The 40,528-nt window shown below is 67.6% G+C and carries 36 protein-coding genes and 1 tRNA gene; 22 read left to right on the top strand and 15 right to left on the bottom strand.

What is annotated here, in order from left to right; translation table 11 throughout:
• Positions 1-23 precede the first annotated feature (23 nt).
• On the top strand, positions 24-938 hold the full coding sequence (locus Q4I23_RS05840) for a DMT family transporter (RefSeq protein ID WP_498525575.1): 915 nt from the start codon (positions 24-26) through the stop codon (positions 936-938).
• A 33-nt stretch (positions 939-971) separates the two neighbouring features.
• Here the strand turns inward: Q4I23_RS05840 and Q4I23_RS05835 are convergent, their stop codons facing one another.
• Positions 972-4,538 carry a PAS domain-containing protein gene (locus Q4I23_RS05835; RefSeq protein ID WP_498525574.1) on the bottom strand — a complete coding sequence of 1,189 codons (3,567 nt, stop codon included), beginning with the start codon at positions 4,536-4,538 and terminating at the stop codon, positions 972-974.
• A gap of 347 nt (positions 4,539-4,885) precedes the next feature.
• Between Q4I23_RS05835 and Q4I23_RS05830 the strand changes: the two genes are divergently transcribed.
• From Q4I23_RS05830 to Q4I23_RS05800, 7 genes are all read left to right on the top strand, one after another.
• A complete protein-coding gene (locus tag Q4I23_RS05830; RefSeq protein WP_498525573.1) occupies positions 4,886-6,073 on the top strand; it encodes a multidrug effflux MFS transporter in 1,188 nt (395 codons plus the stop codon).
• A 130-nt stretch (positions 6,074-6,203) separates the two neighbouring features.
• Positions 6,204-7,148 carry a LysR family transcriptional regulator gene (locus Q4I23_RS05825; protein WP_498525572.1) on the top strand — a complete coding sequence of 315 codons (945 nt, stop codon included), beginning with the start codon at positions 6,204-6,206 and terminating at the stop codon, positions 7,146-7,148.
• 156 nt (positions 7,149-7,304) lie between these two features.
• Positions 7,305-7,793, top strand: coding sequence for a formate dehydrogenase subunit gamma (locus tag Q4I23_RS05820; RefSeq protein ID WP_109069533.1), 489 nt, complete (start codon positions 7,305-7,307; stop codon positions 7,791-7,793).
• Positions 7,790-9,355 (top strand): formate dehydrogenase beta subunit, encoded by a 1,566-nt coding sequence (locus Q4I23_RS05815; RefSeq protein ID WP_498525571.1) that lies wholly within the window; start codon positions 7,790-7,792, stop codon positions 9,353-9,355. Before Q4I23_RS05820 ends, Q4I23_RS05815 begins: the two co-directional genes overlap by 4 nt.
• A gap of 19 nt (positions 9,356-9,374) precedes the next feature.
• The gene (gene fdhF, locus Q4I23_RS05810; RefSeq protein ID WP_498525570.1) at positions 9,375-12,203 is read left to right on the top strand and encodes a formate dehydrogenase subunit alpha; all 2,829 of its coding nucleotides are present in this window, start codon (positions 9,375-9,377) and stop codon (positions 12,201-12,203) included.
• A 28-nt stretch (positions 12,204-12,231) separates the two neighbouring features.
• Positions 12,232-13,029, top strand: a complete 798-nt coding sequence (fdhD, locus tag Q4I23_RS05805; protein WP_498525569.1) for a formate dehydrogenase accessory sulfurtransferase FdhD — start codon at positions 12,232-12,234, stop codon at positions 13,027-13,029.
• A 31-nt stretch (positions 13,030-13,060) separates the two neighbouring features.
• Positions 13,061-13,291 (top strand): formate dehydrogenase subunit delta, encoded by a 231-nt coding sequence (locus Q4I23_RS05800; RefSeq protein ID WP_454016625.1) that lies wholly within the window; start codon positions 13,061-13,063, stop codon positions 13,289-13,291.
• Between the two features lie 176 nt (positions 13,292-13,467).
• Here Q4I23_RS05800 and Q4I23_RS05795 read toward each other — a convergent pair whose 3' ends face one another.
• Positions 13,468-13,905 carry a MarR family winged helix-turn-helix transcriptional regulator gene (locus Q4I23_RS05795; RefSeq protein WP_498525568.1) on the bottom strand — a complete coding sequence of 146 codons (438 nt, stop codon included), beginning with the start codon at positions 13,903-13,905 and terminating at the stop codon, positions 13,468-13,470.
• A gap of 345 nt (positions 13,906-14,250) precedes the next feature.
• On the opposite strand from Q4I23_RS05795, the gene rimO reads away from it, so the two are divergent.
• Positions 14,251-15,615, top strand: coding sequence for a 30S ribosomal protein S12 methylthiotransferase RimO (rimO, locus tag Q4I23_RS05790; RefSeq protein WP_237906086.1), 1,365 nt, complete (start codon positions 14,251-14,253; stop codon positions 15,613-15,615).
• A gap of 67 nt (positions 15,616-15,682) precedes the next feature.
• Here the strand turns inward: rimO and Q4I23_RS05785 are convergent, their stop codons facing one another.
• From Q4I23_RS05785 to Q4I23_RS05770, 4 genes are all read right to left on the bottom strand, one after another.
• Complete coding sequence (locus Q4I23_RS05785; RefSeq protein ID WP_454016152.1) at positions 15,683-16,018, bottom strand: tRNA-binding protein; 336 nt, start codon at positions 16,016-16,018, stop codon at positions 15,683-15,685.
• 141 nt (positions 16,019-16,159) lie between these two features.
• Positions 16,160-16,588 (bottom strand): phasin family protein, encoded by a 429-nt coding sequence (locus Q4I23_RS05780; RefSeq protein WP_498525567.1) that lies wholly within the window; start codon positions 16,586-16,588, stop codon positions 16,160-16,162.
• Positions 16,589-16,725: 137 nt separating this feature from the next.
• Positions 16,726-17,460 (bottom strand): TetR family transcriptional regulator, encoded by a 735-nt coding sequence (locus tag Q4I23_RS05775; RefSeq protein ID WP_454016151.1) that lies wholly within the window; start codon positions 17,458-17,460, stop codon positions 16,726-16,728.
• 56 nt (positions 17,461-17,516) lie between these two features.
• Positions 17,517-19,163, bottom strand: coding sequence for a hypothetical protein (locus Q4I23_RS05770; RefSeq protein ID WP_498525566.1), 1,647 nt, complete (start codon positions 19,161-19,163; stop codon positions 17,517-17,519).
• A 146-nt stretch (positions 19,164-19,309) separates the two neighbouring features.
• On the opposite strand from Q4I23_RS05770, the gene hflX reads away from it, so the two are divergent.
• The 6 genes from hflX (at position 19,310) to Q4I23_RS05740 (ending at position 27,770) form a co-directional block, all read left to right on the top strand.
• On the top strand, positions 19,310-20,716 hold the full coding sequence (hflX, locus tag Q4I23_RS05765; protein ID WP_454016149.1) for a GTPase HflX: 1,407 nt from the start codon (positions 19,310-19,312) through the stop codon (positions 20,714-20,716).
• A 134-nt stretch (positions 20,717-20,850) separates the two neighbouring features.
• Entirely contained in the window at positions 20,851-21,285 is a 435-nt protein-coding gene (locus Q4I23_RS05760) for a DUF2934 domain-containing protein (protein ID WP_498525565.1), read from the top strand.
• 166 nt (positions 21,286-21,451) lie between these two features.
• Positions 21,452-23,317: a dihydroxy-acid dehydratase gene (gene ilvD, locus Q4I23_RS05755; RefSeq protein WP_454016147.1), complete on the top strand. Its 1,866-nt coding sequence runs from the start codon at positions 21,452-21,454 to the stop codon at positions 23,315-23,317.
• Positions 23,318-23,684: 367 nt separating this feature from the next.
• Positions 23,685-25,592: a P-loop NTPase family protein gene (locus Q4I23_RS05750; protein ID WP_498525564.1), complete on the top strand. Its 1,908-nt coding sequence runs from the start codon at positions 23,685-23,687 to the stop codon at positions 25,590-25,592.
• Between the two features lie 166 nt (positions 25,593-25,758).
• Positions 25,759-26,760, top strand: coding sequence for a sensor histidine kinase (locus tag Q4I23_RS05745; protein ID WP_498525563.1), 1,002 nt, complete (start codon positions 25,759-25,761; stop codon positions 26,758-26,760).
• 47 nt (positions 26,761-26,807) lie between these two features.
• Positions 26,808-27,770, top strand: coding sequence for an acetyltransferase domain-containing protein (locus Q4I23_RS05740; protein ID WP_498525562.1), 963 nt, complete (start codon positions 26,808-26,810; stop codon positions 27,768-27,770).
• Positions 27,771-27,798: 28 nt separating this feature from the next.
• On the opposite strand, the gene Q4I23_RS05735 is transcribed toward Q4I23_RS05740, so the two are convergent.
• From Q4I23_RS05735 to Q4I23_RS05710, 6 genes are all read right to left on the bottom strand, one after another.
• Positions 27,799-28,872 carry a YihY/virulence factor BrkB family protein gene (locus Q4I23_RS05735; RefSeq protein ID WP_498525561.1) on the bottom strand — a complete coding sequence of 358 codons (1,074 nt, stop codon included), beginning with the start codon at positions 28,870-28,872 and terminating at the stop codon, positions 27,799-27,801.
• Positions 28,817-29,641 (bottom strand): ferritin family protein, encoded by an 825-nt coding sequence (locus Q4I23_RS05730; protein WP_454016141.1) that lies wholly within the window; start codon positions 29,639-29,641, stop codon positions 28,817-28,819. The genes Q4I23_RS05735 and Q4I23_RS05730 overlap by 56 nt, the downstream gene beginning before the upstream one ends.
• 218 nt (positions 29,642-29,859) lie before the next feature.
• Positions 29,860-29,935 (bottom strand) — tRNA-Lys (locus Q4I23_RS05725).
• Between the two features lie 149 nt (positions 29,936-30,084).
• The gene (gene coaD, locus Q4I23_RS05720; RefSeq protein WP_014197255.1) at positions 30,085-30,633 is read right to left on the bottom strand and encodes a pantetheine-phosphate adenylyltransferase; all 549 of its coding nucleotides are present in this window, start codon (positions 30,631-30,633) and stop codon (positions 30,085-30,087) included.
• 21 nt (positions 30,634-30,654) lie between these two features.
• Positions 30,655-33,462: a DNA gyrase subunit A gene (gene gyrA, locus Q4I23_RS05715; RefSeq protein WP_454017886.1), complete on the bottom strand. Its 2,808-nt coding sequence runs from the start codon at positions 33,460-33,462 to the stop codon at positions 30,655-30,657.
• A 198-nt stretch (positions 33,463-33,660) separates the two neighbouring features.
• Positions 33,661-35,097 carry an MATE family efflux transporter gene (locus Q4I23_RS05710; protein WP_454017885.1) on the bottom strand — a complete coding sequence of 479 codons (1,437 nt, stop codon included), beginning with the start codon at positions 35,095-35,097 and terminating at the stop codon, positions 33,661-33,663.
• A gap of 137 nt (positions 35,098-35,234) precedes the next feature.
• Here Q4I23_RS05710 and Q4I23_RS05705 point away from each other — a divergent pair, with 137 nt between their 5' ends.
• The 6 genes from Q4I23_RS05705 (at position 35,235) to Q4I23_RS05680 (ending at position 37,850) form a co-directional block, all read left to right on the top strand.
• Positions 35,235-35,387, top strand: a complete 153-nt coding sequence (locus Q4I23_RS05705; RefSeq protein ID WP_014197259.1) for an entericidin A/B family lipoprotein — start codon at positions 35,235-35,237, stop codon at positions 35,385-35,387.
• Between the two features lie 43 nt (positions 35,388-35,430).
• Positions 35,431-35,619 carry a hypothetical protein gene (locus Q4I23_RS05700; protein ID WP_454017884.1) on the top strand — a complete coding sequence of 63 codons (189 nt, stop codon included), beginning with the start codon at positions 35,431-35,433 and terminating at the stop codon, positions 35,617-35,619.
• Positions 35,620-35,874: 255 nt separating this feature from the next.
• Complete coding sequence (locus Q4I23_RS05695; RefSeq protein ID WP_454017883.1) at positions 35,875-36,501, top strand: calcium-binding protein; 627 nt, start codon at positions 35,875-35,877, stop codon at positions 36,499-36,501.
• Positions 36,502-36,655: 154 nt separating this feature from the next.
• A complete protein-coding gene (locus Q4I23_RS05690; RefSeq protein ID WP_498525560.1) occupies positions 36,656-37,108 on the top strand; it encodes a hypothetical protein in 453 nt (150 codons plus the stop codon).
• Positions 37,109-37,254: 146 nt separating this feature from the next.
• Positions 37,255-37,506, top strand: a complete 252-nt coding sequence (locus tag Q4I23_RS05685; protein WP_454017881.1) for a hypothetical protein — start codon at positions 37,255-37,257, stop codon at positions 37,504-37,506.
• The gene (locus Q4I23_RS05680; protein ID WP_498525559.1) at positions 37,503-37,850 is read left to right on the top strand and encodes a hypothetical protein; all 348 of its coding nucleotides are present in this window, start codon (positions 37,503-37,505) and stop codon (positions 37,848-37,850) included. Before Q4I23_RS05685 ends, Q4I23_RS05680 begins: the two co-directional genes overlap by 4 nt.
• Here the strand turns inward: Q4I23_RS05680 and Q4I23_RS05675 are convergent.
• Both Q4I23_RS05675 and Q4I23_RS05670 read right to left on the bottom strand, forming a co-directional pair.
• On the bottom strand, positions 37,810-38,115 hold the full coding sequence (locus Q4I23_RS05675) for a hypothetical protein (RefSeq protein ID WP_498525558.1): 306 nt from the start codon (positions 38,113-38,115) through the stop codon (positions 37,810-37,812). The genes Q4I23_RS05680 and Q4I23_RS05675 overlap by 41 nt on opposite strands.
• Positions 38,116-38,543: 428 nt before the next feature.
• Positions 38,544-38,894, bottom strand: coding sequence for a helix-turn-helix transcriptional regulator (locus Q4I23_RS05670; RefSeq protein WP_498525557.1), 351 nt, complete (start codon positions 38,892-38,894; stop codon positions 38,544-38,546).
• Positions 38,895-39,457: 563 nt separating this feature from the next.
• On the opposite strand from Q4I23_RS05670, the gene Q4I23_RS05665 reads away from it, so the two are divergent.
• Positions 39,458-39,964 (top strand): SRPBCC family protein, encoded by a 507-nt coding sequence (locus Q4I23_RS05665; RefSeq protein ID WP_498525556.1) that lies wholly within the window; start codon positions 39,458-39,460, stop codon positions 39,962-39,964.
• A gap of 52 nt (positions 39,965-40,016) precedes the next feature.
• On the opposite strand, the gene Q4I23_RS05660 is transcribed toward Q4I23_RS05665, so the two are convergent.
• Positions 40,017-40,528, bottom strand: a 512-nt coding sequence (locus tag Q4I23_RS05660) for a DUF8611 domain-containing protein (RefSeq protein ID WP_498525555.1), incomplete at its 5' end; no start/stop codon positions are given.

Here is a 40,528-nt window from a genome sequence, read left to right as displayed (position 1 = left end):
GTTATAGTCTCGTGGGCTCGGAGATGTGTATAAGAGACAGGAACATCCCGCTCGGCATCGTCATGATGCTCGGGTCGGTGCTCCTGTTCTCCGTGATGAATGTGCTGGTGAAGCTGCTCTCGGAAACGTATCCCGTCATCGAGGTGACCTTCTTCCGCAACGCCATGGCGTTGATCCCGGTTGCGGTGGTCATCTCGTTGCAGGGCGGGTGGATCAGCAATCTGCGCACCGAACGGCCGATGGGTCATGTCTGGCGCTCGGTCGTCGGACTGACGGCGATGTCGCTGACCTTCTGGTCCTTCAACCTGTTGCCGCTGGGTGACGCGGTGGCTCTGAACTTCTCGGCCCCGCTGTTCCTCACCGCCCTGTCGGTGCCGCTGCTCGGCGAAAAGGTCGGCATCCACCGGTGGAGCGCGGTGCTGGTCGGCTTCGTCGGTGTTCTCATCATGGTCCAGCCGTCGGGCGAGATGCTGACGCACCTGGGCGCGCTGGTCGCCCTTGGCGCCGCCTTCTGCCAGTCCTTCGCGATGGTGGCGATTCGCCAGCTCAGCAAGACCGAGCGCGCCAACACCATCGTCTTCTACTTCACGGCGATCACCACCCTGATCCTGGCGCTGGTCATGCCCTTCGTGTGGGTCACCCCGCGCAGCCTGACCGATTTCGCCCTGCTGTCGGCCACCGGCGTCCTGGGCGGCGGCGCCCAGCTTTTCCTGACTCGGGCCTATTCGCTGGCCCCGGCGGCCGTGGTGGCGCCCTTCAACTACGCCGCGCTGCTGTGGGCCGTGCTGTTCGGCTGGCTGCTGTGGAACGAGATGCCGACCCTGCACATGGTGTCGGGGGCCGCCGTGGTGGCGGTCAGCGGACTCTACATCCTGCACCGCGAGACCCGACGCCGCCTTCCCCCAAGCCCGCCCGCGATGGGCGGCGGCGGCGACTGACCGCCGCAGCCTATTCAGCTCACTCCGCCGGCCTCACTCCGCCGGTTGCAGGGAACGCTCCATGGCCCCGGCGAGCTGGCGCGGGGTCACCGGCTTGTGCATCAGGCCGAAGCCGTGGCGCACGGCGTCGCGCTGGCACTCCGGACCGGTTTCCCCGGTCACGATGATCGCCGGGATCTCGGCGTCGAACAGCCGACGGATGTCGAGGATGGCGTCGGTGCCGACCTTGCCTTCGCGCAGGCGGTAGTCGGCGATGATGATGTCGGGCTTGCGACTGACCAAGCGCAGCTTGTCCACCGCCTGCTCCCCCGACCCGGCGATCAGCACCTCGTACCCCCATTCACGCAGGATGGCCTGAAGGCCCAGCAGCACGATGGCATCATCGTCAACGACCATGGCCAGCCGCTCATCGCCGCTCGCCGACGCGGCAAGCGCGGCCCCCATCGGCTCCACAGGCTTCGAGGTCTCGCCCAGCGGCACCTCGATGGTGAAGACCGACCCCGCGCCGGGCGTGGAGCAAACGGTCACCGGATGGTCCAGAAGCTGCCCGATGCGCTGAACGATGGCGAGGCCCAGCCCAAGCCCCTGGCTGCGGTCGCGCTCCGGGTTGCCGACCTGATGGAACTCCTCGAAGATTCGGGGCAGATGCTCGCCCGATATGCCGATGCCGGTGTCGGCGACCATTATCCGCATCCGTCCACCGGCGACCGTGCAGGTGATGGCGATGCTGCCCTGCTCCGTGTAGCGGATGGCGTTTTCCACGAGGTTGCGGATCATTCGGCCCAACAGCACGCGGTCGGAACGGATGTTGAGCGGACATCCCTCCATCGTCCAGTCGAGCCCCTTGCCGCGTGCCACCGGGGCGTAGCCCGCCGCGATGTGGTCGAGCAGGAGCGCCACCGGAAAATCCTCCAGCGTCGGCTTGACCACCCCGGCGTCCAGGCGCGACACGTCGAGCAGGCTGTCCAGCAACCCCTTCAGCGCGTCCAGCCCACTTTCCAGATGGCGCAACGCCTTCATCCCCTTCTCGCCCTGGACATGGCCGTGCAGCGCGCCGGAGAAGAGGAACAGCGACTGCATCGGCTGGCGGAGGTCGTGGCTGGCGGAGGCGAGGAACTTGGACTTCGACAGGGCGGCCCGCTCCGCCTCCTCCTTGGCGCGGCGCAGGGCGTCTTCGGTCTCCAGACGGTCGGTCACGTCGGTGTTCGTGCCGAACCACAGCACGATGGCGCCGTCGGAATCGCGCACCGGCAACGCCCGCGACAGGAACCAGCGGAAGGCGCCGTCCCGTCCGGCCATGGGAAAGGTGTCTTCCCAGGCTTCCCCCGTCCGGAAGGACCGCTGAAGACTGGCCGTCACGCGTTCGGCGTGGTCGGCGGGAAGGATTCCATCCCACAGCGGACCCGAGGCGGCATCCGCATTCTCGACGCCCGTGTAATCACACCAGCGCTGGTTGTACCAGAAGATGCGCCCGTCCGGGCGGGCCATCCAGGCGAGTTGCGGGATGGAGTCGGCCAGCGTGCGGAACCGCAGTCCGACCTGCTCCGCCTCCTCCTTGGCGGCCTGCATGGCGTCGCGTGCCTCGAAGATGTCGGTGATGTCGGTGGAGGTGCCGAACCAGCGCTCCTCCCCGGTTTCCGGGTCGGTGATCGGCAGGGCACGCTTCTTGAACCAGCGGTAGGTGCCGGCGGCGCTGCGGATGCGCGCCTCGGTGTCGAAAATCGTCCGCTGTTCGACCGCCTGCATCCAGACCATGAGAAGGCGCTTTCCGTCGTCGGGATGAACGGCCTCCGACCAGCCGAAACCCTGTGCCTCCTCCAGTCGCTGACCGGTGTAGGACAGCCATTGCTGGCTGAGGAAGTCGCAGCTGCCATCCGCCCGGCAGGTCCAGACCATCTGCGGCAGCGCTTCCAGGAGCGTGCGGTAGCGGTGCTCGCTGGCGCGCAGAGCCGCCTCGGCGGCACGGTGAGCCGACACGTCGCGGAAGTAGATGGACAGGCCGCCGCCAACCTGCGGGTAGACGTTGAACATGGTCCAGCGCTGGAAGATGCCGGACAGCGCCTCGAACTCGCGCGGCTGCTGGTCGGCCATGGCGGCCTCGAAACTGCGGATGATGGTGTTGCCCGCGACTTCGGGAAACAGGTCCAGCAGGCATCGGCCGACGAGGTCGTCGCGCGGACGCTCGAACATTTCCTGGGCGCGCTTGTTCACGTAGGTGATCCGCCAATCGCGGTCGATGGCGTAGAAGGCGTCGCCGATGCTCTCCAGGATCTGGTTCGCCTGCTCCACCGCGCGTTCCAGCGCCCGCTCGGCGAGAAGGCGCTTGCTGATGTCCTGGAAATAGATGGCCAACCCGGCGGACGATGGGAAAACCCGCAGGAAGAGCCAGACGCCGAGCGGCGCGAAGTAAGCCTCGAACTCGTCGGGATGGCGATCCCTCATGGCGACGTGCAGGCGGTCCCACAGCACCGTTCCCATGGCGTCGGGAAAGGCCTCCCACAGCCGCTGTCCGGTCAGGTCGCTGCTGCCGCCCATCAGGCCACGCGCGCGCCCGTTCATGTAGACGATGCGCCAGGACCGGTCGACCTCGTAGACGCCGTCCGTCGTGCTTTCCAAAATGGCGTGGGATCGCCGGTCGGCTTCCGCCGCGGCTTCCGCCACCCGCGCGCGCCGCTCCGCCTCCTCCTGCCGGTCATGGGAGCGGGCAAGGGCCCAGGCGACCAGCGCCGCCACCGCCAGCGCGCCCAGCCCGCCGCCGGCGACCGCGTAGACCGTGCGCCGCGCTGCCGCCTGGATCGGCTCGGCCGGCGTGCCGAGGGCCAGGAGCCAGCCGGGCGCCGCCACGGAGCCGGCCTTCGCCGACAGGACCTCCTGCCCCTGCTGGGTACGGGACAGGAAAAACTCGTCGCCGGTCTTCAGCGCCTGGGCAAGAGACTCGTGCGCCGGCTTTCCGACCGCCGGGTCGAAGGCCGTTTCGGACCTCGTCCGGGCGATGAAGCGCCCATCGCGGTCGAGAAGCGCGACGATCCAATCCGGCGTCGCCACCTGATCGACCAGGACCTGACGCAGGGACCACGCCCGCACATAGGCAGTCAGGACCAGCCGCACCTCGCCCACGCCCCAAACCGGCACACTGACCGCGAAGACCGGCTCCACCTTGCCGGCGGGGTCGGTTATGATGCCGCTGATCCAGACCTCTCCCGACCGGAACACACGGTCCGTCTGGGCCGATCGGGCCGCATGATCGATGGCGTCGGCGACCGGCTCCTGTGGCCGGTGGAGCAGGTTGACCTCACCCTGGCGGTCGCGCACCTCCAGGGCGACCCAATCCGGACGCTGGCGCAACGCACGTTCCGACCGCTCTCTCCAAACGGCGCGGTCGCCGATGTCCAGCGAACGGGCCGAGGACATGATTTCGAGCGCGCTGCGCGTCATGAGGACGCGCCCGTCCACCGTCCGCACCGCCGCGTCGGTGGCATGGCGGATCAGTTCCTCGACCGACCGCTCCTGCTGGCGGTCGACCAGCATGATCGCGGCCACCGCAAAGGCGACGAGCGGAAGAAGCGCCAGCAGCGCCACAAAAGGGAGACGAAGGCGCATACCCGGTTTTCACAAACTGTTGAGGGCACCCACTATAGACAGACACTCAGGCGACTCCCACAGAATCCGCCCGTCTATCACTATTTTCAGCATGAACCGCTTGAAATTCTTGAAACCATCAAATGAAGTTTGGGTACACTACAAAAGGTGGTAATGTGCAGCGCACAGGACGGCAAGCTGGCACAGCCTTGAATTGTCGATGACCAAATATCGATGGCCGGCCTGCGGGAATTCGATTTGCCGCGCAGACAGGCGCGCGGCACAGTGGCGCAATGCCTGAATCCATGCCCCATTCCGCTTCCGCCGGCCGGAGCGGCGACATTCGCTTCGGTGAATTCGTCGCGCTCATGGCCCTTTTGATGGCGCTGACGGCGCTGTCCATCGACATCATGCTGGTCGCCTTGCCGGACATCGCCAGCTCCTTCGGGGTGGTGCGGGAGAACGACCGGCAGTTCGTCATCACCGCCTACATGCTGGGCTTCGCGGTCGGGCAACCCTTCCATGGGCCGCTGTCCGACCGGTTCGGGCGCAAGCCGGTGCTGGCGGCCGGTCTGGTGATCTTCGCCATCGGGTCGTTGGGCGCGGTCTTCGCTCCCAGCTTCACGGCGCTGCTGGCCGCCCGCGCGTTGCAGGGCTTCGGCGCCGCCGCCCCGCGCGTCGTCGCCATCGCCATCGTGCGCGACCGCTTTGTCGGGCGCGACATGGCGCGGGTGATGTCCTTTGTCATGATGATCTTCATCATCGTGCCGATCATCGCCCCGGCGCTGGGCGAGGGAATCCTGCATCTCGGCACGTGGCCGTGGGTGTTCGGCGCGCTGTTCCTGGCGGCCGTGGCCGCCTTCGCCTGGTCGATGCTGCGGCTGGCGGAAACCCGCGCGGCGGAGGACCGGATGCCGCTGTCCCCCGCGGCGCTCGGCCACGCCTTCCACAAGGTGATGACGACGCGCGCGACGGTCGGCTACACCGCGGCCATGGGTCTGCTGTTCGGCGGACTGCTGAGTTACGTCGGCAGCGCCCAGCAGATTTTCGTGGATGTCTATGGGCTGGGGGCCATGTTCCCGGTGGCCTTCGGCGCCATCGCCGGCGTGATGGCCCTGGCCTCGTTGGTCAACGCGCGGCTGGTCGGGCGGGTCGGCATGCACCGGGTGTCGCACGTCGCCCTGATCGGCTACACGCTGACCGGCGTCGCCATGGCGCTGCTCGGCTTTCCCGAGCATCCGCCGCTGCTCGGCCTCGGCCTGTTCATGGCGGCAATCTTCTTCTGCTTCGGTCTGATCGCCCCGAACTTCAACGCGATGGCGATGGAGCCGCTGGGCCATGTGGCGGGCATGGGGTCGTCCTTCGTCGGCTTCTTCAGCACCGGCATGGCGGCGGTGGTCGGCTGGATCGTCGGCCAGTCCTTCGACGGCACCGTGCGCCCGCTGACCATCGGCTTCACCGTGCTGGGCGTGCTGGCGTTGCTGACGGTTTTGCTGACCGAGCGTGGAACGCTGATGCGCTCCACCCACGCCGCCGCGCCGCAACCGGGGGACTGAAAGCGCAGAAGCGCATAGGAGGGGAAGTGTCTCCGCCCTTGCCGGCGGTGTGCCCGATTCGGCATAACGTGCGCGACGCCTGGAAGCGGGCGCCGAGCGGGCACCGGCCCATCACGCGCGGGAGGGGACTGTGTTCCGCAAATTCGTCTATCTGCTGGCCCTGGCGCGCGAGCAGCATTTCGGCCGGGCGGCGGAGGCCTGCCACGTCTCCCAGCCGACGCTGTCCAACGCCATCCGCCAGCTCGAGGACGAGCTGCGCGTGCCCATCGTCGAGCGCGGGCAGAAATTTTCCGGCTTCACGCCGGAGGGGCTGAAGGTGCTCGAATACGCCCGCCGCATCGTCGCGGAGCGGGACGGGCTCTATCAGGAGCTGACGGCGCTGGGCCAGGGCCTGTCCGGCCATCTGCGCATCGGCGCCATCCCGACCGCCCTGCCCGCCGTCCCCCATGTGCTGGCCCGCTTCGCCGAACGTTACCCGCAGATCCGCTCCAGCGTGCGCTCGCTCAGCTCGCGGGACATCCAGCGCGACCTCGACGGGTTCGAGCTGGACGCCGCCGTCACCTATCTCGACAACGAGCCGCTGAGCAACGTCCGCACCGTTCCGCTGTTCTCGGAGCGCTACTTCCTGCTGGCGCAGCGCCGTCAGGTCCGGGAGGGCACCACCAGCATCCGCTGGGCGGACGCGGCGAAGCTGCCGTTGTGCCTGCTCACCCCGGACATGCAGAACCGGCGCATCGCCGACACCGCTTTCCGCATGGCCGACCGGACGGTGGTTCCGCTGATGGAGACGAACTCCATCGTCACCATCTACACCATCGTGCGCAGCGGTCTGGCCGCCAGCGTGGTGCCGAGCCAGCTCCTCACCCTGGTCGCGCTCCACCCCGATCTGGTGGCTCTGCCGCTGACCGAGCCGGACCTCACCTACGCTGTCGGACTCGTCTACGCCGACCGCGAACCGCCCGCCCCGCTCGCCAAGGCGCTGGCCGCCGTTGCCGCGGAACCGGGCCTCGCCGAGCGCGTACGCGCCTTGACCGACGAGGCGCTATCCCCCTGGGGCCTCCAAAAAGGGCTATGATCTCAATGGCATAACCGTTCTGCTCGTGTGGTGATAGCCAAACCCTATCACCGCATCAGAAAATCAAATTTGCGCGCCTCCCCCAATGTCCGTAACGCTGACGGACAAGACACCAACGAAGCGCCGCCGATCCAGGCGGGCGCGGGGGAGGAGACCATGAACGCCCGATCTCCATGGAGCGAGGACCGCGCCACGGCGGTGATCGCCGCCAACCGTCACCTGCGCGGGGCCTTGCTGCCGATGCTGCACGCTCTGCAAGAAGAATTCGGCTGCATCGACGAGGAGGCCATCCCGCTGCTAGCGCGTGAGCTGAACCTGTCGCGCGCCGACGTGCACGGGGTGGTGTCCTTCTACCACGAATTCCGCCGCAGCCGTCCGGGCCGCCACACGATCAAGGTCTGCCGGGCCGAGGCCTGCCAGTCGATGAACGCCGACGGGCTGATCGACCACATCCGCCGCCGCCTGAAGGTGGACTTCCACGAGACCACCGCCGACGACGCCTTCTCGCTGGAACCGGTCTTCTGCCTGGGCAACTGCGCCCTGGCCCCCGCCGTGATGGTGGACGAGACGCTGCACGGCCGGGTCAGCCCGGCCCGCTTCGACGCCATCACCGCCTCCACCCTGGCCACGGAGGCCGCGCGATGAGCGAGCCCCTGCACACGGTGTACGTGCCGCGCGACGCCGCCGCTCTGTCGGTGGGCGCCGACGAGACCGCCGCCGCCATCCGCGCCGAGGCCACCAAGCGTGGCATCCCGCTGCGCATCGTCCGCAACGGCTCCCGCGGCATGCTGTGGCTGGAGACTCTGGTCGAGGTGGAGACGCCCGAGGGCCGCGTCGCCTACGGCCCGGTGATGGCCGAGGACGTGGCCGGCCTGTTCGACGCCGGCTTCCTCGAAGGCGCCGACCACGCGCTGGCCCACGGCCTGACTGAGAAGATCCCCTATTTCGCCAAGCAGGAGCGGCTGACCTTCGCCCGCTGCGGCATCATCGACCCGCTGTCGGTCGAGGATTACCGGCTGCACGGCGGCTTCCGCGGGCTGGAGCGGGCGCTCGCCATGACCCCGGCGGAGATCGTCACCGAGGTCACCGAATCCGGCCTGCGCGGCCGCGGCGGCGCCGGCTTCCCGACCGGCATCAAGTGGAACACGGTGCTGAACGCCAAGGCGGACCAGAAGTACATCTGCTGCAACGCCGACGAGGGCGACAGCGGCACCTTCGCCGACCGCATGATCATGGAAGGCGACCCCTTCTGCCTGATCGAGGGCATGACCATCGCCGCCATCGCGGTGGGCGCCACCGAAGGCTACATCTACATCCGCTCCGAGTACCCGCACGCCGTCGCGACCATGCGCGAAGCGATCCGGCTGGCCTATGACGAGAAGTGGCTGGGCGACGAGATCCACGGCACCGCCCACCGCTTCCACCTCGACGTCCGCGTCGGGGCCGGCGCCTACATCTGCGGCGAGGAGACCTCCATGCTGGAAAGCCTGGAGGGCAAGCGCGGCACGGTCCGGGCCAAGCCGCCGCTGCCGGCGCTGGAGGGCCTCTTCGGCAAACCGACCGTCGTCAACAACGTGCTGTCGCTGACCTCGGTCCCGATCATCCTGGACAAGGGCGCCAACCACTACCGCGACTTCGGCGTCGGCCGGTCGCGCGGCACGCTGGCCTTCCAACTCGCCGGCAACATCAAGCACGGCGGCATCGTCGAGAAGGCCTTCGGCGTCACCCTGCACGAGCTGCTCTACGAGTTCGGCGGCGGCACCATCACCGGGCGCCCGATCCGCGCGGTGCAGGCCGGCGGCCCGCTCGGCGCCTACCTGCCGCCCTCGCTGTTCGAGCTGCCGAAGGATTACGAGGCCTTCGCGGCGGTCGAGGCGATGGTCGGCCACGGCGGCATCGTCGTCTTCGACGACAGCGTGGACATGGCCAAACAGGCCCGCTTCGCCATGGAGTTCTGCGCCGCCGAATCCTGCGGCAAGTGTACCCCCTGCCGCATCGGCGCGGTGCGCGGCGTCGAGGTGATGGACCACATCATCGCCGGCGAGAAGGTTGCGGCGAACATCACACTGCTCAACGACCTGTGCGAGGTCATGACCGACGGCTCGCTCTGCGCCATGGGCGGCATGACGCCGATCCCGGTGCGCAGCGCCCTGAAGCACTTCCCCGAGGATTTCACCCGCAGCCCCGCGGCTGTCGCGGCCGAGTGAGCGGAAAGGACCAGACCCCATGTCCATCCAAGACATCGATTACGGCACCCCGGCCCGCGAGTCCGCCACCATGGTGACGCTGGACATCGACGGCCGCACGGTGACCGTGCCGGAAGGCACCTCGGTGATGCGCGCGGCGATGGAAGCCGGCATCACCGTGCCGAAGCTGTGCGCCACCGACATGCTGGACGCCTATGGCTCCTGCCGCCTGTGCATGGTGGAGATCGAGGGACGGCGCGGCACGCCGGCCTCCTGCACCACGCCGGTCGCCCCGGGCATGAAGGTGCACACCCAGAACGAGCGTCTGGGCCGGCTGCGCCGCGGCGTGATGGAGCTGTACATCTCCGACCACCCGCTGGACTGCCTGACCTGCCCGACCAACGGCAATTGCGAGCTTCAGGACATGGCCGGCGCGGTCGGCCTGCGCAACGTCCGCTACGGCTACGAGGGTGAGAACCACCGCGCCGCCGTGAAGGACGAGAGCAACCCCTACTTCACCTTCGACCCGTCCAAGTGCATCGTCTGCTCGCGCTGCGTGCGGGCCTGCGGCGAGGTCCAGGGCACCTTCGCCCTGACCATCGACGGGCGCGGCTTCGACAGCAAGGTGTCGCCGGGCGCGCTCGAACAGTTCATGGACAGCGAGTGCGTGTCCTGCGGCGCCTGCGTCCAGGCCTGCCCGACCGCCACCCTGACCGAGAAGTCGCTGATCGAGCTGGGCCAGCCGGAGCACAGCGTCATCACCACCTGCGCCTATTGCGGCGTCGGCTGCTCCTTCAAGGCGGAGATGAAGGGCACCACAGTGGTCCGCATGGTCCCCCACAAGGATGGCGGCGCCAACGAGGGCCATTCCTGCGTCAAGGGCCGCTTCGCCTGGGGCTACGCCACCCACGCCGACCGCCAGACGCAGCCGATGATCCGCGAGAGCATCGACGATCCGTGGCGCGTCGTGTCCTGGGAGGAGGCGATCTCTTACGCCGCCACCCGTCTGCGCGCGGTCCAGCAGAAGTATGGCCGCGGCTCCATCGGCGGCATCACCTCGTCCCGTTGCACGAACGAGGAGGTGTATGTCGTCCAGAAGATGATCCGCGCCGCCTTCGGCAACAACAACGTCGACACCTGCGCCCGTGTCTGCCACTCCCCGACCGGCTACGGCCTGAAGCAGACCTTCGGCACGTCTGCCGGCACGCAGGACTTCCGAAGCGTCGACAAGTCGGACGTGATCCTGGTCATCGGCGCCAACCCGACGGACGGCCACCCGGTCTTCGGCTCGCGCATGAAGAAGCGGCTGCGCCAGGGCGCCAAGCTGATCGTCATCGACCCGCGCCGCATCGACCTCGTGCGCAGCCCGCACGTCTCGGCCACGCACCACCTCCAGCTCCGTCCCGGCACCAACGTCGCCGCAATGAACGCGCTGGCCCATGTGATCGTGACCGAGGAGCTGGTCGACCGCAATTTCGTGGCCGAGCGGTGCGACCCGATGGAGTTCGCCCGTTGGGAAGCCTTCGTCCGCGACCCGCGCCACTCCCCGGAGAACACCGAGCAGTACACCGGCATCCCGGCGGCGGAGATGCGCGCGGCGGCCCGGCTCTACGCCACCGGCGGCAACGCGGCCATCTATTACGGCCTGGGCGTGACCGAGCACAGCCAGGGCTCGACCGCCGTGATGGGCATGGCGAATCTCGCCATGGCGACCGGCAACATCGGGCGTGACGGCGTCGGCGTGAACCCGCTGCGCGGCCAGAACAACGTCCAGGGCTCCTGCGACATGGGCTCCTTCCCGCACGAGCTGACCGGCTACCGCCACGTCTCCGACGACGTGGTCCGCCAGCAGTTCGAGGAGGTGTGGAACGCCGCGCTCGACCCCGAGCCGGGCCTGCGCATCCCCAACATGTTCGACTCCGCGGTGGACGGCACCTTCATGGGCCTGTTCGTCCAGGGCGAGGACATCGCCCAGTCCGACCCGAACACCCAGCATGTGTTCGCCGCCCTGCGGGCCATGGAGATCGTCGTGGTGCAGGACCTGTTCCTGAACGAGACCGCGGCCTTCGCCCACGTCTTCCTGCCCGGCACCTCCTTCCTGGAGAAGGACGGCACCTTCACCAACGCCGAGCGCCGCATCAACCGCGTCCGCCCGGTGATGCCATCCAAGACCGGCAAACAGGAATGGGAGGTCGTCTGCGATCTGGCCACCGCCATGGGCTATCCCATGTACTACCGGACCAGCGCGCAGATCATGGACGAGATCGCCCGCCTGACCCCGAGCTTCTCTGGCGTCAGCTTCGCGAAGCTGGACCGGGTGGGCAGCGTGCAATGGCCGTGCACCGACGAGGACTCGGTCGGCACCCCGATCATGCACGCCGACGGCTTCGTCCGCGAGGGCAAGGCGTCCCGGGGCCGCTTCATGATCACCGAGTATGTGCCGACGGAAGAGCGGGCCTCCCGCTTCTACCCGCTGATCCTGACGACGGGCCGCATCCTCAGCCATTACAACGTCGGCGCCCAGACCCGCCGCACCGCCAACGTGGCGTGGCATCCGGAAGACATCCTTGAGGTCCACGCCCACGACGCCGAGGAGCGGGGCATCCGCGACGGCGATCTGGTCTCCATCGCCAGTCGCGTCGGCGCCACCACGCTGCGGGCGCGCATCTCCGACCGGATGCCGCAGGGGGTGGTCTACACCACCTTCCACCACCCGGTGACGGGCGCCAACGTGGTCACGACCGAGAATTCGGATTGGGCCACCAACTGCCCCGAATACAAGGTAACCGCGGTGCAGGTGACGCTGAGCAACCACCCGTCCGACTGGCAGATCCGCCGCGGCGATCTGGTGGAAGTGGCGGCGGAGTAAAGCGGCAACGCGCAGCGGAGGACCGGCCATGCTCACCCACGCCCATTCCCTGCCGGCCAGCGGCACCGGCTTTCCGGAAACCGCCGATCAGGCGGCGAATCAGGCAAACGTGACGTGGCTGGTCGCCGAGGAGACTCCGGTGGCGTTCGAATACAACGGACGCTCCCACGCCGTGATGATGGCGACGCCCGCCGATCTGGAGGACTTCGCGCTGGGCTTCAGCCTGTGCGAGGAAATCGTCGGCAGCGCCGCCGACATCGACCGCATTGCCGTCCGCCCGGTGGAGGACGGCATCGTCCTGTCCATCGAGGCCGACCCGTTGCGTCTTCTGCGCGGCTCGCTCCGCCGCCGTTCCATGGAGGGGCGGAGCGGCTGCGGCCTGTGCGGGATTGACAGCCTCGCCAACGCGGTGCGCGAGCCGCCGCGGGTGACGGCGGGCTTCACCCCGTCGGTGGAGGCGGTGGCCGCCGCGTTCACCGCCCTGCCCGACCATCAGCCGATGAACCGCGCCAACAAGTCCCTGCACGCCGCGGCCTGGGCCGGGCCGGAGGGGCGCATCGTGATGGCGCGGGAAGACGTCGGGCGGCACAACGCCCTCGACAAGCTGGCCGGCGCGCTGGCCCGTGCGGGGATCGACCCGTCCGACGGCTTCGCGGTGATGAGCAGCCGTTGCAGCTTCGAGCTGGTCCAGAAGGCCGCGACCATCGGCATCCCCATGCTCGCCACCATTTCCGCCCCCACGGCACTGGCGCTGAAGCTCGCCCGCGCCGCCAGCATGACGCTGGCCGCCCGTGCGCGCGGTAACGGCGTCATGCTGTTCCGTTGACGAAGAAAACCAAATTTCCGGGAGCCGACCCATGGACACCACACGCGAACTCGTCCGTATGGCGAATCAGATCGCCAGCTATTTTCAGTCCTACCCGCAGGACGAGGCGGTGGCCGAGACCGCCGGCCACATCCGCGCCTTCTGGGAGCCGCGCATGCGCCAGCGCCTGCTGGAGCACAGCAGCGCGGGCGGCGAAGGCCTGCACGAGATCGTCACCCAGGCGGTCGAGCGGTTGAAGGGGCCGACCGTGGGGAGCGCGTAGTTCGGTGACGTTCTTGCCACCTTCCCGGCGCTCCTCCGCTCTCGGCGGACCGAATGTCCGCCTGCCGCGTCAGCACAAACCTCTGGTTTGTGCGAGAGCTTCGCGGGAGAGGGGGGTAGTTCCCTCTCCTGCGAAGCGGGGGAGGGTTTGGGTGGGGGCAACAGCACCCCTCCTGTTCAGGCCCGTTTGCTCAACAAACCCTTCAGCACGCGCGACAGCAGGTCCGCGAGTTGGAACTGCTCCGGTCCCGGCAGGGCCGCGATGACCGCGGCGAAGTCCTTCAGCGGATCGTGTTCGAGAAGGGCCAGCGCCTTCTCCGTGGGGTGAAGCTGCACGACGCGGCGGTCCTCCGGCACCGGGACGCGCGTCAGCAGTTCCTTCGTCACCAGGACCTCGACCATCTGGGACGCCGCGCCGCGGGTCGTCGCGTGAAAGTCGGCGAAGGCGGACACCGTCCGCTGGCTGTCGTTGGCGCGCGCGAAGTAGCGCAACGCCGTCCATTGCGACGGTTTCAAGCCCTGCGTATAGCCCATGCTGTCGGCGATATGGCCGATGTGCATCATGACCTCGGCAATCGCTTGCGCCGAAGCCAGGGACGGCGGGCTTTTCGACATGACAGCGGGGTCTCGACAGTTGCCAGAATAAACAAGCGCTGCACAGCAAGTGCCGGCAACGAGTCTGTACGTTTCAGAGACTATACGAACACCAAACTAACATACCCCAGCAGGCAAGTCCATGACTCCCCACCCCCGACGACGAGCCGCACACTACGGTATCGGGAGGGTAAACGAAACATTGACCTCAAACCTCATTCAGCACAAGGTGTCGCACCCCCCTGTGGCGCCGTGCGGATTACCGGACAGGTGCGGAGACAACGCAGGGCACCTACCACCTCGTGTCGGGGCTGCGCCGCGCGTTTTGTCTGGCGTTGCGCCGCGACTCGCCTATATATGCGCGCCATGACCAGCACGCCCCCGTCCATTCCCGGTTTCAAGACCAACCCGGCTTCCTCCCCCAAGGTGGGGATCGTCAGCCTGGGCTGTCCCAAAGCGCTCGTCGACTCCGAGCGCATCCTCACGCGCCTGCGCGCCGAAGGCTACGAGATCTCGCCGTCCTACGACGGCGCGGACGTCGTGCTGGTCAACACCTGCGGCTTCCTCGATTCCGCCAAGAAGGAATCGCTGGAGGCCATCGGCGAGGCGATCAAGGAAAACGGCCGGGTCATCGTGACCGGCTGCATGGGCGTGGAATCGGACATGATCCGGCAGGTCCATCCGGACGTGCTGGCCGTCACCGGCCCCCACCAGTACGAGCAGGTGGTCAACGCGGTGCACGATGCCGTGCCGCCGGTCCACGACCCCTTCACCGATCTGGTGCCGCCGGAAGGGCTGCGGCTGACCCCACGCCACTACGCCTATCTGAAGATCTCGGAAGGCTGCAACAACCGCTGCAGCTTCTGCATCATCCCGTCCCTGCGCGGCGATCTGGTCAGCCGTCCGGTCGCTTCGGTCCTGCGCGAGGCAGAAAAGCTGGCGACCGCTGGCGTCAAGGAACTGCTGGTCATCTCCCAGGACACCAGCGCCTACGGCGTCGACCGCAAGTACGCGGAAGAGGACTGGTACGGGCGCAAGGTGAAGGCGCGCTTCATCGACCTCTGCCGCGAGCTGGCGAACTTCGACGTCTGGGTGCGCCTGCACTACGTCTACCCCTACCCGCATGTGGACGAGGTGATCCCGCTGATGGCGGAGGGCCGCATCCTCCCCTATCTGGACATCCCGTTCCAGCACGCCTCCCCCACCGTGCTGAAGGCGATGCGCCGTCCGGCGGCCCAGGAGAAGCAGCTCGACCGCATCCGGAAGTGGCGGCAGGAATGCCCGCATCTGGTGCTGCGCTCCACCTTCATCACCGGCTTCCCCGGCGAGACGGAGGAGGACTTCCAGTTCATGCTGGACTGGCTGAAGGAAGCGCAGCTCGACCGCGTCGGCTGCTTCAAGTACGAGCCGGTCGAGGGCGCCACCGCCAACGACCTTCCCGGCGCCGTGCCGGAAGAGGTCAAGCAGGAGCGCTGGGAGCGCTTCATGGAAACGCAAAAGGCGATCAGCGCCGAGCGGCTCCAGCAGAAGGTCGGGTTCACGCTCGGCGTCCTCATCGACGAGGTCGACGAGGAGGGCGCCATCGGCCGTTCCTACGCCGATGCCCCGGAGATCGACGGCAACGTCTTCCTGAACGGCGAAACGAACGTGAAGCCGGGCGACATCGTGGACGTGACCATCGAGCACGCCGACGAATACGACCTCTGGGGCTCCATCGAGCGCGCCGAGTAAGCGGCTTCGCCCAAAACAAAAGGGCCGGGGCGGCAACGCCTCCCGGCCCTTTTGCTTTTCGTTGACCTCAGTACAGCCGCCCGCCGTTCGGCACGCCCTGCCCGGGTCCGACCAGCACCACCTCGCCATCCGCGTCGGGCAGGCCCAGACACAGAACCTCGCTGGTGAAAGGGCCGATGCGCTTGGGCGGGAAGTTCACCACGCCCAGCACCTGCCGCCCCACCAGCTCATTGAGCGTATAGTGGCGCGTGATCTGGGCGGAGCTGCGCCGGGTCCCGATTTCCGGCCCGAAGTCGATGGTCAGCTTGTAAGCGGGCTTGCGCGCCTCCGGAAAAGGCTCCGCCGCGGTGATGGTGCCGACGCGGATGTCCACCTTCAGAAAATCGTCGTAACTGATGGTCACGGGTCTCGTCCCTGCCCTATTGCGGTTTGTCACGGTGTCAATCGTCACGGGCAAGGCTATCACCGACGGCGGCGACGCTGAAACGCGAAAGGGCCGCCCCGGTGGGCGGCCCCTTGCGGCACTCTCCGGCTGAAGCGGAGCTTACTTCTTGGCGATGGCGGCCTTGACCTCGTCCAGGCTCTCCGACACGCGCTTGGACAGCACGTCGGCGGCCTCGGTGTTGGACTTGGCGACCAGCTCGGCCAGTTCCTTGATGTTCGACAGGGCCTTCTCGAAGGCGGTCTTCACCAGTTCGGCCTGCTTGGCGGCCTTCTCTTCCGGCGTGCCGGCGGCGGCGACCTGATTCACGTAGCTGCCGGCCTCCTCGACGGAGGAGCGGACGATCTCGGCCTGGCGGCGCAGCACGGCCTGCAGACCCTCGATCGCGAGTTGGTTGGCGGAGGTCACCGCCTCGATGTTCTTACGCTGGCTCGCCAGGATGGACTCGATGTCCAGGCCCGGCACCTTGTATTCGCCCAGCATCTTGGACAGATCGAATTCGAGGAACGGGTTACCGGTCTGCTTGGCCATGGTTCTCACCCCCGACGAAAGGATTCATTCGGCGTGCTGCGGCGCAGCAAACCTGTGGCGCGACTATGCAGATTGCCAAAAAGATAGTCAACGCCCTTGTGCGTCGCACCAGGGGCTACACTGCGTCCTACGGAACCTCAACCGGCGGACGCGCTTCCTGGTTCCCTGGTCGGTTCCACGGCGCCCTGCGGGGCTGTGGGCGATTCGGTTGCGGAGTCGCGTCCGGATCTGCGGCGTAATGCCCCAGCCCAGCGTTCCGCCCGCCGCAGTTCGGAATCGAGCGCCGCCATGGTCCGCGATAGGTCGGCGCTGTCGTCCTCCAAGAAGACGCGCATGACCCGCGCCTGCACCGCGCCCAGCCCGGCCACGAGCAGGGCGCCGCCGGTCCGGTCGGCCCCCACCCCGGCGGCACGCAGCATCCAGGCCATCGACCGCCCGAAATGACGGGAGAAGGCCAGCGCGGTCAGCGGCTCCCGCCGCAGGTCGCGGACGACCGAGCGCAACCCGTCCCGGTAGGGCAGCAAAGCGTCGTAACGGCGCATCATCACGTCGAACAGCCGGTCGCGGGCGCTCTCGTCCGGACCGGCTGGCGCGTCGTCGGCGAGAACCGCGGTGTCGGCGACCCGCGACACGGCGGCCAGCACATCGGAGCGATCGGGAAAGCGGCGGTAGAAGACGTCGGGCGCCACCCCCGCCGCCCGTGCGATCGCCAGCAACCCGGTGTTGCGCCAGCCCTGCCCGGCGGCGAGCCGCATCGCTGCGGCGGCCACCCGCCGATCCAGTTCGTCGGCGCCTCCCCCTCCCGCAGCATTCCCCGCGGCGTCGGGGGCGTCCGGATCGGTCTTCCAGGGGGTGTCGGCGGTGTCGTCCATGGGGTCGAGCCTCGTGGTCAGCCTATCCCCATGATGTGGGACGCCCGCGCCGCGCCTCAACCGGGGCGGCAGAAGGGGAAGGGCTCGACCCGCTTCATATAAGTGGGTATCCAGCCACATTGGCCGGCCGGGTTGGGCAGGCGGATGGCCTCGATGGCGGGCCAGACCTGGGCAACCACCACCACCAGCGCCACCATGCCGAATATCCAGCGGCGCGTCCGGGTGCGCTCCAGAAGACCGGGCAGGCACAGCAGCACCCAGGCCGCGGCAAGCCCCATCAACGGGTCGGTGTAAGCGGCGTAGGCCCGCTGGAAGCCGCGCAGGGAGAACAGCGTCTCCAAACCCCAGGCGACCAGCAGCAGAAGCGCCGCCTGCGCCGCGGCCACCCGCTCCCCTCGGCGCCACAGGACGATGCAGCCGCCGATGATGAACCACTCCACCACGACGGTCTGCGGAATGTTGTCGGGGTGTAAGACGATGGTGCGGATCGCCAGCGTGCGCCATAGCCCCTTCGCCAGCAGCGTCACCAGCCCGTCGGAGAGCACCTGCTCCTGCCCCTGGAGCGCCGCCTGATGCTTCCAGGTGGTGAAGACGAACATGTGCTCGATCAGGTTGGCGACGGCGATGACGTTCTGCTCATGCGGGCGGATCGTCAGGGCGAGCACGCCGAGCGCCAGCCCGAGCGCGACCGCCGCCATGGCCGCCGCCGCGTAGGACAGGCGCACCCGCCACACCGCCGCGTAGACGGCCATGCCGAGGAAGGCCCAGCCGACGATGATCCCCTGATAGACCCCCGACAATCCGCCGCCGACCGGACGGTAGGGATAGAGCGACTGGCCGGCGCTGGCGATGCCATGCTGGATCAGGGCCACCGCGGGCAGCGCCGCCGCGCCCGCCGCCAGAGCCAGAATCCCGGCGGCGATCCAGTATCGTCCGCCCTCCCCCGCGAAGCGGTGCCCGAAGGCCAGCGCAATCACCGGAATGCCCAGCGCCAGGAAGATCGCCTGGATCTTCGTCACCACCGCCAGTCCGGCCAGCAGCCCGGCCAGCCCGAGAAGCAGCAGAGGCCGCCATCCCGGTGCGGTGCGGATGGCGACCAGCACCAGAAGAAGCGCCGTCACCACGAAGGAGGCCGACAGCAGGTCGGTGCGCATCTGCCGCGCCTGGGTGGACAGGCCGATGCCGAAGGCCATCACCACGGCCGCCAGGAAGGCCACCCGACGATCGCCGACCAGCGCGCGGACGAGGTTGGCGTAGATCAGCGCGAAGCCGGTGGTGACGAGGATGGACAGAGCCCGCCCGGCCTCCACCAAATTCTGCCAGGCCGCGTTGTAGGCTGCGGTGTCGGCGGCGGGCGGCAGGCCGGAGAGGGTGATGACCGGCATCAGGCCAAGCGCGTGCAGCAGCCGGTACCAGACCTCGATCACCAGGAAATAGGTGTAGCCGGGATGGTCGAAATACTCCTGGGGCAGCCCCTCGCTGAACAGCAGCCCGTGATAGGCCAGCACCAGATCCTGGTCGGCGTGCGACCAGTAAGGGGTGCGGAAGCCGATCGCCAGGGCCGACGCCACCATCACCGCCGCCAGCGCCGCGCACAGCCCCCACCAGGGCCAGCGGTCCAGCACGCCGGTGCCGGGCACGCCGGCGGACCGGTTGGGCATGACCGTATGGGGTGAGGCGGCGCCGCGGTCCAAGGATGACATGATGGGAGTATGTCCAGAGGTTACACGCCACCGGTTTGTGCACGATTCCGGACGGTTTTGGAACCGCGGCAGCGGCGCGCTGTTTTTTGCGGACCTGCAACTCTTGATCGCTCAACCCCATCGCCAGAAGGAACGGTGCCAGCCCGATGCCTGATTCCGACGACCGCCCGTCACCCCGTTCCGCCGCCTTCGTTTCCCGTAGCGTCCAGGGCAACGATCCTGACGGGGCGGGACCGCCCTCCGCCGGCCGCGCCCTGGTTATCCTGCCGGTCCTGCCCACGCACCCCGACGATGGAAACGCCGCGGCGCGCCAGCCCGACGCGCGGCTCTCCGAAGCGATCGCGCTTGCCCAGGCCATCCGCCTGGAGGTGCCGCACGCCGAGGTGATCCGCGTCGCCCGCCCCGACCCCGCCACCCTGTTCGGGCGCGGCACCGCCGATCGGATCGGCGGCATGGTGGAAGCCTTCCACGCCGATCTGGTGGTGATCGACCATCCGCTCAGCCCGGTGCAGCAGCGCAATCTGGAGCGCCGCTGCATGGCCAAGGTGATTGACCGCACCGGCCTCATCCTGGAAATCTTCGGGGAGCGCGCCCACACCCGCGAGGGCCAGTTGCAGGTCGAGTTGGCGGCCCTCACCTACCAGCGCTCGCGGCTGGTGCGGTCCTGGACCCACCTGGAGCGGCAGCGCGGCGGTTTCGGCTTCCTGGGCGGCCCCGGCGAAAGCCAGCTCGAACTCGACCGCCGTCTGATCGCCGAGCGCATCAGCCGCCTGAAGTCGGATCTGGAGGAGGTGCGGCGGACCCGCAAGCTGCACCGCTCCGCCCGGCAGCGCGGCGGCACGCCGCTGGTGGCGCTGGTCGGCTACACCAACGCCGGCAAATCGACGCTGTTCAACCGGCTGTCCGGCGCTGGGGTCGCCGCCGAGGACATGCTGTTCGCCACGCTCGACCCCACGGTGCGCCGGATCGCGCTCTCCTCCGGCAAGACCATGGCCTTGTCGGACACGGTGGGCTTCGTGTCGGAATTGCCGACCCAACTCGTCGCCGCCTTCCGCGCGACGCTGGAGGAGGTGCAGGCCGCCGACCTGATCCTGCATGTCCGCGACGTCTCGCATCCCGACACGGCGGCGCAGAAGGCGGACGTGGATTCTGTGCTGGCCGACCTCGGGATCGATGCCGCCAACGACCCGCGGGTGGTGGAGGTTTTGAACAAGACCGACCAGATGCCGGCGACGGCCCGCGGCGCGCTCCACATGCGCCTCGCCAACCAGCGGATGATGGAGGGAGAGGAACGGGCCGTCGCCGTGTCCGCCCTGACCGGGGAGGGGCTGGACGACCTGCTGGATCTTCTGGACCGCCGCGTATCGGCCGAGCGGCAGGTGCTGGAGCTGAGCGTCAACCTGTCGGACGGACGCGCCCTGGCGTGGCTGTACGAGCATGGGCAGGTGCTGGATCGCCGGGACGAGGATGGGCAGGCCCATGTGCACGTGGCCTTGGCCCCCGCCGACGCCGCCCGCTTCGAAAGCCGGTTCGTCGGGCAGGACAGCCGTTGACGGGGCATCGCCCGCGGTTTGGTCCGTCGTTTCGGATGGTTTGAAACCACTGCCTCTCTCCTGCGTTGTGACGGGAAGGCCGGTCCGTGACCCGCCCGGTCCGTGATCCGCCATGACCAGGAGGAGGCAACCCCATGAGCCGAAAGCCGGACCAGGATCGGGCCGAGCGTGTTCGCCGCCGCGCCCACGACATTTGGGAACGGGATGGCCGCCCCGATGGCCGGCATGACGAGCATTGGGCTCAGGCCGAAGCCGAGGTCGACGACGAGATCCGCGCGGAGCGGCAAAGCGAGGAGACGGAAAGCAGCGCGTCGGATGCCTCACCGAAACGGCGCTCCAAAACGGCCACCATGAAGCCAAGATCGGAAAAACCGAAAACGGCGCCCGAAGCCACTCCCAAGGCCACTCGGGGTGGCGGCACGCGGGCAGCGGCGGAGAATCTGTCGGCGGTGGCCGCCGGACGGACGGAGCAGACCGGCACCACAAAGACCGGCGGCCAGATCTCCCGAGGCGGGGCGGCCAGCGGAAAGCCGGGCAAGGCGGCGCGCCGGGACGCGTCGCGCGGCTGACGGGGCGGGGCGCTCCCCCTCCCCGTTCTCCGCAAAGCTCCTATGCCCCGCCTGCCGGAAAATGGGGCCCAAAAGGGAACGAGAGGTCTGGTTTCTGGCCTTCGGGATTGCTAGTGTTGCTGCCCCTGCGCATCCGCACGCAATGTTCGATCCTTGAGGTAGAGACATGCCGCATTATCGCTCCCGCACTTCCACGCACGGCCGCAACATGGCGGGCGCCCGCGGCCTGTGGCGCGCGACGGGCATGAAGGACGGCGATTTCGGCAAGCCGATCATCGCGATCGCCAACTCCTTCACCCAGTTCGTGCCGGGGCACGTTCACCTGAAGGATCTGGGTCAGCTCGTCGCCCGCGAGATCGAGAAGGCCGGCGGCGTCGCCAAGGAATTCAACACCATCGCCGTGGACGACGGCATCGCCATGGGCCACGACGGCATGCTCTACAGCTTGCCCTCGCGCGAGCTGATCGCCGACGCCGTCGAGTATATGGTGAACGCCCACTGCGCCGACGCGCTGGTCTGCATCTCCAACTGCGACAAGATCACCCCCGGCATGCTGATGGCCGCCATGCGGTTGAACATCCCGGCGGTCTTCGTGTCGGGCGGCCCAATGGAGGCCGGCAAGGTCAACTGGCGTGGCAAGACCAAGGCCGTGGATCTGATCGACGCCATGGTCGCCGCCGCCGACCCGACGGTGACCGACGAGGAGGCGGCGGTGATGGAGCGCGGCTCCTGCCCGACCTGCGGCTCCTGCTCCGGCATGTTCACCGCCAACTCGATGAACTGCCTGACCGAGGCGCTGGGCCTTTCCCTGCCCGGCAACGGCACCATCCTGGCGACCCACGCCGACCGCAAGGAGCTGTTCCTGGCCGCCGGCCGCATGGCGGTTGAGCTGTGCCGCCGCTGGTACCAGGAGGAGGATTCCACCGCCCTGCCCCGCGGCATCGCCACCTTCGAGGCGTTCGAGAACGCCATGACGCTCGACATCGCCATGGGCGGCTCCACCAACACGGTGCTGCACCTGCTGGCCGCCGCGCAGGAGGGTCAGGTGCCCTTCACCATGGCCGACATCGACCGGCTGTCGCGCCGTGTGCCCAACGTCTGCAAAGTCGCCCCGGCGGTGTCCGATGTTCACATTGAGGACGTGCACAAGGCCGGCGGCATCTTCGGCATCCTGGGCGAGCTTGACCGCGGCGGGCTGCTGAACCGCGACGTCGCGACCGTCCACGCCAAGACGCTGGGCGACGCGCTGGACCGCTGGGACGTCAAGCGCACCCAGGACGAGGGCGTCCACACCATGTTCAAGGCCGCCCCCGGCGGCATCCCGACGACCATCGCCTTCAGCCAGGAGAAGCGCTGGCCGGAACTGGACCTCGACCGCGACAAGGGCGTCATCCGCTCGGTCGACAGCGCCTTCAGCAAGGACGGCGGCCTCGCCGTGCTGTTCGGCAACATCGCCGAGAAGGGCTGCATCGTGAAGACCGCGGGCGTGGACGCCTCCAACCTCGTCTTCGCCGGCCCGGCCCGCGTCTTCGAAAGCCAGGACGCGGCGGTCGAGGCCATCCTGGGCGACACGGTCAAGGCTGGCGACGTGGTGGTCATCCGCTACGAAGGCCCGCGCGGCGGCCCCGGCATGCAGGAGATGCTCTACCCGACCAGCTACCTGAAGTCGAAGGGGCTGGGCAAGGCCTGCGCGCTGGTCACCGACGGCCGCTTCTCCGGCGGCACGTCGGGCCTGTCGATCGGCCACGCCTCGCCGGAAGCGGCGCAGGGCGGCGCCATCGGTCTTGTCCAGGACGGCGACCGGATCGAGATCGACATCCCCAACCGCAAGATCAACCTCGCCCTGTCCGCCGAGGAACTGCAGCGCCGCCGCGACGCCGAGAACGCCAAGGGCGCCGACGCCTGGAAGCCGGCCAACCGCAACCGCGTCGTCTCGCCTGCCCTGCGCGCCTATGCCGCCCTGACCACCAGCGCCGACCGCGGCGCGGTTCGCGACGTGTCGCAGGTCGAGGGCATCGCCATGAAGCGCTGACGCGGCACCGAGAGCGCAACCGAAGGAACCAGATCCTTCCGGTTAAGACTTTCGGCAAGGTTGTGAGTGCTCAAGGCAGCAACGAACGGCGCCCGGCAATCCGCGGCGCCGTTTCGCTTTCCGGACGCAATGGATCGCGGAGGGCCATGCGGCAGTATGTCTCCGATCACCCCGACCTATCACCAAAAGAAGTGCAGACCCTTCACTTCGAAATCTGCCATTGTCTTTCCGCATGCCCCGGCATGCGGAAACGGGATCTGTGCTCCCTGAAACCAACACTACGGGGAAACCGATGGCGCAGCCGCGGTCAGTCGCTCGGGATGAAGCCGGGGCGCCACCCGATGGTGCCGCGTTCCAGCGCGCACTGATGGACATCGCGGATGCGTTGCACCGTGCCGAGGAAGGCATCGGCTCCATCCTTTCCCTGACCGCGTCGAACGGGGACGCCAGCCGCCTGATCGCCGCGCTTGTCCACAGCCCCGTTTCAGCCGGTTTCAGCATTCTGCGCTGGCCGCAATCCCTGTTGCCGCCGCTGGGGGGACCGGACGATCTCGAAGCGGTGGCCATCAGCCTTTTGCCGTTGGCCGATGGTCTTCCGGACAAGGCCCGTCAGGACATCGCCCTGGCCGCCGAACGCGGCGGCGGCGAGTTGGCCGGAGAGGCGATGCGTGGCCTGTTGGGCCTTCCGTCGCTTCAACCGCTCTGGATGGGGCTGGACGGCGTACAGAAGGCTGAATTCCACGTGGAGGCGCTGGCCGCCGCCCTTCTGGACCTGTGCTACGAACGCCCCGTGCTGATCGTCGTGGAAAACGCCCAATGGACGCGTAGCCTGACCGGGGCGCTGCTCGATGCGCTCGGCAACACCGTTGAGGACGCACGGCTGTGCCTGCTGGTCATCCGCTCTCCCGCAGCGTGCGAGCGGCCCGCTGGTTGGATGCCGCCCGGCACCGCACGACGCATCGTCCTGCCGGAACCGGACGGAGGGCCGGCCGAGGCCGATGGCGCCGGTCGGGATGATCCGACGCCGCACGCCGTCCTGTTGGACGCGCTGCGCCGCGACCGGCGGCCGGAACGGATCGAGTGGATGGCCCACCACGCCCCGTTCGCCGGCAATTGGGCGCTGGCCTTCGCCTGCGCACGGCACGCCGGACGACGGGCTGAGGCGGACTGCCGCCCCGCCGACGCCGCCCGTCATTACCGGAATGCGCTTGCCGCGCTGGACCGGTTGCCCGAAACCCAACGGCACGCGCAACGCCGAATTGATCTGTGGACCGCTCTGGCCCGCACCCATCCGCCGTCGGACGGCGACGCGATCAAGGCGGCGGAGAAAGCCCGCATGCTCGCCGAAGACCTCGGCGACCGTTTGCGCGTTGCGCGCGCCCTGTCGCTCCTGGCCACGCTGCGCTGGGCCGGTGGTGATCTGCCGGGGGCTCGGCGGACCGGCATGCAGGCCCTACGGATTTGGCGGCGCGCTGAAAGCGCTGGGCAGCAGATGCAAACGCTCATCAAGCTTGGCCGCGGCTTGACCGAAGAGGGCCGTTTCCGCCACGCCGACACCATCCTGCGTGCCGCCGCCGCGTTGGCAGCGCGTGAGGAAACGTGCCGCCTCCACGGTCCGACCGCCTTGGCGCCGGTGTGCATCGCCGCGCACCAAGCGCGCTGCCGGGCGGAACTGGGCGAGCCGGAGGAGGCGCTACGGCTGGCCCATGCGGCGCTTGCCCAAGCGGAAAGCAGCGGCCACGCCGCGTCCCGCGCGCTGGCCTGTCTGCATCTCGGCTTGGCTGCCTTGACCGCGCAGCGCTACGCCGTCGCTGTGGAACCTCTGAAAAGGGCCGTTGTCATCACCGAAACGATCCGGCTGCACGCCTTCCAGCCGCTGGTCCTCGGTGCGTTGGGCTATGCCCTCGTCCGCACCGGAGCGCTCAACGATGGAGCGTCCCTCCTGCTGGGCGGCCGGGAGCACGCGCGGATGCTCGGCATTCGGCGCCACGAGCCGCAAATCCTGATCTGGATCGCCGAGGCCGCGCTGCTCTCCGGCCAGCCGGAAGACGCCGTCCGCAATGCCCGTGACGCCGCCGGGAAAGCCTCTGCCTCGAGACAATCGGGCGACGAGGCCTGGGCGCGACTCGCTCTGGCTCGTGGGTTGGCCGCGCAAGGGGATATCGCTGCGGCCTTGCAGTCCATCGACGCCGCTGCCCGCATCGCCACACAACGCTCGATGGCACCGTTGCTCACCCAATGCACTGATTTTCGCGGAACCGTGACTTCAGCGTGAAGACCCTGGGCCACAAGCCAAGCAAACCTCACGAAGATCGAACTTAATTCGCCAGGCACCCGTATAAAAGGCGGTGCGTTCGCATACAAATCTCCATATCGTAGACGCTCTCCCCTGCGGACGGCATCGTCCGTTCCCTTGCTTCCGAGACGGACGACCGCTGCATATGACTCTTGCCCAGCTCACCCGGTTGCGCGGGCACAAGGGGTTGGGTTTCACGTTCGCCCTGGCGACCTTCGCCGTGGCTCTGCTGGCGCGCCTTACACTGGACGACCGGCTGCCGGCGGGGTTTCCCTTCCTGACCTTCTTCCCGGCGGTCATCGTCACCACCTTCCTGGCCGGGCTGTGGCCGGGCATCATGACCGCGCTGCTGAGCGGACTGGCCTCCTGGTATTTCTTCCTCGGCCCCAGCCACTCGCTGGAACTGGCGCCCGGCAGCGCTCTGGCGCTTGGCTTCTTCGGGCTGGTCGTGGCGGTGGACATTGCGGTGATCCACATCATGACCGTGGCGCTGGAGCGGCTGGCAGAGGAGCGCAACCGCAGCGCCCGCCTGACGCAGCAAACCCAGGTGATGTTCAGCGAGCTTCAGCACCGCGTGTCCAACAACCTTCAGCTCGCCTCCTCGCTGATCGCCATCCAGAAGTCCAAGGTCAGGGACCCGGAAGCCCGCCGTGCGCTGGAGGAGGCCGCCGGGCGGCTGTCCACATTGGGCCGTTTGCACCGCCGGCTCCACGCCCCCCATGACGGCCCGATGGATATGGAGCCGTTCCTGCGCGAACTGTGTCAGGACATCCTGAAGACCTCCGGGGCGGAGCGGATCGACTGCACGGTCAGCGCCGCCAGGTCCGACCTGCCGCCGGACACCCTGATTCCGCTGGCCCTGATCCTCGCCGAACTGGTCAGCAACGCCTTGGAGCACGGTTTCCCCGATGGCGAGGCCGGGCGGATCGTCGTTGATCTGCGCGCCGATGACGGAGATCTGGTGCTGACGGTGCGCGACGACGGTGCGGGCCTTCCCGATGGTTTCACCCTGGCGCGCCCCTCCAGTCTCGGCCTGAAGATCGTCAGTTCGCTGGCCGCTCAGATCGGCGGAAGCTTCAGCATGACCGGATCGCGCGGACAGGGCACCACCGCCCGGCTGGTGCTTTCCCAGACCATGGCCTCCTGACGGGCGGCGGTGGACAGGGACGTGCCATTCCGGCAAAAGTCGCGCCCATGCCCATCCTCCCCACCTCATCCGCATCGACAGCTTCGGCGACCACGGCGGCGCGGCGTGTTGGCGTCATCGACACGGCGCGCGGTGTGGCCCTGCTCGCCATGGCGCTCTATCACGGCTCCTGGGACCTGACCTATCTCGGGCTGGCTGATTTCGACCTGTTCGGCGATCCACTGTGGCTGGCCGCGCGCACCGGCATCCTCGGCAGCTTCCTGATCCTGTCGGGTCTCAGCCTCGTCCTGGCGGCGGAGGGCGGCATCGACCGGCGCCGCTTCCTGCGGCGCCTCGCCCTGCTGGTGCTGGCCGCGGGCGGCGTGTCGGCTGTGTCGACGGTCATGTTTCCGGACAGCCCGATCGTTTTTGGCGTGCTGCACCATATGGCGGTGGCGAGCCTGATCGGCCTCGCACTGCTGCGCCTTCCCTGGCTGGTGCTTCTGATGCTCGGCGTGGCGGTGATCGCGTTGGGCGAGACGGTCGCCCTGCCGCTGTTCGACGAGCCCTGGCTGCGCTGGATCGGGCTGATGACCTTCGAGCCGGAATCAAACGACTATGTGCCGTTGTTCCCCTGGTTCGGCGGCTTTCTGTCCGGGATGGCGCTGGGGCGGCTGTGGCGTCCAGCCCTGGCGAAACCCCCGGGTGGAGCGGTCGGGCGCGGGTTCGCCTGGGCCGGTCAACACAGCTTGGCGGTCTATCTGCTCCACCAGCCCGTGTTGTTCGGCCTGTTGTCCTTGCTGGCGATGGGAATTGGCGCCGACCCGGCGGATGTCCGCAGCTTCCAGACCTCCTGCGTGGCGACCTGCACCAGCAGCGGCGGGGAGGCGGCGCACTGCACCACCACCTGCCGCTGCGTGGCCGACGATCTGAACCGGGCCGGCCTATGGTCCGACTTCGTCCATGACCGGCTGAGCGCGGACGGCGCCCGCAAGGTCGACGGCGTCATTCAGAGCTGCGGCAGCCGCTGACCAGGAAAGCGCCGCGCGGGAAAAAGCGCTATGCCCGGCGCTTCCCCACCGTGTCGGCGACATAGGCGTCCCGATGGCCCATCGGCTTCGGACCGCGCCCATCCTCTTCCGTGGTGTCGCGGGCGGTCTGATGCTCGATCTCCGCGTTCAGCTCCGCCCCCATGAGGATCACGTAGGAGGTCAGGTTGAACCACAGCAGAAGCACCACGCCCGCCCCGACCGATCCGTAGGTCTGGTTGTAGCTGCCGAAGTTCGAGACGTAGACGGAAAAGCCCACCGAGGCGATGATCCACAACGCCGTGGCGATGGACGATCCCCAGGTGACCCAGCGCCATTTCGGCTGCCGCCGGTCCGGGCCGTAGCGGTAGAGCACGGCGAGCGCCAGGACGATCGCCACCGCCAGGATGGGCCAGCGCGCGAGGCTGGCGGCCCAGCCGATGGGAGTGTCCCGCAGGCCGAGAAAGTTGATGGCCGCTGGAACCGCCACGATCAGCGCCAGGGTCATGATCACAAAGACCAGCCCAGCCAGCGTCAGCACCAGAGATAGGAAGGCGAGCCGGAGGAAGCCGCGCCGCTCCTCCTCCCCGTAGGCAATGTTCAGCGCGGTGATCAGCGAGTTGGTGCCTCGTGACGCACTCCACAGTGTCAGGGCAAGGCCGAACAGAACACCGAAGCCCAGACCTTCCCGCGGTGCCGACGCCACGTTGCGCGCCTGATCGCGCAGCACGTCCAGCGCCTCCGGCGGCAGCAGACCGGCCAGTTGATTGACCTGCTGTTCCACCCCCGCCGGGTCGAAGACAAGGCCGTACAGCGAGACCAGCGCGGCGATGGCCGGGAAGATGGCGAACAGGGCGTAGTAGGCCACCCCTGCGGCCACGATGGAGATGTTGTCCTTTCCCTGCTCCTCCCAGGTGCGCCAGAGAATGTCCTTCCAGCCCGCCTTGGGAATGTCGGAGGGCCGGACCGCCGACCGCCCCCGCCCTCCCATCGCGACGCGCGGATACTGGTTGCGGTGGCGACGGCTCAGCCCCAGCATGCCCCCTCCCTCACGCGACCGCTTCGCGCAGAGCGCCGACACGGTGACGCACCGTCTCGATTTCATGGAAATGGGCGCCGACGATCACCGTCAGCTCCTCGGGAAGGTCATCGTGCAGGCTGTTGCGGAACAGCCCCAGCGTTCCCTCCACACCGCTTTCCAACCCACGGAGCAGCCCGCCGCGCGTCCGTGCGCCACCCAGTTCCGTGTCCAGGTCACGCCAGACCGCGTGAACGGGAATCCGCAGATCCCGTCCACCGCCGCGGCGCACCAGTTCCGCTTCCAGGGCGGCGGCGCTGCGATCGAACTGACTGGCGACCTGGGTCAGCCGCGCCCTCAAGTCAGGGTCGTCCAGCACCATGTCGGCTTGGCGGAACCCGGTGGCCCCCTGGCGGCACGCGGCGACCAGAACGCTCAGCACATCTTGGATCGTCCCATCGGCGACCCGTCCCGAAGCGTGACCCGAAACGGTCGGCTCGACCTCCGGCGTGCGCGAAACGGTCCAGGCGAACCACAGGGCGCCCGCCGCCATCACGGCCAGCGGCCAGGGGTTGGAACGGATGGCACGGGCCATGCGCGACGGGTTGCCCTCCACCACGTCCCGCACCACCTCGATGACACCCCCCGACATCTGGCCGGGCGACAGGCGGAACTCGATCTCGTCGAGAACCGCGTCCATACGTCCACGGATGGCGTGGATGTCCTGCTCGATCTCATCCGTCCCGCGCCGGCCCTGCGGCGCTGCCGGGGCGTCGGATGTGGGTGTTGTGTTTGCTGTGTTGCCCGCCGCGACGCCGCCCATGGTGTCGGCATACGGATCGGTGGCTCGGTTCATGCCGGCGACTCCCCCTCTTGACGCTGCCGCCAAGCAACACCGGAAATTGGCCGAAGGTTCCGGCTTGCGGCCGGGGTGACACGAGGGATCGGCTATTCAGTCTTTTTAAACAGGCCGCGACCGGGAGCAGTACCCCGTCCTTAGCAAACCGCCACGAATCAGCTTGCCGAAGGGGTCTGAACGGATGGCCGGTCAGATGGTTAAACCATTGAGGGGAATGGTGATCCGGGTGGGATTCGAACCCACGGCCACATGATTAAAAGTCACGTGCTCTACCGACTGAGCTACCGGATCACAAAAGCATGCGGCCTGTTGCCGATGCGGGGCGCAACATAGGGGGCGGTGACGCCCCGGTCAACAGCGGGGTTGGACGGAGCGCACAAAAATTTCGCTCTCCGCCGCAGCCCCGGCGCCGTCACTGTTTGGCCGTCACTGTTTGGCCGTCACTGTTTGAGAGTCTGGATCTGCTTGCTGGCGTCGCCGTTGCCGGCCTCCAGGGCGAAACGTTCGGCCAGATGGTCGGCCACACGCCCGCTGACGAAGCCGCGGATATCGCCGCCCAGGCGACCGATCTCCTTGACGAAGCGGGAGGAAATGAACTGGCTCTTTTCCGAGGCCATCAGGAACATGGTCTCGATCTTCGGGTTCAGGCGGGCGTTCATGCCCGCCATCTGGAACTCGTACTCGAAATCCGAAACCGCCCGCAGGCCGCGGATGATCACGGTGGCGTTCACCTCCACCGCAAAATGCATCAGCAGCGTGTCGAAAGCCCGTACCTCGATGCTGGCCCCGGCGTTGTTCAGGGCGGTCACGTCCTCCCGCACCATCGCCACCCGCTCGTCCGTCGAGAAGAGCGGGCCTTTGCCGGCGTTGCGGGCGACGCCGACGATCAGATGATCGACGAGGCGTGACGCCCGCTGGATGATGTCCATATGACCGTTGGTGATCGGGTCGAAGGTGCCGGGATAGACACCGATGCGGCGCTTGGCCATGGGAGTACCTTCCGCCTCTTTTTATTCGATCGTATCACCGGGCGTATCGCCGGGAGCGGCCTCGTTCCCAGCCGCATCGTCCACGGAGGCCGTCCCGCCGCCGTTTGGATCGCCGCCGTTGCCATTGGTCCCGTTCCCGTTGCTGTCCTCGTCCTCCGCAATGGACGCGACGGACACCACGCGCTCGTCCGCACCGACGCGGAACAGCGTAACGCCCAGCGTCTTGCGCCCCGCGACTCGCACGTCGTGGATCGGCATGCGGATGACCTGACCGCCGTTGGTGACCATCATCACCTGATGCGAGTCCTCCACCGGGAAGGCAGCGACGATGGAGCCATTGCGCTCGCCCATCTCCATGTTCCAGATGCCCTGGCCGCCGCGGCCGGTCACCCGGTACTCGTAGGAGGAGGTCCGCTTGCCGTAGCCGCGCTCGGTCACGGTCAGCACATACTGCTCCAGGCTCTTCAGCTCCTCATAGCGCTCCGGGCTGAGCGTCACGGCTTCGGTCGGCACCTCGTCGGCCTCCGGCGCCGCCTCGCCCTCCATGTCGAGGCCTTCCTCGCGCTTGCGCTTCAGGAAGGCGGCGCGCTCCTCGGGCGAGGATTCGACGTGGTGAAGCGTGGTCATCGAGATGACCTCGTCGCCATCGGCCAGACGGATGCCGCGCACGCCGGTCGAGGTGCGGCCGGCGAAGACACGCACGTCGGCGACCTCGAAGCGGATGCACTTGCCGCCGCCGGTGGCCAGCAGGACGTCATCGGCCTCGGAGCAGGTACGGACGGCGATCAGACGCTCGCCCTCCTCCTCCAGCTTCATGGCGATCAGGCCGTTGGAGCGGATGTTGGCGAAGTCCGACAGGCGGTTGCGCCGCACGTTGCCCTTCGACGTGGCGAAGACGACGTGCAGGTCCGCCCACACGGCCTCGTCCTCGGGCAGCGGCAGGACCGTGGTGATGGTCTCGCCATCGATCAGCGGCAGCAGGTTGACGAAGGCCTTGCCGCGCGCCTGCGGGTTGCCCAGCGGCAGGCGGTAGACCTTCAGCTTGTAGACCATGCCGCGCGACGAGAAGAGCAGCAGCGGCGTGTGGGTGTTGGCGACGAACAGGTCACTGACCGCGTCCTCCGCCTTCATCGACATGCCCGACCGCCCCTTGCCGCCGCGCTTCTGCGCGCGGTAGGTGGACAGCGGCACGCGCTTCACGTAGCCGGACTGGCTGACCGTGACGACCATATCCTCGCGCTGGATCAGATCCTCGATGTCGGCCTCGAACTCCAGCTCCTGGATCTCGGTGCGGCGCGGGGTGCCGAACCGCTCCTTCATCTCCACCAGCTCGTCGCGGAGGATGCCCAGCAGCTTCGCGCGGTTGGCCAGAGTCTCCAGATAGTCGGCGATCTGGTCGGTCACGTCCGTCAGCTCAGCGCCGATCCGGTCGCGCTCCAGCCCGGTCAGGCGGTGCAGGCGCAGGTCGAGGATGGCGCGGGCCTGCTCCTCCGACAGCCGGTAGGTGCCGGCCTCCGACACGCCGCGGCCCGGCTCGTCGATCAGCGCGATCAGCGGGGCGACGTCCATGGCCGGCCACTCGCGCTCCATCATCTGCTCGCGCGCCCAGACGGGGTCCGGGGCGCTGCGGATCAGCGCGATCATGGCGTCCAGATTGGCGACGGCGACGGCCAGACCGACCAAGGTGTGGGCGCGTTCGCGCGCCTTGCCCAGCAGGAACTCGGTGCGCCGGGTGATGACCTGCTCGCGGAAGCGGACGAAGGCGACGATGATCTGCCGCAGGTTCATCAGCTCCGGCCGGCCGCCGTTCAGCGCCAGCATGTTGACGCCGAAGGACGTCTGCAGCTGGGTGTGGCGGAACAACTGGGCCAGCACCACGTCGGCCATGGCGTCGCGCTTCAGCTCGATCACCACGCGCACGCCGTCGCGGTCCGATTCGTCGCGCAGGTCGGAGATGCCCTCGATCGTCTTGTCGTTGACGACCTCGCCGATGCGCTCCATCAGCTTGGACTTGTTGACCTGGTACGGGATCTCCGTCGCCACGATGGCGAAGCGGTCCTTGCGGATCTCCTCGATCTCGGTCTTGGCGCGGATGATGACGGAGCCGCGCCCGGTCATCAGGGCCGAGCGGACGCCCGACCGGCCGAGGATCATGCCGCCCGTCGGGAAGTCCGGGCCCGGCACGAACTCCATCAGCTCTTCGTCGGTGACGTCGTTGTTGTCGATGTAGGCGCAGCAGGCATCCACCACCTCACTCAGATTGTGGGTGGGGATGTTGGTCGCCATGCCGACGGCGATGCCGCCAGCGCCGTTGACCAGCAGGTTCGGGAAACGCGCCGGGACGACCGAGGGCTCCTTGCCCGAATCGTCGTAATTGGCCTGGAAATCGACGGTGTCCTTGTCGATGTCGTCGAGCAGCGCCTCCGCCGCCTTGGCCAGCCGCGCCTCGGTGTAGCGCATGGCCGCCGCCGGGTCGCCGTCCATCGAACCGAAGTTGCCCTGCCCGTCGATCAGCGGCAGGCGCATGGAGAAGCCCTGCGCCATGCGGACCATGGCGTCGTAGATCGCGCTGTCGCCGTGCGGGTGGTATTTACCCATCACGTCGCCGACGATGCGCGCCGACTTCTTGTAGGGCTTGGTCGAATCGTATCCGCCCTCCTTCATCGCGTAGAGGATGCGGCGGTGCACCGGCTTCAGCCCGTCGCGGACGTCGGGCAGAGCGCGGCTCACGATCACGCTCATCGCGTAATCGAGATAGGACCGGCGCATCTCGTCTTCGATGGTGACCGGCGCGATGTCGGAAGCGGGAGGAAGGGGCGTCGTGCTCAAGGAGACAAACTCATTCTACGGGCTGCGGCGATGCTCGGTGTTCAACGCTTGCTGTTCAACGCTCAAGGTCAACACTTAAGGTTCAACGGGGCACGTCCGCACGGCCCTTCGGGCCGCTGCATGTAATATAAGATTCCTATCAGCTTTCGCATGTGCACACAACGCTCCGGCAGTCCCACGATTCCTGGCCTTTGCAAGTCAATGACCTCCGGCCTTTGCAGGACGAGGGCGGCTCAACAGCGCGAAGCGCAGCGAAAGGATGGTCACGGATACCACACTGGCGATCAAAATTCCCTCAAAAAGACCACGCGCGCCGCGGTCCAACCCGAAGGCGAGCAAGGCCGACACCGGAATCATCACCACCGCGTAGGAGATGAAGTGCAGCGCGGTGGGAACCCAGGCGTCGCCGCGCCCGCGCAGCGCGTTCGCCATGACCACCTGCCCGCCGTCCGCCACAAGGACCCAGGCGGTGAAGGCGATCAGCGGCGCCACCGCACCGATCAGTTGGGGGTCTGCGCTGTAGATCGCCGCCAGCGGCTCCGGCATCCAGCGGTAGAGCACCCCGACTCCGGCCAGGATCAGGCTGGTCACCGCCAGCCCCGTCCAGCCGGCCAACGCCATGTCCAGCGGGTCGCGCCGGCCATAGGCCACCCCCACCCGCACCGCCGTGGCCGAGGCCAGCCCGACCGCCGCCATGAAAGGCAGCGCCGTCAGGTTCAGACCGACCGTGTAGGCGCCGAGAGCCAGCGGTGAAATCATCCCGGCGAACAGGCCCAGCGTGGCGAAGGCGCCGCTTTCCACGCCCAGGCTGACCCCGGCGGCGTAACCGAGATGGCGCTGCTTGCGGCTGCCGGTCCACCAGTCGCGGACCGGGTCGCGCACCGCCCAGCGGGCGTGGTCGGTCATGTGCCAGGCGTAGAAGACGAGGCCGAGCCCCATCCCCCAGCGCACCGCCGTGGTCGCCCAGGCCGAGCCGACCGCCCCCAGCGCCGGGAATCCGCCATGCCCCCAGACCAGCATCCAGGCGAGCAGAGCGTTCAGGAGATTGCCGAGGATCATCGCCACCATGCCCGGTATGGGCCTCTTCAGCCCCTCCAGGAAGAAGCCGGTCGCGACGTACAGCATCATGCCCGGCATGCCGTAGCCGAGCACCGCCATCACCTGCCCGCCGCCCGCCGCCAGATCCGTGGACTGGCCGGTCAGGCGGAAGAAGGGCTCCCCGGCCAGCGAGGCCAGGGCGAAGAGAATGCCGAGCAGCAGCGCGTAGGGAATCGCCCGGCGCCAGATGCGCCCGCATTCGGCGTCCTGGCCGGCGCCAAGGGCATGGGCGGTCACCGCCACCACGCCCATCATCAGCCCCACGCCAGTGGTGACCAGCAGGTTGGCCGGCAGGTGGGCCAGCCCGTAATAGGCCAGTTCCTGCGCGCTGTAGCGGCCGACGATGGCCGTGTCCACCGCCATCATGACGACCAGCCCAGCGCGCGAAACGATGACCGGGGCGGCCAGCCGCAGCAATTCGCCGGCATGGGTGCGCAGACGGTCGGCCAGGAGAGGGGCGGGAATCGCGTGGTCAGGCATGATCAGGGTGTCGGTCGCTTGTGTACGGTTGTCACCGCCGGTGGCGGAACCGGCCATCTTGACCTTGCGGCGTACCACGTCAAGTGGCGGCTTATTGTCCTTCCGCTCTGTTGCAAATCCGCCGAATGGGCCGGAACCAACGCCCGCGGCGGCGCGTTGACGAAGCAACAGCATCCACTGAGGAGTTCGGGATCATGAGCCGCTCCATGCCGTTCCCCGTCCGCCAGATCGCCCTCGCCAGCTTCGTCCTGACCTTTGCGGCGCTGCTCGTCGGCTGCAACACGATCGAAGGGGCCGGGCAGGACGTCCAGGCCGGCGGTCGGGCTGTCGAACGCGCCGCCGAGTGACGCGCGTCCCACCACGCTTTTCAACCACGAGAGAGACGCCCGCATGAGCGATCCCATGACGCCCGAGCGCCCTGCCGAGGTGCCGCCGCCGAGCAACCCGAACACCCCGCAGCCGGACCGTCCGACCACGCCGGACCCCTACCCGGTGCCTGAGAATCCCGACACCCCACCGGAGATGCCGCCGCCAGCGGACCAGCCGGTTCCCGGCATGCCGACGCCGACCCAGGCGTAAGGCGCCGGACGCGGCGTTCATTCGCAAGAGGCAGTTTCAAGAAAGGCCGGTGCCGCGAGGCGCCGGCCTTTTCCTTGTCCGGTTGTCGGTGTTTGGAAATCGAAGATTCGAATCTGGAAACAACACCGAAACACAAGGGCAACAAGACCCAAGGGACCGTGGCAAAAATTGGCGCCGCTGCGTTAATTGTTTTTTTACCTTTCTCTCGCCTCACCTTGATGTTAACGATTTGTTAATCATTGAGGAGAGGCAACCATGGCCAGGTTTTCGGGAACCAACGCCGCCGAACGCTATCTCGGCACCGACTCCGCCGACACGGTCTATGGCAGTGGAGGGAATGACTCGCTCTCTGGGGGACTCGGCAGCGATTTTCTGGATGGTGGGCTTGGGAATGACTGGCTGGGCGATCCCTACGCCGGCGATCCGGGCAACGACCGCATGTACGGGCGCCAGGGCGACGACCAGCTGTTCGGCGGGGCCGGCAATGACTGGCTGGACGGCGGGTCAGGCAACGATACGGTGAAGGGCGGGCGCGGCGACGACACGCTGGTCGGCGGAACCGGCGACGATTGGCTGATCGACACGCTGCGCGACGACGGGTCCGACATCTTCCTGCCCGGCGCCGGCAACGACCATATGGTGAGCTACCGCGACGACGCGACGGACATCTTCCGCTTCGACGTGGCGCCGGGCGGCTTCGGCACCGACGACGTCAGCTATTTCGAAGCGGGGATCGACCGCATCGAGTTCCGCGGCTTCTCCGCCGCCGACCTGACCGTCTCCACCACCGCCACCAGCACGGCCTTCGGGTTCCGGGACGGCTCGTCGCTGACCGTGGATACCGTCGGGCTGGTGTCCGGTCGCGACTATGTCTTCACCTGACTGCTCCCTCATCTAAAGGAAGTACCGCGGGTATGGGGGCCTGATGGCGCAAGGGGCGTGGCCGCGGCTGGCCGCGCCCTTTTCCGCTCCGGCCCGCGACCCCTCCGCTCCGCTGCCGCGTTATAGCCTTGCCCACGCGACGGAGGAGCCCCGCATGAACCATCGACGCCTCACCCCCCGCCCCGCCACCCGGCTGCTCGCCCTCTGCGCCCTGGCGGCGCTCGGCGCCTGCGCGGAGACCGGCGCCACGCAACGGCCCATGGCGCAGATGTCGCCCCTGGAACTGGTCGGGCTGACGGTGCAGTCCATTCCTGAGAACCGCATCCTGGGTGCGGTGGAGGATGTCGTCCTCACCCCGGCGCGCGAGCCGGTGCAGCTCGTGGTGGCGAGCGGCGCGCCGGTCCATCCGGTGAAACGCCACGCGACGCTGGACTCCGGGCAACTGCGCTATTCGGAGGAGCGGCAGGCGCTCGTCCTGACCGGTATGAGCGCGGACCAGTTCGACGCCCTGTTCGCCACTCCCGCCGCGATGGCCCCGGCCCTTGCCCCAATGCCCGGCAATCCGGCGGACGCCACCAACTGGAACCGCGCCACCGCCCCGCGCTGATCCCTCCTTCGGCCAGACCATGCGAAGAGCCCACCATGACGGGGCCGCAAGGTCTGGCCGGCGGGCATCCTTTGGTCTTTCGAATGTTATGATATAACGTTACATTCTCTCGGAGCTGTTTGGCGACGCGTGGCAACGAGGGGATGATGATCAAGCATGCGGATGCGCCGGACGGTCTGGCGGGCTTCGAGGCGGCGCTGGACTTGGTGCGCTCGCTGTGGGCCGAAGGACGGCACGAGGGCGTGCCGGACCGCTTGGTCGCCTGGGCGATGATGGTCGAATCGGTGGACCGGCTCGCCGCTCTGCATGGTCCGGCCGCAACAGCGGCTCTGCTCGACCGGTTGGGCCGGGCCGTTCTGGAGACCCCTCCAGGCGTCAGTCCGGGATCGCTTCAATGAGCGGGGTGACCAACAACCGCTTCTACGGCGCGCGCTCCTGGCGGGAGGCGAAGCCGGTGGTCCTGCATCCACGCTTCTTCGACGGGTTCCGGGACTTCCTCGACGGGCGCCCGTTCGATTACCGCGGGTTGGACGGCTGGCCGTTGCTCGACCAGCACCGTTATGAGAACGGCCGGGAACTGGCGGCGGAATGCCGCGCCAAAGGGATCGTCGTGCGCTGGGGCGACCGCACGCGCATCCCGCGCGGGCTGAAGGAACTGGTTGCCGGGCGCGCTAGGCGTCGCGAAGAGCCCCGAAGGCCCCTCAGAAGCGCAGACCGGCCGCGGGATTGTCGATCTGGTTGAGCGGGCAGCGGCAGGTCGGGCAGGAAATCTGGGAAAGCAGCGTGTTGCGCTGCTCCTCCGTCAGCGAGACGCCGGCAGCCTGAACCGCCTCGTCGATCATCCGGCGATGATAGGCGGTAGCGCCGCAGCCCTCGTCCAGCACACCCTTCAGATCGTTGTTCGGAATCACGCGGAACGCCGCGGCGGGACCGGACAGGGTCGTGGCACCACCACCAACCACGACGGCGGCAAGGGCACGCAGGAAATGACGGCGCTGGGAGGCCATGGCTGCTCCTGGATCACGACGGACGCTCGCCGTGGAATCTCGGTTGGCGGGCATCCTCCGTCAAGCCCGGCCTGCGCAGGTTACACGAAGACAAGCCAGCGGCCGGTAACGGACGGGAGGGGTAAAGCCCCCTCCCTCACGATCATCCGGGTGCTCAGAATGGTTATACATACCCGATTATTATAAATTTTTTATAAGAACTTGAATTTCAATGATGGCTTGGCGCCCCTACCCACAGCGTGATCGGATTCGTAAAGTTTAATGCCAATCCGGCATGAAAATGTTTACATTAGAAGCTCGCGGCGAGTCGGATCTTTGATTCGACTCGCCGCGAGCGTAAGGGGAGCACAAGGGGACACCCTCGTTTTGCTGCAAGCAAAGCAAACCCTAGAGCCGTCAGGAGGGATGGACTCCTGCCTTCCTAAGGTTCATCCGGGACTAGGCGCAACCGCCTCATTTTTCAAAGGTAATCGGGGGGTCCGCCGGGTCGCTCTTTTTTGTCCTGACATGCGCTTCCTGTTTGCAACCACCGCGTCAAGAATGTCCGCCGCCAAGCGGCGATCAGCGTCATCGAGCAGTGGCAATGCGTCCAGGAACCTCTTCTTCTGAAGATCGGCTTCCTGCGTGAGCGGCACCTCGAAAAAGCGCGCGACGGGCACATCCAGTTCACGAGCAAACGTGATCAAAGTGTCCACCGAAGGGCGGGAATGCCGGTTTTCTATGTTGGAAACAGCTTGCATCGATAGACCCGCACGAGAGGCGAGTTCCTTTTGGGACACTCAGGTTACGAAGATGCGCCTGCATCTGGTTGGCCAAGCTGATCTGGTGATGAACTCGTCCAAGTTGGTGGACCCGCTCGAACCGATTGTTCAACAGTTGCGTCTTCTCACCTCGAAGAGAAAGAAGACATTGGCGGACCATGAACGTATTACCGAGGTCGAATGGCATGGGGCGCTCTGGGCGTCCGAAGGGCGACCCTGCCTTTTGGCGGACGCGGTCGAGTCGTGCTTCGTGGCTGCCACTCGGAAGCTGCGACTGGGCGAAGTGGCAAAATCCGCTTTGGTGTGCCTCCGGCATTCGCCATTGGTCTACGACGGACCAGTGGACGCGGCGGCCCTTTGGAGCGACCCGCGTTTCCGACTCCGGAAGGCCATGACGGTCAACGGCAGGCGCGTTATGAGGACGCGCCCAAGGTTTCCTCATTGGGTTGCCGAGGTGACCGTCCTGAGCGGCTCTGGCGGGACACGCGCCACGGCGGCTTGTTGAAGAGGCAGGGGCCCCCGAGGGTGTCCTTGCCGGACCATTTCGTCCCCGAGAACGACGGCTTCCGCAGTAGGCGGATATGGCTTACCCGTTCCACGAATCCGCAACCGTCGAGGCGGCCATGGCGCCAGAGCAGCTTTTCGAACGCCTGGACGATCACACGCGGCTCGCCGCGCACATGGAAAAGCCTTCCATGATGACGCTGGGCGGGCGCATGACCTACGCCTTCGACGAGGACAAGGGGCGTGCTGTCGGATCGGTCATCCGCATGAGCGGCCGTTTCCTCGACATCTCCCTGGGCGTCGACGAGGTTGTTACCGAACGCGATCCGCCTCGGCGCAAGGTGTGGGAGACCATGGGGCGCCCCCGGCTTCTGGTCATCGGTCCGTACCGCATGGGCTTCGAGATTGAACCCAAGGGGGACGGTTCGGCGCTGCGCGTGTTCATCGACTTCGCTCGCCCCGCATCGCCGGACGGGCGCATCCTTGGCGTCCTGTTCGCCAGGACCTACGCCCGCTGGTGCGTGAGGCGCATGGCGGCCGATGCGGCGGACCTTGGTCGGATCAACCGGCCAACCAATCTGTGAGAGGTCGAGGAACAGCGGTTGGACGGTCGACGCGACTGGTCCGGACCCGACCCTACGCCGCGCGCACTTCGGGCACCGGTTTGGCTGTTTTCTCCTTGTGCGCGGCCCAAATCGCGTCGATCCCGCACCATTGCCGGACCGCGTTGGCCTTCGGCGGCGTCAGCCCGCTCTTCGCCGCCAAGTCCGTGGCGCTCATGTGGAATCGCTTGCGAAGGTCGACCTCGCGGACGGCCCCGGCCTCTGCCGGATCGTCGCTCGCGATCAACCTCACCAGCGCTCCGACCTTCTTCTCGATTTTGATCTTGACGGTCGGCCCGGCGCCGGTCGCGGTTGCCCTCAGGGCCATGAGGCGGGGGAAGACGTCGGCAACGGACTTTCCGCCCTTGATCGCCTTCACCACACGCTCGATGTCCCGTTCGGAGATCTCGACGTCGTCAGCGACATGGGACTCCATCGCAAGCATGGCCCTGACGCGCCCCCGCGCTTCATCCTGGGCGCGGCGCCCGGGGGCCAGGAGTTCCGCGACCAGCTTATACTCGCGGTCGATCAGGAAGTCGTAGTCCC

The organism is Azospirillum sp. UFLA03-27 (assembly GCF_059803775.1).
The sequence above is the reverse complement of the archived record's forward strand: the minus strand, read 5'-3'. Positions and strand labels throughout refer to the sequence as shown.

Bases quoted from the DNA above. Each gene is read 5' to 3' on its own strand.
- Q4I23_RS05685 (WP_454017881.1), top strand. From the start codon at position 37,255: ATGATCAAGCATGCGGATGCGCCGGACGGTCTGGCGGGCTTCGAGGCG.
- Q4I23_RS05735 (WP_498525561.1), bottom strand. From the start codon at position 28,872: ATGAAATCGAGACGGTGCGTCACCGTGTCGGCGCTCTGCGCGAAGCGG.
- Q4I23_RS05740 (WP_498525562.1), top strand. From the start codon at position 26,808: ATGCCCATCCTCCCCACCTCATCCGCATCGACAGCTTCGGCGACCACG.
- Q4I23_RS05700 (WP_454017884.1), top strand. From the start codon at position 35,431: ATGAGCGATCCCATGACGCCCGAGCGCCCTGCCGAGGTGCCGCCGCCG.
- coaD (WP_014197255.1), bottom strand. From the start codon at position 30,633: ATGGCCAAGCGCCGCATCGGTGTCTATCCCGGCACCTTCGACCCGATC.
- Q4I23_RS05695 (WP_454017883.1), top strand. From the start codon at position 35,875: ATGGCCAGGTTTTCGGGAACCAACGCCGCCGAACGCTATCTCGGCACC.
- hflX (WP_454016149.1), top strand. From the start codon at position 19,310: ATGCCTGATTCCGACGACCGCCCGTCACCCCGTTCCGCCGCCTTCGTT.
- Q4I23_RS05730 (WP_454016141.1), bottom strand. From the start codon at position 29,641: ATGAACCGAGCCACCGATCCGTATGCCGACACCATGGGCGGCGTCGCG.
- Q4I23_RS05750 (WP_498525564.1), top strand. From the start codon at position 23,685: ATGGACATCGCGGATGCGTTGCACCGTGCCGAGGAAGGCATCGGCTCC.
- Q4I23_RS05675 (WP_498525558.1), bottom strand. From the start codon at position 38,115: ATGGCCTCCCAGCGCCGTCATTTCCTGCGTGCCCTTGCCGCCGTCGTG.
- fdhF (WP_498525570.1), top strand. From the start codon at position 9,375: ATGTCCATCCAAGACATCGATTACGGCACCCCGGCCCGCGAGTCCGCC.
- Q4I23_RS05665 (WP_498525556.1), top strand. From the start codon at position 39,458: ATGGCTTACCCGTTCCACGAATCCGCAACCGTCGAGGCGGCCATGGCG.
- Q4I23_RS05835 (WP_498525574.1), bottom strand. From the start codon at position 4,538: ATGCGCCTTCGTCTCCCTTTTGTGGCGCTGCTGGCGCTTCTTCCGCTC.
- Q4I23_RS05780 (WP_498525567.1), bottom strand. From the start codon at position 16,588: ATGGCCAAGCAGACCGGTAACCCGTTCCTCGAATTCGATCTGTCCAAG.
- Q4I23_RS05800 (WP_454016625.1), top strand. From the start codon at position 13,061: ATGGACACCACACGCGAACTCGTCCGTATGGCGAATCAGATCGCCAGC.
- fdhD (WP_498525569.1), top strand. From the start codon at position 12,232: ATGCTCACCCACGCCCATTCCCTGCCGGCCAGCGGCACCGGCTTTCCG.
- Q4I23_RS05760 (WP_498525565.1), top strand. From the start codon at position 20,851: ATGAGCCGAAAGCCGGACCAGGATCGGGCCGAGCGTGTTCGCCGCCGC.
- Q4I23_RS05770 (WP_498525566.1), bottom strand. From the start codon at position 19,163: ATGTCATCCTTGGACCGCGGCGCCGCCTCACCCCATACGGTCATGCCC.
- ilvD (WP_454016147.1), top strand. From the start codon at position 21,452: ATGCCGCATTATCGCTCCCGCACTTCCACGCACGGCCGCAACATGGCG.
- Q4I23_RS05795 (WP_498525568.1), bottom strand. From the start codon at position 13,905: ATGTCGAAAAGCCCGCCGTCCCTGGCTTCGGCGCAAGCGATTGCCGAG.
- Q4I23_RS05840 (WP_498525575.1), top strand. From the start codon at position 24: ATGTGTATAAGAGACAGGAACATCCCGCTCGGCATCGTCATGATGCTC.
- Q4I23_RS05830 (WP_498525573.1), top strand. From the start codon at position 4,886: ATGGCCCTTTTGATGGCGCTGACGGCGCTGTCCATCGACATCATGCTG.
- Q4I23_RS05775 (WP_454016151.1), bottom strand. From the start codon at position 17,460: ATGGACGACACCGCCGACACCCCCTGGAAGACCGATCCGGACGCCCCC.
- Q4I23_RS05710 (WP_454017885.1), bottom strand. From the start codon at position 35,097: ATGGCCGGTTCCGCCACCGGCGGTGACAACCGTACACAAGCGACCGAC.
- Q4I23_RS05745 (WP_498525563.1), top strand. From the start codon at position 25,759: ATGACTCTTGCCCAGCTCACCCGGTTGCGCGGGCACAAGGGGTTGGGT.
- Q4I23_RS05705 (WP_014197259.1), top strand. From the start codon at position 35,235: ATGAGCCGCTCCATGCCGTTCCCCGTCCGCCAGATCGCCCTCGCCAGC.
- Q4I23_RS05680 (WP_498525559.1), top strand. From the start codon at position 37,503: ATGAGCGGGGTGACCAACAACCGCTTCTACGGCGCGCGCTCCTGGCGG.
- Q4I23_RS05820 (WP_109069533.1), top strand. From the start codon at position 7,305: ATGAACGCCCGATCTCCATGGAGCGAGGACCGCGCCACGGCGGTGATC.
- Q4I23_RS05690 (WP_498525560.1), top strand. From the start codon at position 36,656: ATGAACCATCGACGCCTCACCCCCCGCCCCGCCACCCGGCTGCTCGCC.
- Q4I23_RS05815 (WP_498525571.1), top strand. From the start codon at position 7,790: ATGAGCGAGCCCCTGCACACGGTGTACGTGCCGCGCGACGCCGCCGCT.
- rimO (WP_237906086.1), top strand. From the start codon at position 14,251: ATGACCAGCACGCCCCCGTCCATTCCCGGTTTCAAGACCAACCCGGCT.